We start from the raw sequence: 56,058 nt of genomic DNA on the forward strand, positions 1-56,058 counted from the left end.
GTGGGCCACGAGCGAGGCACCGGCGGCCGCGAGCCGTCCCTGGCTGCAGAGCGCGGCCTTGGGCGCGCCCGTCGAACCGGAGGTGAAGGAGAGCAGGAAGCGGCTGTCGGGGCGTACGGGGCCGAGGGTGGCGTCTCCCGGGCGGGCGGACGCGTAGGGGGCGAGCAGCTCCCGGTACGCGTCGGTGTCCGTGACGAGGATGCGCAGACCCGGCAGCCGGAGGCCGTCGAGGAGCGGCAGGTGGGCGCGTTGGGTGACGAGGACCCGGCAGGCGGTGTGCCGGATGTCCCGGGCGAGTTCGGCGCCGCGCCTGGTCGGGTTGATCCCGGCGACGGCGGCCCCCGCGAGGGCCGCCGCGCTGAGCCAGAGCGGGTACTCCGGCGTGTTGTCGAGCAGGATGCCGAGGTGCGGCTCGCCCCCCGGCAGGGGTGGCATCAGGTCCACGAGCAGTGCGGCCCGCGCGGCGGCGCCCGCGGCGACCTCGTGGTGGGTGAGGGTGTGGTGCTCGTCCCTCAGGCCGATCCGGTGGTCGCCCCATTGGCGCCGTACGAGCTCCGCGACGGTGTCCGCACCCCTCATGGACCGGACTGTAACTGACGTTCCGTCAGAACTGAACGGCCGGAATCCGGCCGTTCAGGACCTCCGGAGCCCTCGGAACCTCAGAACTTCACGTCCGAGCAGGCGTAGAAGGCGTTCGCGGTGTCCGCGATCGTCCACACCGCCAGGATCAGGTGACGGCCCGTCTTGCCCGCCGGGAGGGTCCCGGAGTGCGAGAGGGTCGCCGGCGGCTGCTGGTTGTTGTAGGGGACGGTCAGGAACGGCTGGGGGTCGAGCGCGGCCCGGGTCAGCTTCTGGGTCGGGTCCCAGCCGTTCCTGGTGATGTAGTACTTGAAGTCGGTGGTGCGGTGCCGGGCCGTGAACTGCCAGCGGAAGCTGTAGCTCTGCCCCGCCGTGACGCCCGTCGTCGGCCAGGTGCCGCCTCGGGGGTCGTCGAGCTGCGCGAACTGCGTGAGCCCGGCCGAACAGATCTTGCCGTCGGCGGGACCGGCGGCGGGGAAGCCCTTGAGGCCCTCGACCGACTGCGGCTCCCACTGGATGGAGCCGCAGTTGGTCACGGTGCCGTTGGCGCAGAGCTTCTGACGGCTGATCGGTGAATCGGTGTAGCCGTGACTGCCGGCGCTACCGGTGGCGAGGAGGGAGGCGCCGGCGACGCCGAGCGCCACCACCGCCGCCCCGACTGACTTCTTGCGCATGTGCATGCTGTCGCTCCAGGAGAACGTGGGGGAGTTCCGTTGGGCCGTGCGCACGCGTGCGGTGTTACTGGGTTCGTGCAGGTGACTCATTTTGGTCTGGACCAAGTACCAAGGTATGGACGGAAGTTGAACATGTCCATCCCCTCAGGCTCCCTCCGCGGGCGCCGTCCTGCCCGTGTAGAACGCCACCGTCAGGTCCTTGACCAGCGCCTTGCGCTCGTAGTCGTCCAGCTCCACCAGACCACGACTGGTCAGCCGGTGGACCACGTCGTCCACCGCGTCCACCACCGACGTCAGGACACTGTCCCGGTGCTTCGCGTCGATCGCCGCGATCCGACGCCGCTGCATCGCGGCCGCGACCTCCGGGGCGTACTCGATCCGCGTCGGCTGCGCCGAGAAGACGTCGACACCGACCGGAGCGCACTCGGCCGACAGCATCCGCGTCAGGGCCTCGCCGACCGCCTCCGCGTCCCGGAGCGTCGGGGCGTCCTCGTGGAAGGCGTCCGCCGGAAGCTGCGACAGCACCCGGGCCATCGCCGCCTCCACCTGCTCCCGCAGGTAGTCCTCGTGACCGTCGACCCCCAGCGCGGCGCGGACGGTGTCCCGGACCCGCCAGACGACGAGGACGACGACGTCGAGCGCCGTGCCCTTGGCGTCGACCGCGGGCAGCGGCTCACTGCGCCAGTGCCGGAGCCGTACGTCGACCCTGCGGCGGATCAGGAGCGGGCTGACCCAGACCAGACCCGTACGGCGGACGGTGCCGCGGTAGTCGCCGAAGAGCGTCAGGACCCAGGCGTAGCCGACCCGGCCACGACCGAGACCGCCGAGCGCGAAGAGGGTCGCGAGGACGCCGAGCGCCAGCAGCGCCCACTCGCCGAGGTGGATGCCCTGGTACGGACGCGGCGGCAGCCGCAGCATCCGTGCCGCCTCCGCGGGGACGGCTCCGACCCACCACACGACCGCCGCGCAGCCGGCGAGCGCGAGCGCCCCGCCGGCCACGCCGACCCAGCCCGGCAGCACCGGACCGGAACGCTCCACGAGGTCCGGGTCGGCGGTGGGGGCGGGCCGGGCCTTGCTCGCGGCGCCCTTCGGGGAGGTGGACTGGGGCGGAGTGCGGAGCTGCCGCGCCTGCGCCTGCGCTTGTCGCTGTGCCTGTGCCTGTGCCTGTGCCTGTGCCTTCGTCGGTGACTTCGTCTGTGTCTCTGCCTGCACCTGCACCTGCTTCTGGTTCTGCTTCTGTGTCTTCGTCGGCGCCGGAATGGCGGCCTTGCCGTTCTTCGGCGGGGCGTCGGTCACGGCCATGGCGACGGTGTCCGGGCCTCCGTCGTCCCCGGTCGCGGCGGGGGCGGTGGCCTCCGGCTCGTCCCGGAAGAGCAGGTGCACCGGGATGGAGCCGGTGGTCTCGGCCCCGATCACGTTCTTGCGCCGTGCCACCCGTACGACACCGGCGACGGGCACCGCGAGCGCGGCGACCCGCGCGCCGGTGATCAGCCCGAAGTCGGGCACGTCGACCCGCTCCTTGGCCACGGACACCTTGCCGGTGACCGAGGGCACGGGGGTGGGCCTGCCGGCGGCCGGGGCGGGAGCGTCGTCGGCCACGGGGGCGGGCCTGCCGGCGGCCGGGGCGGGAGCGTCGTCGGCCACGGGGGCCCGGGTGGGCTCGATCCGGCGCGGCTCCGCATCGGCGGCGGCTGTCGGGCCCTGGCTCGGTGTCGGGCTCGGGGTCGGGCTCGGGCTCGGGCTCGGGCTCGGGCTCGGGCTCGGGCTCGGACTAGGGCTCGGTCGGGCGCCGGGGGACGACGACACCGGAGCGGTCGGCGCCGACGGGGTCGTCGGTGCCGACCGGGCCGTCTGGGCGGTCGGTGCCGCCTGAGTCGTCTGGGCCGTCGGTGCCGCCGGTGGGGTCTGAGTCGTCGGTGCCGTCCGGACCGCCGGTGCGGTCTGAGTCGCCGGTGCCGTCCGGACCGCCGGTGCGGTCTGAGTCGCCGGTGCCGTCCGGGTCGCCGGAGAGGAGTCCGGGGCGGGTGCCCCCGGCGACGTACCGGTGTCCGCACCCGTGGGAGCGGGCGGCCCCGTCCGCGTACCGGCCGCCGAACCCACCGGGGCGGACGGCCCCGAAGGGGCCTGCGCCGCCGTCGGCGTGCCGGTGACGAGGGCCGCCGAGGCTGCCGGCCCCGACAGTGTGCCCGTCTCCGCAACCGGCGCCGCACCGGTGGCCGAACCCGCCGAGGCGGGCCGTCCCGACGGCGTACCGGTCACGGGACCCGAGGGGGCGGGCGCCCCCGTCGGCGCGCCGGCGGCCGTACCTGCCGGGGGCGACCCGGCCGGTCGCGTACCGGCCGGGTCGGCAGCGGTCGCCGACGTCCTCACCGGGGCGGACGCGACCGGCCGCGTACCGGCCGAGAGGGGCGCGGCCGTCGGCGTCGCCGCCGAAGTGGGTGCGACCGGCGTCGTACCGACCGAGGTCGGTACGACCGTCGGCGCGACCGCAGGCGTCGGCGCGGTCGCAGTCGTCGGCGTCGGCGTCACCGCCGAGGTCGGTGCGACCGGCGTCGTACCGACCGAGGTCGGCGCGACCGGCTCCGTGTTCGTCCGGGCAGGCGCGGTCGGCTGCGTCCCCGCCGGGACCGGCGCGGGCGTCGGCGGCAGCGGGTCCGTGCCCGGGGGTGGGGTCGTGCGCGGGAGAGTGCCGTCCGTCAGGCGTCTCGCCGTGCGGGCCGCGTCACGTGAGGCCGCCGCGCCGGAGTCCGCGGGGGTCGGGGTCGATGCCGTCATTCGGGGTCCACCTCATGCTCTCGGGGTCATCGGAACAAGCGCCGCCAGGTCTCCGGGCCCGGGTAGCCGTCGGCCGCTCCGCCGCGCCAGCCCTGAGCCCGCTGGAACGCCTCGACGTTGCGGCGGTCCGACTCCGTCCAGAGCGGACCGGGTCCCGACAGGTAGTGCTTGCCGAAGCCCCGCTTCACCAGTTGTTTGCCCAGCTTCTCCACATATGCGTTGGATTGGCCCGGACGGAAGTAGCCACGCCCGGGAAACCCCGTCGCATTCGCGCTCGAACCGCCCGAACCACCCGATCCGCCGATGCTCTTGCCCTCGCCGGTCACGAGGAGCTTCCACGTGTCCGGGCCGGGCAGGCCGTCCGCCTCCTTGCCCTTCCATCCCTGCGCGAGCTGGAACGCCTGGGTGGCCCGCCGGTCCGCCTCGCCCCACTTCGGGCCGGGGCCCTTGCTGTAGTACTTCTTGCCGCCGCGCTCGACGAGGAGCTTCCCGAGCTGGGTGACGTAGGGGTTGTTCGCGCCCGGGCCGAACTTGGCCGCGCCCGGGTAGGGGGCCGCCGTCGTCGGCGGGGTCGTCGGCTTCGACCCTCCGCCCGTCGTGCCGCCCCCGCTGCCGCCGCTCACGACGCCCTTGTAGCGGTAGGCGACGTACCGGTCGGAGTTCTCCCAGTACGCCATCGGCGTCGCCTGCTTCCGCGTGCGCGGCTTGGTCTGCTCGTACGCGATGTAGGACGTGTGGGTGTAGTCGGTCCAGCCGCCGAAGATCGTGACGTGCGAGCCGCGCGTCGGGCTGGCCGGGTTGTGGAAGAGCAGGATGTCGCCGGGCTGGAGCTCGGTGCGGTCGATCCGCTCGGCGAAGCGGTCGAGGCTGCCGGTCCACTCGTTGCTGCGCAGGTTCCAGACCATGGAGATGTAGCCGGAGCAGTCCTGGCGGTACCCGTCCGACCAGTACTTGTCCATGGAGTACGGGACCTGCGCCGTCACCCACAGCTTGGCGCGGTTGATGATCTCGGCCCGGGTCGTCTGCCGCAGCGCGCCCGTCGAGATCTGACTGGTCGTCGGGGTGGTGGCCGGGTTCGTGGTCGGGGTGGGGCCCGGGCCGGGCGCTCCGTGCAGCGGCTCCCGGCCGCCCTGCGGGGTCTCCGGTCCCGGCCAGGGGGTCACCCTGTCGGCGGGAGTCGGCGCCGACCACTCCCGGAGGTCCGCCGTGTCCATGTCCGTGCTCGCGTCCGCACCCGTGACCGTGTCCGTGATCGGGGGGTCGTTCGTCGTCGGGGGGTTGTTCGTCGTCGCGGCCGTCAGTTCGCCCGCCTCGCCCCTCGCGTCCGCCGGGGTGAACGGCCCCGTCGGGGAGAGGGCCGTCGCGACTCCCGCCCCTCCCCCGCCCAGGACCACACCCGCCGCCGTCACCAGGACCAGCGCGCGGCGCGCGCCGTGCGCCCCGGGGTGACCGCCCGACCGCACGGGCAGGCCAAGGGCGAGGTCACGACGCCGCTGGGCGCAGCCCGGGCAGCCGCAGTCGGCCGCGGGTTCGAACTCCTCGAAGACCGGCACGCTCATGCGATTCCCCTCCACACTCGTCAAGATCTTTTGACCCTCGTTTCGGGCGCCAGTGTCTCAACTGTCTGGACAAATCGCATTTTGACGGATCGAAGGCCTCATACGACCATCCGACAGGCCCGGCGCGATCGATATTGGTCGGGAGCACACCTCCAGGTCGGGTAGAGTTCTCTCTGTCAGCAGGCGCCGCTAGCTCAGTTGGTTAGAGCAGCTGACTCTTAATCAGCGGGTCCGGGGTTCGAGTCCCTGGCGGCGCACGCAGAGTCAAGACCCCCTCACCATCGGTGAGGGGGTCTTGATCGTTCTCCGGGCGCTTTCCCCGCCCGAACTAGCGGGCGTTGCGGGCCAGTTCCAGCGCGTACGCGTCGAACCACTCCCCCGCCCTCGGGCCGCCCCGGCACTCCCCGTCCGACTCGCCCGGCCTCTTGATCCAGAGGTACGCGGCGACCAGCGGGTCCCCGGTGCGGCGGGTCGGCGGCGTGCCGAGGGCGCGGCCCGGCGGGTTGCACCAGGTCTGGGCCGGGTCTCCCTCGGAGTAGGGGCCGTTTCCGTTGCGGCTGGTGTCGATCACGAAGGGCTTGCCGCCCAGCAGCGCCGACAGCCGTCGGCCGTAGGCGGCGCTCGTCGCCGTCGTCTGGAAGTTCGAGACGTTGACCGCGAAGCCGTCGGCCTCGGCGATCCCCGCCTCCTTGAGCGGGCCGCTCAGCTCCGCGGGCGCGGCCCAGCCCGCGTTGCCCGCGTCCAGGTAGACGGTGGTGGCCGGCTGCCGCTTCAGCCGGTGCACGGCCGCCTTGAGGAGCGCGTACCGCTCGCCGTGGTGCTGCGCCTCGGTGCAGCCGTCGACGACGTGCATCACGGCGTCCGGCTCCAGGACGACGGTGGCGCGCCGGCCGGCGATGCCGCGGGCGACTCCGTCCACCCAGGCGCGGTAGGCGGCGGCGTCCGTCGCGCCGCCCGCCGAGTACAGGCCGCAGTCGCGGTGCGGGATGCCGTAGAGGACCAGGAGCGCCTCGCGTCCGGCGCGGGTGGCGGCCTCGGTGAGGGCGCGGGCCTCGGCCTCCGGCCGGTCGGGCCCGATCCACTCGCCCTCCGGCCGGGAGGCGATCCGTCGCAGCAGCGCGGCCTCGGCGGTACGGCCCGCGGCCAGGTGCTCGGCCATCTGCCGGGCGGCCTTGCCGTCGGGGTTCACCCAGTACGGCACGGGTGCGGGGGCGGGGACGCTCGGGCCCCGGGGCCCGGCGGCGACTGCCGGAGCGGGCGGGTCACCCGTACCGGGCGGGGTGACCGGGCCCGTACAGCCGGCGCCGGCGAGGAGGAGCAGGAGCACCAGGGCAGGGAGGGTGAACCCCGCACGGCGTGCGGGCGGGCGTGCGGGCATTCGGGGTCCCTCGGCACGTGCGGAGCGGTCGCGGCCATCGTGGCACGACCGACCTCTGGGCCGGGCGAGGCAGGGCCTTTACAGTTTCCGGAACCCCGACCTCCCGTGGTCGGCACCGGGCTCCTCCCGCCGCCCGCGAGCCCCACGGTCGAGGACCGGACCGGCCGGTGGCGCCGCGGGACGCGACCCACCGGCCGGGACCGGTTGACCCGAGCCCCGCGCGGGCCCCGCGCGCGCTCAGGTGCTCGCCGCCCCCGCGCCCGTCAGGTACGCCGAGACGACCACGTTCGCCGAGTACGTGCCGGCCTTCCGGTCGAAGGTGCCGCCGCAGGTGATCAGGCGGAGTTCGGCGCGGCGGGGTTCGCGTGGGCCGTAGGCCCTGCTCGCGTCGAAGTCGTCGCGCGGGAAGACCTGGACGTCGTCGACGGTGAACTCGGCGACCGTGCCGTCCGTCCGGGTGACCCGGACCGTGGCGCCGGGGCGCGCCGCGCTCAGGCCGTAGAAGACCGCCGGGCGGGTGTCCGTGTCGACGTGCCCGACGAGGAGCGCCGCCCCCGCCGCACCGGGGCGCGTGCCGGAGCCGAACCAGCCCACCGTGTGCGGCATCTCGAAGGGCGGCGGGTCGATCGCCCCCGTTCCGTCCAGGCCGCGCGCCACGACGGGCGCGGCGATGCCCAGCGAGGGGATCTCCACCCGGCGGGGTTCGGCGGCGGCGATCGGCGCGTGGGCCGGGGGCAGTGCCACGCCGAGCGGCCGGCCGACGGCGGCGATGTCGCCGTGCGTCGGCGCGGAGCTGCCCCCGGGGCCCTCGGTGACCTCGCGGCCCCAGAGCCAGAGCCCGAGGAGCAGCAGCGCCCAGGTCACGCCGGTGACGAGTCGCCCGGTGCCCGCCGGGCGGGTTCCGGACGGCATCGTCAGTCCGTGCCCGTACCGGAGCCGGTGGCGCGTCGGCGGGAGCTGCGGAAGGCGACCGCCACGGCGGCGATCGCGGCCATGCCGAGGCCGAGCAGGGTGTACGGGGTGCCGAGGCCGTTCTCGCTCGCGGTCTGGGCGACGCCGGGGGCGGCCGGGGCGGCGAAGGCGGCGGTGCCGCCACCGCCGGCGCGGACCGGGGCGACCGGGCTCGGGTGGTGGGTCGGCTGGGTCGGCTGGTGGGTCGGCTGCCGGTGCCGGACCTGCACGGTGCCGACGTCCGGGTGGTCGTGGCCGTCACAGGTCACGGTGACCTTGTACGTACCGTCCTCGAGTCCGGACTTGATCGTGGTGTCGCCGAACAGCGGGTAGTCCCCGCCGTCCCGGCCGGTGAGCTCCGCGTCGGCGACGAACGCCTGGGACTTCGCGGCGCCGGTCGTGCCCTTGCAGCCCTTGACGCGGACGTCGACGTCGGCGCCGGGCGAGGCGGTGGACGGGGTGACGGTGACCTTCACCCCGTCGTGGGCGTACGCGCTACCGGCCATGGGTGCCAGTACGAGTACCGCGGCCGCCCCTGCGGCACGGAGAGCAATGGAACCTGAACGCATCGTGACCTCCTGGTAATGGCAGGGTCACCCGGATCGGCCCGCTTCGCATCCGCAGGGACGGGCGGACAGGACGCCAGGGCCTGTCCGCCGGACAGGTCCTACACGCGGTCGACGATGTCCGCGATCGAGTCGACGATCTTCGACGGGCGGAACGGGAAGCGGTCGATCTCGGCCTGGCTCGTCAGGCCGGTCAGGACCAGGAAGGTCTGCATGCCCGCCTCCAGACCGGCCAGGATGTCGGTGTCCATCCGGTCGCCGATCATCGCGCTGGACTCGGAGTGGGCGCCGATCGCGTTGAGGCCGGTGCGCATCATGAGCGGGTTCGGCTTGCCCGCGAAGTACGGCTCCTTGCCGGTGGCCTTCGTGATGAGCGCGGCGACGGCGCCGGTGGCCGGGAGCGGGCCCTCGAGCGAGGGGCCGGTCTCGTCGGGGTTGGTGCAGATGAAGCGGGCGCCGGCGTTGATGAGCCGTACGGCCTTGGTCATCGCCTCGAAGGAGTACGTACGGGTCTCGCCGAGGACCACGTAGTCGGGGGCGTGGTCGGTGAGGACGTAGCCGATGTCGTGCAGCGCGGTGGTGAGGCCGGCCTCGCCGATGACGTACGCGGTGCCGCCCGGGCGCTGGTCGTCGAGGAACTTGGCGGTGGCGAGGGCCGAGGTCCAGATGTTCTCGACGGGGACCTCCAGGCCCATGCGGGCGAGGCGGGCGTGCAGGTCGCGGGCCGTGTACATCGAGTTGTTCGTGAGGACCAGGAAGGGCTTCCCGGTCTCCCGCAGCTTCTTGATGAACGCGTCGGCGCCGGGGATCGGGACGCCCTCGTGGATGAGGACGCCGTCCATGTCGGTCAGCCAGGATTCGATCGGCTTGCGCTCTGCCATGGGTGCGGGACTCCTGCCGTACAGACGTGCGGTGTGCTGGGGGCGCCGCGACAGCGCTGTGGCGACGCCCCCAGCCTAATCAGGAAGCCGTGACCTTGACCCCGTCGATCGTCCAGTACCAGTTGTTGGCGCCGGTGTAGCGGAAGCGGAAGCTCACGCTGGACGTCCCGGCGGGGACGTTCACGGTGAGCGACTGGGGCTGGGAGATCACGTCGGAGGTGTAGCTCTTGACGACGGTCGGGGTGCCGCCGTTGAAGCTCGCCAGGACCTGGGCGGACTGGCTGCCCTCCTGGCGGTAGAAGGTCGTGAAGTCGAGGGTGGCCTTCGTGGCGCCCGTGACGCTGTACGCGGGGGTCACGAGGGTCGAGTCGTACGTGCCCGAGAAGGACTTGTCCGCCCACTCGTCGGAGTCGGCGACGGCGAAGACGCCGCGGGCGCGGACGTTCAGCTCGCGGGACTGGTCGCGCTGGGAGCGGGACCAGAACTCGTCGGTGGCGAAGGACCAGCCGCGCCACTCGGTCATGCCGCCGGTGCCCATCGCGTTGTTGATGACGGACCAGCCGCTGGGAGCGGTGTGGGTGAAGCCGAGGATCCCGACCGGGATGCCGGTCTCGTCGACGCGGCCGGTGAGCGACCCGTACAGGCTGTCGAAGGGGTCGGTGGAGCGCTCCTGGATCGGCTTGCCGTCGAGGCCCCAGGACGCGTCGGGGACGATGCCGAGCTGGTGGAAGACGGTGGCGGCGACGTCGACGAGCCGGGTGTCGATCGGGCGGGCGCCGGCGGCGATGCCGGGGCCCTGCGCGAGGACGAAGGTACGGCGCTCCTCGATGGCGGAGCCGCCGTGGCCGCCGCCGTCGGTGTGGCCGTGGTCGGTGGTGACGATGACCGTCCAGCGCTCGGTGGCGTAGGCCGGGCGGGCCTTGATGGCGGTGAGGAGCCGGCCGAGGTAGGCGTCCTGGACATCGATGGCGTCGAGGTACTTGCTGGACTGGGCGCCGTAGTTGTGGCCGATCTCGTCGGTCTCGCCGAAGTAGACGAAGAGGACGTCGGGGTTCTGGTTGCGGAGGATGTCCTCCGTCGCGTCGGTGATCACCAGGTCGTTGACGACGTAGTTGTTGTTGTAGACGAGCTTGGCGTCGGCGCCGGGGGTGACGGTGCCGTGGCTGTCCAGCTCGGGCCAGTCGACGGCGGCGAAGAGGGAGAGCTCGGGGCGGATCTGGTGCAGTCGGGCGAGGAAGCCGGGGTACTTGGCGTAGTTCTTGCCGGTGAAGGTGTTGTCCTTCACGCCGTGCTTGTCGGGCCAGACGCCGGTGGAGATGGTGGACCAGCCGGGGCCGGAGGAGGTCGCGGCCATCGGGTTGGCGTAGAGCAGCGAGCGGCCGAACGTGCCGTTCGTCATCAGGGACTTGAGGTTCGGGGCCTTGGCGGCGTCGATCCTGTCGTACCGCAGGCCGTCCATGCCGACGACGAGCACCTTGTCCTTGCTGGTGCCGTTGGGAAGCGTGGGCGCGGCGGTGGTGGCCGCGTGGGCGGCGGGGGCGGTGAGCGCGCCGGCGGCGGCGACGGCCGCGGTGGCGCCTGCGGCGGCGAGCACGGTGCGGCGGGAGATGCCGGTGATCGGCATGTCGGAGTCCTCCGTCAGAAGGTCGATGGGGGGTGCGAACGCACGCCAACGCCCCTGATTTCTCAGGGGCGTTGGTTCGTACCCGTTATCTTTCCGCGATCTGCGGAGGCTTTCCAGGGTCGTGCGGTGAACTCTTGGCTGCCGATCGGCTGCCGATCGGCTACCTGTCAGCTGCCGGTCGCGGACTTCCACGCGTCGACGTACGTCGTGAGGTTCTTGTCGACGTCGGCCCAGTCCGGCTCGAAGATCTCGACGCCCTCCAGGAGCTTCGCGAGCTCGATCGCGTTCGCGTCGGTGGGCTTGACGTCCTTGCGGGCCGGGAAGCCGCCGCCGATCGCGCTGACCTCGCGCTGGGCGCCCTCGCTCAGCATGAAGTCGAGGAGCTTCTTGCCGTTCTCGCCGTGCGGGGCCTTGTCGACCAGTCCTGCGGCGTACGGCAGGGCGAAGGTGGTCGGCTTGCCGTCACCCTTGGCCGGGAACCAGATGCCGAGGTTCGGCATGGACCGGGCCTGGGCGAAGTTCATCTGGACGTCGCCGTTGGCGACGAGCAGTTCGCCCTTGTCGACCTTCGGGGCGAGCTTGGAGGTGGAGGAGGACGGGCCGACGTTGTTGGCCTGGAGCTTCTTCAGGTACTCCATGGCCGGCTCCTGGCCGCCGAAGTCGTGCATGGCCTTGATGAGGACGGCGGTGCCGTCGCCCGCGACGCCGGGGGTCGAGTACTGGAGCTTGTTCTTGTACTTCGCGTCGAGCAGCTCCTCCCAGCTCTTGGGGGCGGCCGGCAGCTCCTTCTTGTTGTGGATGAAGCCGAAGTAGTTGTTGACGACCGAGGTCCACTTGCCGTCGCCGGACTTGTCGCCGCCGCCGACCTGGTCGGCGCCCTTGGGCTCGTACGACTGGAGCAGGCCCTTGGAGTCGGCCTGCTGGATGAAGGGCGGCAGGGTCACGATGACGTCGGCCTGGGTGTTGGTCTTCTCCCGGAGGGCGCGCTGCACCATCTCGCCGGAGCCGCCCTCGACGTACTCGACCTTGATGCCGGTCTGCTTCTCGAAGTCCTTGAAGACCTTGTCGTACCAGCCGTCGCCCGCCTCGCCCTTGAGGCCGTCGGCGCTGTAGACGGTGACGGTCTTCTCGTCGGAGGCGGCCGAGGAGCCGCCACAGGCGGTGAGGGTGGAGGCGAGGGCGAGGGCGCCGGTGACAGCGGCTATCGGCTTGGCGTACGTACGCATGACGTCGTTCTCTCCTGGTGACGGGCGTGGCTGGGCAGGCGGGACCAGCGGGACTGGACGGGCGTGACTAGCGGAAGGAGGCTCTGGTACGGATACGGGAGACGGCGAGCAGGGCCAGCAGGGTCGCGGCCATGAGGACCACGGCGAGCGCCGAACCGGTGAAGAGCGAACCCCGGTCGGTGGCCGTGAAGATGCGCACCGGAAGCGGCAGCCAGTCCGGCGGGTAGAGCATCATCGTGGCGCTCAACTCGCCCATGGACAGGGCGAAGCAGAGCCCGGCGGCGGCGTTCAGGGACGGCAGCAGGAGCGGCAGCCGCACCCGGAGCAGGACGTACGAGGGGCGGGCGCCGAGGCTGGCCGCCGCCTGCTCGTACATCGGGTCGAGGCGGCGGATCGCGGCCGAGACCGACTGGTGCGCGAAGGCGGTAACGAGGACCGTGTGCGCGAGGATCACGATCCAGCGGGTGCCGTTGAGGAGCACCGGCGGCTGCGAGAAGGCGACGAGGACGGCGAGTCCGACGACCACCGACGGTACGGCGACCGGCAGCATGAACAGCGCGTCGAGGACCCGGCGGCCCCGCTTGCCCATCGCGGCGGCGGCGAGCGCCGCCCAGGTGCCCAGGGTCAGCGCGATCAGGCTCGCGGTGACGGCGGTGACCAGGCTGGTGGTGAGTGCCTGGAGGGACTCCCCGCGCACGGCCGCCGTGTAGTGGGCGGTGGTGGGGCCGGAGGGGAACGCTCCGGACCAGTGGGTGGAGAAGGAGGCGGCGACGATGACGAGGAGCGGGAGGGCGAAGAGCGGGACGAAGAGGACCGCGAACAGCGCCCACGCCGTCCACCTGCCCGTACGGCTATGCACCAGCACGGCGGCTCACCCCCCGGTAGAGGACGTAGAGGCCCACGGAGAGCGCGACGTTGACGACGGCGACGACGCAGGCGCCGGCGTAGTCGGATTCGAGGATCGCCTTGCCGTAGACGAGCATCGGGAGGGTGGTGACGCCCTTGGCGCCGGTGAAGAGGACGATCCCGAACTCGTTGAGGCACATGACGAGGACGAGGCTGCCGCCGGCGGCGAGCGCGGGCAGCGCCTCGGGGAGGATCACCTGCCGGACGATCCGCAGGGGCCGCGCCCCGAGGGAGGACGCCACCTCCAGCTGGGCGGTCTCCAGCTGCGAGAACGCGGCGAGGAGCGGGCGCATCACGAAGGGCGTGAAGTACGTGATCTCGGCGAGGAGGACGCCCCACGGGGTGGTCAGGAAGTGGAACGGGCCGCTCGCGTCGCCGGTGACGTCCGTCCACACCCCGTTGGCCATGCCGACCGTGCCGTAGAGGAAGAGCAGGGCGAGCGTGATCAGGAAGGACGGGAAGGAGAGGAAGACGTCGATGAACTTCGCGACGGCCCTCCCGCCGGGGAAGGGGACGAAGGCGATCACGAGCGCCAGGGCGAAGCCGAGGACGAGACAGCCGGCCGTGGAGGCGACGGCGAGCCACACGGTGGTGACGAGGGCCTCGCGGAAGGACGTGGAGGCCAGGACGTCGGCGTAGGCGCCGGGAGCGAGGGACTCCTGGACGACCAGCGCGAGGGGGTAGAGGAAGACGAGCGCGAGGACGGCGACGGGCGGCAGTGCCCAGACCCAGGCGGGGACCGAGCGCGACGCCCGCGCCCCGGGCGTCGCCGGGGCGGCCACGGCCACCGCGCCGGGAGAGGCGCTAGCCATCGGTCACCCCCGCGCCGAGCAGCACCGCGTCCTCCGGGGCGAAGTGGAGCGTGACCTCGGTGCCGAGCGCCGGGGTCTCCCGGAGCTCACGGACGTCCGCCTTCACGCGATGGCCGCCGATCTCGACGTACAGGCGGTGGGTGGAGCCGCGCCACTGGACCTCGGCGATACGGCCCCGCAGCGCGTTCGGGCCGTCGCCGAGGCCGACGAGGTGCGGGCGGACGCAGAGCGTGGCGCTCGCGCCCGGGGCCACCCCGTCCGTGGGGACCTTCAGCCCGGCGCCCGCGAAGGCGACCTCGTCCGCGCCGACGGTCACCGGCAGCAGGTTCGCGTTGCCGACGAACGACGCCGTGAACTCCGTACGCGGGCGGCGGTAGAGGTCCTGCGGGGTGCCGCAGTCCTGGAGGCGGGCCTTGTCCATGACGGCGATCCGGTCGGCGAGGGTGAGCGCCTCGACCTGGTCGTGGGTGACGTACAGGATCGACACGTCCGGCAACTCACGGTGCAGACGGGCCAGTTCGGCCAGCATTCCGGAGCGGAGCTGTGCGTCGAGCGCGGAGAGGGGCTCGTCGAGGAGGAGGACGCGCGGCCGGATCGCGAGGGCCCGGGCGATGGCGACGCGCTGCTGCTGCCCGCCGGAGAGCTCACGCGGGTAGCGGCGCGCGTACGCGGCCATGCCCGTCATCTCCAGGGCCTCGGCGACGCGGCCCGGGATCTCGGCCTTGGCCGTCTTCTGCGCCTTGAGGCCGAAGGCGACGTTGGCGTCGACCCGCAGGTGCGGGAAGAGGGCGTACTGCTGGACGACCATGCCGATGCCCCGCTTGTACGGCGGGAGTCCGGTGACGTCCTCTCCGCCGATCAACACCCGCCCGGAGACCGGCCGGACGAACCCGGCGACGGCCCGCAGCGCGGTCGTCTTGCCGGAGCCGGAGGGCCCGAGGAGGGCCATGACCTCGCCGGGCTCGACGGTCAGGTCGAGGTCGTCGAGGACGGTGGTCCGGCCGTACGCGACGGACACCCCGTCGAAGCGGATGCCGCTGCTCATGTCTCCAGCTCCCCGAGCAGCGAGGGGAGTTCGGCGATCGAGGCGAGGACGTGGGTGGCGCCGTGCTCCACGAGCGCGGGCTCGCCGTGGGCGCCGGTCAGGACGCCCGCGACGATCCCGGCGCCCGCGCGGGAGCCGCTGAGCATGTCGTACGAGGTGTCGCCCGCGACCGCGATCCGGCGGACGTCGTCGACGGCGCCCGTACGGAGGAGGGCCGCGAGGACCATGTCCGGGTAGGGGCGGCCCCGGCCGCCCGCGTCGGCCGGGCAGAGGGTCAGCTCGACGAGGCCGCGCCAGCCGAGGGCGTCGAGGATGGCGTCCTGGGTGACCCGGGCGAAGCCGGTGGTGAGGACGACGGTCCTGCCCTGGGCCTTCAGCGTGGCGACGGCCTCGGCGGCGCCGGGGACCGGTGCGATCAGGCCACCGGCGACCAGCTCTCCGTACGCCTCCTCGAAGGCCACGTTGGCCTGCCGGGCGCGGGTCTCGTCGCCGCCGAAGAGGTGCCGGAAGACGGAGATCTTGGACTCGCCCATGGTGGCGCGGACGTAGTCGATCATCGTGGCGGGGTCCTCGCCGAGGCGCTCGGCGGCGGCGGTGAACGCCTGCTCCACGAGGCCGCCGTCGGCGACGGTCGTCCCGGCCATGTCGAGGACGACGAGGTCGTACTTCTTCGGGTTCTCGGTCACGGCGTTCACCAGCCCAGTTCGTTCGCGGTCGTCTCGGCGATGGCGGGCGAGCAGGTCATCCCGCGCCCGCCGGGCCCGGTCACCAGGTGCACGCCGTCGCCGACCTCCTGGCGGTGCACGACCCTGGTGGTGTCGACGCACTGCGCGTACACCCCGGCCCAGCGGCGCCTGATCTTCGGCAGCGGCCGGCCGAGGAAGGACTCGACGACACGGGTGAGGTGCTCGTACGGGTCTTCGAGGGTGTCGAAGGCGAAGGGGTGCTCGTACTCGTGGGTGTCGCCGATGGTCAGTCCGCCGTCGAGCCGCTGCACCATGAGGAGCTGCATCTTGTGGGCGGCGGCGGTCGGGTCCTGCGGCTGCCCGGCGGCGAGGGCGTCGAGCGCTTCGGAGGCGTACGCCGGGTAGTAGCGGAAGGAGTCCGCGTCGGCGACGGAGGTGGTGAGCGGCTCACCCAGGGGCTCGGTCTGCATCATCTGGAGCCGGACCCGGCGGACGGGTATCTCGCCGGCGATCTCACGGACGAGGCCGGAGAGCCAGGCGCCGGTGCACAGCACGACGGCGTCGCCGGTGTGCGTCTCGCCCCGGTCGTCGCGGACGGCACCTCTGCCCACCACGTCCCGGACCTCGCGGTTCGGCAGGAAGGTATACCGGCCGGTGGCCAGCAGGGCCTCCCGGAGCGCGAGTTGGGCGAGGCGCGGCTCGACGGCGGCGTCCCGCTCGCACCAGAGCGCGGCCTCGAACGCCCCGCGCAGGGCGGGGTTGACCGCGCGGGCCTCGGCGGCCGTCAGCAGCTTGTAGCCGCGGGCGGCGGCGTCGGGCCGGGCCAGGGCCGCCTCGGCGACGGCCAGTTCCAGCGCGTTGCGCACGGGGGTGAGGGAGCCGATGGCCCGGAAGCCGAGCCCGGGGACGCGGGCCCCGATGCCCTCCCACAGTTCGCGGGCGCGCAGGGCGGTGTCGAGCTCCTCCCCGCCGGCGCGACCGCTCACCCAGATCTGGCCGAAGTTGCGGAGGGAGGCTCCGCGCGCCTCGGCCTCGCGCTCGATGTGTACGACCTCATGGCCGCGTTCCACTGCGTGCCAGGCGTGCATGGTTCCCACCACGCCGGCTCCTACGACGATCACCTTCATGGCCGAAACGGTCGTGGGGGCGGGTTGCCTGGGCGGATCCGGCGGGCAACGGGACGGTGAACGGCCCGACAAGCTTGGACCAGACCCGTTACCTTTCTGTGATCCAGGCGGGAGGTCGTGCCGATAGGGCGGAGTCAGTCCTGGCGGCCCAGGTGCGCGGTGAAGCTGAAGCGGTCGCCGCGGTAGAGGGTGCGGACCCGCTCCAGGGGCCGGCCCGCGGTGTCCCGGGAGACGCGGTGGAGCAGCAGCATCGGCAGCGCGGGCGGGGTGCCGATGAGCAGGGCCTCGCGCGGGGTCGCGAGCACGGTCTCGATCCGCTCGTCGGCGTCACCGAAGGTCACGCCGAGGCGCTCGTGGAGGTAGGCGTAGAAGGAGGAGTCCGGGTCGAACTCGACGTCCAGGCGCGGGGCGCGGGCCTCGGAGACGTACGTGCTCTCCAGGCCGACCCGCTCGTCGTCGGCGAGCAGCACCCGCTCCATGTGCCAGACGGGCTCGCCGCGTTCGGCGCCGATCTCGGGCGCGAGCGCCTCGGGGCAGGGGAAGCGGTCGAGCGAGATCAGGCTGCGGCCGGGGCGGCGGCCCTGGCGGCGTACGCCCTCCGTGTAGCTGGCGAGCGAGAGGGGCTGTTCGAGCTTGGGGCCCGCGACGACCGTGCCCCGGCCCTGGCGGCGCAGCCGTCCCTCCAGGAGGAGTTCACGCAGCGCCTGCCGGACGGTCTCGCGGGACACCTCGTACCGGACGGCGAGGTCGCGCTCGGTGGGCAGCAGCCCGCCCTCACCCAACTCGTCGACGAGCAGGGAGAGTTTCGCCTTCACTGCGTAGTACTTGGGGACCCGGCCGTGCTCGGGGATGCCGGAACGGACGGGGGCGCCGGGGTCGGTCTGGTAGTTCACCGGGGGATCGTCGCAGACGGGGATGAACGGGGAGGTGTACGGAACGTGACTCGGGGGTGTTGGGGGCGGCGGGTTGGTGGGCGGAGGTGCGTGGCTCAGTGGTGCCGGTGACGGCGGGCGGTGCGGACGAGGGCGGCACCGAGCAGGACGAGCGCGGCGGCGAACGGGGCCAGGAGCAGGGCGTCCCGGTCGGACTCCCGCCCCGTGCGGGCGAGTTCGTCGCTCGGGACCCTGCCGATGTCTCCCTTCGGACCTCTCGGGTCCCTCGGGTCCCTCGGGTCGCTCGGGGCCTTGGCGGTGGGGGTCGGCGGGCTCGACGCGTCCCCGGTCGCCTCGGGCGTACCGGAGGGGTCGGGTACGGCGGGCCCGACGGTCAGGCGGTAGTCGCCGGACTCGCCGACCCAGTCGCCGTCGCCGCCTCTGCGCTGGACGACCGCGGCGGTCACGACGACCTCGTCGGGGGCGGTGTCCTTACGGAAGGAGAGCCGCACGGGGACGGTGAGCGTCCCGCCCGCGGGGACCGCGAAGCCGCCGAAGCCCGTGAACGCGCCCACGTTCTCGGCCTCCTCGGTCGCCTCGAACGCCACGGGCCGCCAGCGCGCCGACCCGTCGTCGTAGAACTCGAACCGGACCTGGTCGGGCCGGAGCGAGCGCTCCCGGTCGGTGAGGACGAGCACGGGGTGGATGCCGGTGCAGGACGCCTCGGTGGTGTTGGTGAGGTCGAGGTTCCAGGCCTGGAAGGCGCCGCCGGCGGGGTACTCGGCCGGGCCGCCGCTGATCCGGGTCCCGAGCGGGAACCCTGCGTCGGAGGCCGTGCCGCAGGAGGGTGCGGGCGGGTCGGGTGCGGGGGCGGCGGGGGGCGGGGCCGCGACGGCGAGTGCGGCGGTCGCGGCGACCGTGGAGACGGCGACGGCCGACGCGGCCACCCACCTGGCCGCCGTGGCGATCACGGCCGCTCGCGGGGTCGGGGGCGGGGTCGTTCGCGCGGTCGGGGTCGTTCGCGCGGCCACGGTCGTTCGCGCGGTCGGGGTCGCTCGCACGGCCACGGTCGCTCGCGCGGTCACGGCCGCGGCGAGGTGGGCGCTGCGCTGTCTCAGGGGGGCGGGGGCCATGGGGTGGCTGCCTTTGCTGCTCGCGGGCGTACGGGTCGGCCGCGACGCTGCCACGCCCGGACGGGCGGGCCGGGCAGCGACACCGTTCGCGCCCCCGGGCGGCCCGAGCAATCCGCCCGATCAGCCTATTGTCCGAAGATCGGAGCGAGAACCAGCCATGCCGCTCCCCCCGCGACCGCCACCGCCCGCGGGTCCGTGGCCACCGCGACCGGTGTCGGGAGCCCGAGCCCCGCGAGCACCTCCCGCACCCCGTCGGCGAACACCTCCGGCGCGCCGAGCACCACCCGCCCGCCCAGCAGGACCTGGTCGATGTCGAGGAGTCGTACGAGGTTGGCCGCGCCCGCGCCGAGGATCCGCGCGGCCTCGGCGAGCTCGCCGCGCGCGACCGCAGCGAGGCAGAGGACCTCCAGGCAGCCGCGCCCTCCGCAGTCGCACGGGGGCCCGTCGAGCTGGACGGTCTGGTGACCGAGCTCGCCCGCCCCCGTCCGGTCCCCGCGCAGCGGCGCGCCGCCGAGGACGAGGCCGGCGCCGAGCCCCGTACCGAGGTGGACGTAGGCGAAGGAGCCGGGTGCGGCGGGCCGCAGGGCGAGGCCGAGGGCGGCGGCGTTCGTGTCCTTGTCGAGGACGACGGCCAGCCCGAGGCGCCGGGCCAGCTCGTCCCGTACCGGATACCCGTCCCAGGAGGGGAAACCGGTCACGCGCCCGGGCACCCCGGCCCGGTGGTCCAGCGGCCCGGGCATGGCGAGGCCGACTCCGACGACGGGGGCGGGGGCCGGGGCGTCTCCCGGCCCGTCCGCCAGCAGCGCCCGGACCTCCTCCGTCACCGCGTCCAGGACCGCTTCCGCGCCCGCCCCCAGGTCCACCGGCCTGCGGCGTGACGCCACGACCGTGCCCGCGAGGTCCGTCAGGAGGGTCGTCAGCTCGTCGCGGTCGAGGTGGACACCGACCGCGTACCCGGCGGAGGGCACCAGGCGCAGGACCGTGCGGGGCTTGCCACCCGTCGAGGCGCGGTGGCCCGCCTCGGCGGCGAGGCCCTCGGCCCGGAGCCTGGCGGTGATCTTGCTGACGGCCTGCGGGGTGAGCCCGGTCCGCTCGGCCAGCTCCAGACGGCTGATCCCCGTCTCCCCCGCCGTCCGCAGCAGATCGAGCACGAGCGCCGCGTTGTGGCTGCGCAACGCCGGCACGTTCACGCCGCCAAGACCCCTCGCATACATCTGCTCCCTCTTCACGCCCCCATTGTCGCGGTCGCTTGCACTTTGGCAACAGCGTTGCTTAAGTGAGGCGCATGACTGGCACCGACCCCCGTACCCCGCGCACCCCCCTCCGCGTCGGACTCGTCGGCTACGGCCTCGCGGGCTCCGTCTTCCACGCCCCGCTCATCGCCGCCTCCGAGGACCTCGTCCTCGCCGCCGTCACCACCGGCAACCCCGAGCGGGCCGCCGAGGCCCGCGCCGCCCACCCGGGCGTACGGGTCGCGGCCGCCCCCGAGGAGCTGTGGGAGCGGGGGGCGGACGCGCTCGACCTGATCGTCGTCGCCTCCCCCAACAAGACGCACGTCCCGGTCGCCACCGCCGCCCTGGAGGCCGGCCTCCCGGTCGTCGTCGACAAGCCGCTCGCCGGGACCGCAGCCGAGGCGCGCGGCCTCGCGGCCCTCGCCGAGGAGCGGGGCCTGCTGCTCTCGGTCTTCCAGAACCGCCGCTGGGACAACGACTTCCTGACCCTCCGCCACCTCCTCGCCGAGGACGCGCTCGGCGAGGTCCAGCGCTTCGAGTCCCGCTTCGAGCGGTGGCGCCCGCAGCTCAAGGGCGGCTGGCGGGAGTCGGGCGCGCCCGAGGAGATCGGCGGGCTCCTCTACGACCTGGGCAGCCACGTCGTCGACCAGGCCCTCGTGCTCTTCGGCCCGGCGGTCTCCGTGTACGCCGAGTCGGACGTGCGCCGCCCGGGCGCCTCCGCCGACGACGACACCTTCCTCGCGGTCACGCACGCGAACGGGGTCCGCTCCCATCTGTACGTGAGCGCCACCACCGCCCAGCTCGGCCCCCGCTTCCGGGTGCTCGGGCAGCGCGCGGGCTTCGTGAAGTACGGGCTCGACCCGCAGGAGGCCGCTCTGCGCGAGGGGCTGCGACCGGTGCCCGGCACGGTCTGGGGCACGGAGCCGGAGCAGCTGTGGGGCCGGCTCGGCGCCGGGGAGTCCCCGGCGACCGGCGGCGGCACCCCGGTGCCGTCGCTGCCCGGCGACTACCCGGCGTACTACGCGGCCGTCGCCGCCGCCCTGCGCGGCACCGGCGAGAACCCGGTCACCGCACACGAGGCCGCCGCCGCGCTCGACGTCCTGGAGGCGGCGCGCCGGTCGGCCCGCGAGGGAATCACGGTGACCCTGTGAGCGAGATCCCCGAACTGGAGGCGCAGGAGGCCCGCCTGGTCCTCCCCCGCTTCACGTACGAGGACGCCTGGACGCTCGGCACCCTCCTCGTCGACCTGGCCCGGGAGCGCCGGGCGCCCGTCGCGATCGACATCCGGCGGGGCGCGCAGCAGCTGTTCCACTGCGCGCTGCCGGGGTCGAGCGCGGACAACGACGCCTGGATCGACCGGAAGCGGCGGGTCGTCGAGCGGTACGGCGTGAGCTCGTTCCTGGTCGGCGCCAGGTTCCGCGCGAAGGGGACGACGTTCGAGGCCTCCTCGCGCCTCGACCCCGACCGGTACGCCGCGCACGGCGGTTCGTTCCCGGTCGCGGTCGAGGGCGCGGGGGTGGTCGGCTCGGTCACGGTCTCGGGGCTGCCGCAGGCCGAGGACCACGCCCTGGTCGTCGAGGCGCTGGGGCTGCTGCTCAGCTCGTACGACTCCGGCGACGGCGGCGGCTGACGGTCACGAGGATCCCGCCGCCGAGGGCGAGTCCGACGGCGGTGACGCCCATGACGATCTTCCCCGTGCCGGCGCCGGTTTCGGGGAGCTCGCCGTTGGGGCCGTGGTTGCCGCCGGAGTCGCCGTAACCGCCGGTGTCACCGTGACCGCCGCTGTCACCGCCGCCCGAGTCCCCGCCGGTCGAACCACCGGTCCAGCCACCGGTCGAACCGCCCGTCGAGCCGCCGGTGGTGGGGTCGGTGGGTGTGGGGGTCGGGTCGGTCGGCGTGGGGGTCGGATCCGTCGGGGTCGGCGTCGGATCGGTCGGCGTCGGGGTGGGGTCGGTCGGGGTCGGCGTCGGCGTGGGATCCGTCGGGGTCGGGGTCGGATCGGTCGGCGTCGGCGTGGGATCCGTCGGCGTCGGGGTCGGGTCGGTAGGGGTCGGGGTCGGCGTGGGATCCGTGCAGTTCGGAAGGTCGCCGTTGAACGGGTAGGCGTGCATCTCCTGGCCACCGCCGCCGGTGGCCTCCGAGGAGTGCGTCAGGTTCCCGGTGGTGAAGAAGCGGCCGTTCGTGCCCGGCATCGTGATCGTCGCCGTACTGGCCTGGTTGCCGATGAGCACGCTGCCCGCGAACTGGGCGGTGCCCTCGAACGTGATCGCCGTCGCGTCCGGGAAGTTCCACAGGACGCGGTCGCGCAGTCCGTCCGGCAACCCGGCGATGTAGGTGTCGACGGTGCGGTCCGCGCCGAGGACGTTGACGAGGACGGTCGCGTCGTCCGGGATGCCTGCGAAGGTGATGCCCTGCTGCCCGCCGCTCGCCGACTCCAGGTCGAAGTCGACGGTGAAGACCTGGAGCGCCGAGGTGCCGTCGCCGGTGAAGAGGGTCTCGGTGCCGTTGTTCTCGGCGGTGCCGGTGGGGGTGCGGGAGGCGCCGTCCACGTAGGCGTAGCACTGGCTCGCGTCGGTGAGCTGCCCCCGGAGGGCGGTGTACCGGTCGGCGGCCGCGGTGTCGTGGACCGGGGCGGGGGTCACCGTCCCGGAGAGCACGCCCCCGTACCGTACGACGCCCTTGACGTCGCCCTCCTCGGCGAGAAGGCTCTGGCCGGAGGCCACCGTGAGGTCCTTGCCGACGGTGAGGAAGTCGGTGCCGTCGTCGGGCGGGATGCGTGAGCCGGCGCCGACGATGCCGACGTTGTAGACGCTGGAGACGCCGGCACGCTTGTTCTGGTCGAAGCCCCCGAGGACGACGACCTTGCCCTCGGCCTCGGCCGCGGCCTCACGGACGAGGAAGTCGCCCCCCACGAAGATGTTGATGTTGTTGTCGCGGTAGACGACGGCGCCGCTGTTGATGCCGGGGTAGCCGTCGGGCGGGCACTTGCCCGGCAGGCAGGGGCCGAGGCCGCCGGGGAGCGGATCGGCGAAGCCGTTGACGGCCAGCGCACCGACCAGGGCGGTGGCTCCGACCGTGGCGGCGGCGATGACGGCGAGGCGGCGCCGGGCGGGCCGCCGATCATGCGTGATTTGTTCCATATGCCGCAATATGCAAAAAGGATGATGAAATGGCGACGTCCCACGCGGGACGCCGCCGATTTCACGCCTTCACAGGGCGGATCGCCCGGAGTGCGGACCGCCCGGAGTCCGGGATGCCCGGAGTCCGGGATGCCCGGAATACGGACCGCCCGGAGTCAGGCGCCCTTGAGTTCCTGCCGCTGCCGACCGAGCCCCTCGACCTCCAGCTCGACGACGTCGCCGGGGCGCAGGTACGGCTTGGGCTCCGGCTGCCCCATGGCGACGCCTGCGGGCGTGCCGGTGTTGATGATGTCGCCGGGGTACAGGGTCATGAACCGGCTGACGTACCGGACGACTTCCGCGACCGGGAAGATCTGGTCGGAGGTGTGACCGTCCTGCTTGAGTTCGCCGTTGACCCAGAGGCGGAGGGAGAGGGCCTGCGGGTCCGGCACCTCGTCGGCGGTGACGAGCCAGGGGCCGAGCGGGTTGAAGGTCTCGCAGTTCTTGCCCTTGTCCCAGGTGCCGCCGCGCTCGATCTGCCACTCGCGCTCGGAGACGTCGTGGGCGACCGCGTAGCCGGCGACGTGCGCGAGGGCCTGCTCGTCGGTCTCCAGGTAGCGGGCGGTGCGGCCGATGACGATCGCGAGCTCCACCTCCCAGTCGGTCTTCACCGAGCCGCGCGGTACGAGCACGGTGTCGTCCGGGCCGACGACGGTGTCGGCGGCCTTGAGGAAGACGACGGGCTCGGCGGGGGTGGCCGCGCCGATCTCGGCGGCGTGGCCGTGGTAGTTCAGCCCGATGCACACGACCTTGCCGATCCGGCCGAGCGGCGGGCCGACGCGCAGCCCGGCGGCGTCGAGCGCGGGCAGCACGCCGGCCCCGGCCGCGGCCCGGATCCGGTCGAGCGCGGAGGCGTCGGCGAGCAGACTGCCGTCGATGTCGTCGACCAGCGCGGACAGGTCGCGGAGCGTTCCGTCCTGGTCGAGCAGGGCGGGACGCTCGGCTCCCGGTGGGCCGACACGCAGCAGCTTCATGGTCTTCTCCCTGTGGTCGAGGTGGGCCCGGGAAGGGCCCTGATGTGCCCCGGCCGATGGAGTGCGGCCATCGGAGGATTGGTCGATCCTCCAAGAGAACGGGTCACTCTGCAAGACCCCGTTCACGCACTGGACCCTTACGCATGAGTAGCAAGGGCCTCGGGCGCCTCCTTCTCCCGGAAGAGGAGGGCCCGCTCGACGGCGCTCCAGGTGGTGCTGGTGACGATGTAGAGGGCGGCGGCGAGGGGGACGACGGCGACCGTGATGAGGGTGGCGAAGGAGAGCAGCGGCATCACCTTGGCGATCGCGCCCGCGCCGGGCGTGGGCTGCCCCAGGTCGAGGGGCTGGGCCGCGAGCTGCTGCTTGGTACGGCGGTAGGTGAAGGCGGCCACGGCGGTGACGATCGCGAAGAGGACGAGATAGACCCGCCCCGCCGGTCCGAGGACACCGCCGTGGGCGAGGGCATCGGCCCAGTGGTCGCCGAGCGGGGCGGCGAAGAGCGTGTGTCCGGCCATGCGGTCGCCGGAGAACAGGTGGTACATGAGGAAGAACGCGGGTGCCTGGAGGAGGCTGGGCAGGATGCCGGCGAAGGGCGAGACCTTCTCCTTGGCGTGCAGCTCCAGGACCGCCTTCTGGAGTCGCTCGGGGTTCTTGGCGTGCTTCTTGCGAAGGGCGGCGAGCTGCGGGGCGATCCGGGTGCGGGCCTTCTGACCGCGGGCCGCCGCCCGGGACAGCGGGTGGATCGCGAGGCGTACGAGCATCGTGAAGAGGACGATCGCGGCCGCCGTGGCGGTGGTGGCGAAGAGCGGCTGGAGCAGGTCGGCGAGCCGCTCGACCAGGGAAGCGAAAACGGACAAGGGAGCCCTCCGTGGGGTCTCGTCGTGCCGGGAGAGATTCGGGTCTCGGCATGACGGATCCGCGTGAGGACCTTCCGGTGTGCGTGGGCTCCGGTGCGGGCTCCCTACGCGGCCGTCGGGAGGGGACGGCCGGGAGCTCGGGGTCTGCGGCGGCCCGCGGCGTCGGGATCGCGCTGCGGCAGGAAGGCGGTGCGCCGCTCGCGGTCGCGTATCGCCGTACGGACGCGGGTGGAGGGGACGACCGGGGCCGTACGGGCGCCGATCAGGCCGCAGACGACGGTGGTCGCGGCGAGGACGACGGCGGCGGAGACGCTCGCACCGTCGGAGAGGAGCAGGTCGGCGAGGGCGACGAGGAAGAAGAGCGGCGCGAGCACGCGCAGGAGCAGGGTCCTGACGGTCATCCCCACCACCCCTCTCGCTCTTCGTTCTCCCGACTGCCGTCCGGCCGTCGTCTCACCCTGAGGACGCACGGGGTCGATCAGGAGTTCCCGACGTCCGAGGGGACCACGGGAACGAGGAGTCGCCGGGGTCGCAGCAGGGCGCGGCCGACCGGATCCGCGGGGTCCCGGTCGAGCCCGGCGCCGGGCCGCATCTCGACGTCGGCGGGCGGCACGGGGACGCGGCAGGCGGGGCATTCGCCGTACGGGCCGAGTTCGGTGCCGCAGTCGGCGTGGTGGAAGTGGCGTACCGGTACGGCTCCGGCGGCCTCGGCGAGGCCCCAGGCGCCGAGCGCGCGCAGGACGGGCCAGAGGGCGAGGCCGCGCTCGGTGAGCACGTACTCGTCGCGCGGGGGCGACTCCTGGTAGCGGCGCCGGTCGAGGACGCCGGCCTCGACGAGGGCCTGGAGGCGGGCTGCGAGGACGGCACGGGGGATGCCGAGGTGGACGAGGAAGTCGTTGTAGCGGCGGACGCCGTAGAAGGCGTCACGGACGACGAGGAGGGTCCAGCGCTCGCCGACGACTTCAAGGGCGCGCGCGATGGAGCACTGCTGGTGGACGTAGTCCTTGCCGAGAGCCATGGAACTCATCGTACCCATTCAAGGTTCGGTGAACGAACCCAGCTGCTAGCTTGGGTTCATTCACCGAACCCACAAGGCCTCGGTGACTCACGGACATACGGACTCACGGACTCACGGACTCACCGGCGGAGGTCCCAGCCATGCCCCAGCTCACCACCACCACCCGCACCCGCACTCCCTCCCCCGCACGCGCGCGTGCCCCCCGTCCCTCGACCGCGCTCGCCGTCACCGGCGCCGCCACGGCCGTCGCGCTGATGAACTACACGGCCCCGATGCTCACGCTCCCCGAGACGGCCGCCGCCTTCGGGACGCCGGCCTCGGCCCGGGCCTGGCTGCTCAACGGCACGCCGCTCGGCCTCGCCGTCCTCCTCCTGGTGGCCGGCGGCCTCGCCGACGCGCACGGGCGGCGCCGGGTCTTCCTCCTCGGCACCCTCGCCCTCGGCGTCACCACCGGCCTCGGAGCCTTCGCCGACTCCACGCTCACCTTCACTCTGGCGCGGATCGCCCAGGGCGCGGCGAGCGCGGCCGTCCTCGCGGGCAGTCTGGGCCTGCTGGCCGACGCGTACCCCTCGGGCCGCGACCGGATCAGGGCCACCGGGATCTGGGGCGCGTCGGTGAGCGGCGGCATCGCTCTCGGCCCACTGCTCGCGGGCGCGCTGAGCCTCGTGGACTGGCGCCTGGCGTACGAGGTGCTGGGGCTCGCCGCCCTGGCGATCGCGGCGACGGGCGCGCGCACGCTCGGCCCGGACGCGACACGGGGGCCACGACAGACGCGCCCGGACCTCCCCGGCGCCCTCACGCTCGGAGCGGCCCTGGCGTCACTCCTCACCGCGCTCACCCTCGGCCGGGACGGCTGGCTGCGGGCGCCGGTGGGCCTCCTGCTCCTGGCGGCCGTCGGGCTGACGGCGGCCTTCGTGGCGGTCGAACACCGGAGCCGTACGCCCATGGTCGACCCGGCGCTCCTACGCCGGCCCGCGTTCCTGGCGTCGACGCTCGGGGCGCTGTTCACGGGCCTGGCGGTGATCGGCCTGTTCAGCGTGGTGCCCACACTGCTCCAGAGCGGGGCGGGGATGTCGCCGCTGGGGGCGGCCTGGCTGTTCGTGCTCTGGTCGGGCACCGCGTTCGCGGTGGCGCTCCAGGCGCGCCGCCTGGCGGGCCGGCTGTCCGCCGCGTACCAACTGACCGTGGGCTTCACCCTGTCGGCGGCGGGCGTCCTGGCCCTGCTGGGCGGCCTGGAAGGCCCCTGGCCGCGTCTCCTCCCGGGCCTGCTCGTGGCGGGCGCGGGCAGCGGTCTGCTGAACGCGGCGCTGCCCCGCCTCGCCGTCGACTCCGTACCGCCGGAGCGGGCGGCGATGGGTTCGGGCGCCAACAACACGGCCCGCTACATCGGTTCGTCGGCGGGAGTGGCCCTGACGCTGGCACTGACGACGACGGGCCCGGACACGGCGCTCGCGGTCTCGGCGGGCCTGTCCCTGACCGGCGCCGCGCTCACCCTCGTCCTGGGGAGACGGCCGAGATGAGCTTCGCCCAGACGACGAGCCGGTAGGCGCTGCTGAACTCGGGCGTGCAGGTCGTGAGGGTGAGATAGGAACCGGGGCCGGAGTACCCGTAGGAGGGCTTGACGAGGGACCGCGGAACGGCCCGGATGACGCCGACGTCACGGGGAGCGGTCTGCGGCAGGACCTGGTCGACGCGGTAGGTGTACGTACGCTCCCGGGTCCGCACGGTGATGCGGTCGCCCTCGCGGAGCCGGTTGATGTACCGGAAGGGCTCGCCGTGGGTGTTGCGGTGCCCGGCGAGCGCGAAGTTCCCGGGGAGGCCGGGGCCGGCGGTGCCGGGGTAGTGGCCGACGTACCCCTTGTCGAGGACGGACCGCTTGGAGACGCCGTGGGCGACGGGGGCGGTGAGCCCGAGGCGGGGGATACGGAGGACGGCGAAGGCGCGGGAGTCGGCGGCGGGCGGGGTGAACGACGAGGAGGGGGCGGCGGACGAGGACGAAGCGCCGGCCCCCCGAGAAGGCCCACCGCCCTCCCCGACGACATCCCCGGGCTCCCCGGGCTCCCCGGCGAGGTCCTCAGGCTCAGCCGTCACATCAGCCACCTCGGCCGCATCGCCCGCATCGTTCACATCGTTCACGGGGGGAGAGATCTCCCACTCCCGCTCCAGAACGCTCACCTGCTCACGGGCCTCGGCACGGGCCTGCTGGTTGGTCCACCAGAGCTGGTGCACGACGAGGAGAAGCACGAGAACCCCGCAGGTGACGACGGTCTCGGCACACACCCACAGCACGCGGGCACCCGTACGACGCCGCCCACGCGCCTGGACGACGACCGGCACTCGCTCCCGCACCCTGCCCCGCACGCGGGGCACGATAAGCGCTGAGGCGCCAACTCTCCAGGCCCGTACAGCAGTACGGTGAAGACATGCGCCCCGACACTCCTGCCGCCCACACCGCCGAAGCCGAGCGCCTGCTGCGCACCGCCGCGCAGTACCCCGGAGACCAGGAACCCCTCTACCTCCAGGCCGCGGCCCACCGGGAACTGGCGGGCGACCGCCCGGGCGCGACGGCCCTCTACGACACGCTCCTCTCCTCTTCCCCCGCGAACCCCCACCTGATCAGGGCGCTGAAGGCGGCGAACCTCTGGGAGTACGGCCACGAGGCCGAGGCCCGGGCGATCATCGACGGCGTCCGGCGCGCCCAGCCGGCGGACGCGGCGGCCTGGGAGATCACGGCGGAGACGCTGGAGGCGCACGACGAACTGGAGGCGGCGGAGTCCACCCTGACGGAGGCGGCGAGCCTCCTGGTCTCCTCCGCGGACCTCCCCCACGCCACCCAGTCCCTGATCACGACCCGCCACAGGATCCGCAGGATGCTGGCACTCCCCCACGACGACTGGGACACCCTGGCGGACCGGCTCCACACGGCGGCGGTCCCCCTGGACGAGCTCCACGACCCGAAGCGCCTCTGGTCGCTGGGCTCCTCCGACCCGGCGGAACTCCAGGCCGAGATCGCCCGCCTCCGCTCGGAACTGGGCACCTACCGCACGGCCCTCTCACGCCCCTTCCCGGTCGCGGTCCTGCACTGGCCGGAAGCGGAACTCGACGAGCTTCTGGCGGCGTACCCGGAACTGGAAGCCGAGTACCCCACGTACCGAGCCCACCTCACCGACATCGAGGCCTCCCTCCGCGAACTGTCCCAGGCGGGCACCCCCAACCTGGGCATCGTCCGAGCGACGGTCCCCTCCTACGAAGCCTTCGCCGCCTCGGAATCCACGCCTCCGTCGAACGCGGACCTGCTCCCCCAGTACGCGACGACCTTGGCGGCCCGAGGCCGCGCAACGGCCTGGCCGCCGGCCCGCGACGCGGCTTGCTGGTGCGGCCCGGAGGCTACGTACACGGAGTGCCACGGGGATATCACCGCCCCCTAATCGCGAACGCGTCCGCAACATGTCTGTGACGGCTGATACCAATGGGGAGGTCGATCAGGGAGGGGAAGACGATGAGCGAGCTGTCCGACGCCGGCGAGCCGATCACGGGTCTCTATGAGCAGTTGATGACGCTTCGACTCGAAGAACAGCTCAAGACGCTAACGGGTCGAGGTTGGCATGCGATCGAGGATGCCGTCGGCCCCGAGTCCTCCCCGCGAGTCCTGGCGCAGCACGTGTCCGACACTGTGCGTCGCATCCTCCTCGGTCTACCTCAAGCGGATCGCGTGCATGCGGCGAACCACATCCTCGAATCCATGAACACGATCGAGGGCGCCCGTGAATGGGTCGACCTCATTGCCGAGGGTCCGCGCCAGCTCCTTGCCATAGCGGAAAAGGAAGCCCAGGGCGTCTACCGCATCCGTCCTGCGACCCCCCTGGCAGAGACCGCGCTCATTACCAACGCGCCGGAAGATCCCAGCCTGGGGTTCGAACTGCGAGCGGAGCTCGCGACCGCTGACCAGGTAGACCTCCTCTGCGCCTTTGTGAAATGGCACGGCCTCCGAGTCATAGAACAGTCGTTGGAGGCAGCCCATGCGCGGGGTGTTCCCATACGCGTCATCACGACCACCTACATCGGTGCGACGGAGCGCCAGGCGCTCGACCGCCTGGTTCAGCGCTTCAACGCAGAGGTGAAGGTCAACTACGAGCTCCGCTCGACACGGTTGCATGCGAAGGCGTGGCTCTTCCGACGGAACAGCGGCTACGACACCGCGTACGTCGGTAGCTCCAACCTCTCCAAGGCAGCTCTCCTCGACGGGCTGGAGTGGAACGTTCGACTGTCGTCTGTCGCGACCCCAGACGTCATCCGTAAGTTCGAAGCGACCTTCGATGCCTACTGGAGCGACCCTTCCTTCGAGACATACGACCCCGACCGCGACGCGGCCCGCCTCAGCGAGGCGCTCCAGGTAGCGGGCCAGGGCAAGGGGGCAGCGGCAGATCAGCGGATCACGCTGTCAGGCCTTGAGGTACGGCCGTACCCGCATCAGCGGGACATGCTGGAACGGCTCCAGGTGGAGCGAGAGGTGCACGACCGTCACCGCAATCTTCTCGTGGCAGCGACCGGCACAGGCAAGACGGTCATGGCAGCGCTGGACTACAAGCGCCTTCGGCAGCAGCACGGCCGCGATCTGCGGTTGCTGTTCGTTGCCCACCGGCAGGAGATCCTGCGCCAGTCACTACGCACGTACCAGGACGTGCTCGTGGACGCGAACTTCGGGGAGGAGCTACACAGCGGGATCGCGCCTACAGAGTGGCGGCACGTCTTCGCGAGCGTGCAGTCTCTGAATCCGCAGCGGTTGGAGCAGTTGTCTCCCGACCAGTTCGACATCATCGTCATCGATGAGTTCCACCATGGCGTCTCCGCGACCTACCGGAAGATCATCAACCACTTCCGCCCGCTGGAGTTCTTGGGGCTCACGGCAACCCCAGAGCGCATGGACGGCCGCAACGTCCAGGACGAGTTCTTCGACGGCCGTATCGCAGCGGAGATGCGACTGTGGGAAGCGCTGGAGAACGACCTGCTGAGCCCCTTCCACTACTTCGGGATCACCGACAACACCGACATGAGCGCGGTGAGCTGGAAGCGCGGGGCCTACGACTCATCGGCTCTCAGCGATCTCTTCACGGGCAATAACGCCAGGGCGCGACTCGTCGTTCAGGCCGTCCAAGACAAGGTGGCAAACCCGGGAGCCATGCGCGCTCTTGGGTTCTGTGTCTCCGTAGCCCATGCCACGTTCATGGCAGAATTCTTCCGCCGCGCTGGCCTCAAGGCTGTTGCCCTCTCGGGTGAGACCCCCCAGGACGAGCGGAAGACCGCACTGGCTGCCCTTCGCGCCGGCGACATCCAAGTGATCTTCTCGGTTGACCTCTTCAACGAGGGTCTGGACATCCCGGACGTCGACACCCTCCTCATGCTGCGCCCGACCTCCAGCGCCACGGTCTTCCTCCAGCAGCTGGGCAGGGGCCTGCGCCGCACGGAGAACAAGGCGGTGCTCACCGTGCTGGACTTCATCGGGCAACACCGCAAGGAGTTCCGTTTCGAGGAGCAGTTCCGCGCACTGACGAACCTGACGAGGAACCGCCTGCTCGCGAGCATCGAGAACGGCTTCCCCCAGCTGCCGTCCGGCTGCCAAATCATCCTTGAGTCCAAGGCCAAGGACCTGATCATCGACAACATCCGCAGCCAGATCAGCGTCAACGTCACGCAGCTCGCGCAGGAGGTCAAGCGGTACGGGACGTCACAGCTCGCGGCGTACCTTGAGGAGAGCGGTCGTGAGCTGAAAGAGATCTACCGCGGCAACGGCAACTCCTGGACGCGTCTGCTCCGTCGCTCTGGGCTGCTACCGAAGGACGTACCGGAGGGCGAGGAAGCGCTCCTCAAGCGCATCCCTGCCTTCCACCACTCTGACGACCCTGAGCGAATCGCCGCCTACTCCAAGATCGTCGAGGACGACGCCCCTCGCTACAGCGAGCTGAGCGAGCGCGATCAAGCCTTCGCGCGCATGCTCTACTTCTCACTGTGGCCGCTCAGCGGATTTGCAAGCTACGAAGAGGGCATGGAATCCCTTCGCCCGCAGCAGGACTTCCGAAGCGAACTCCGTCAGGTACTGGCGTACGCCCTAGACCGGCTCGACCACGTCCCGATCCGCCTGACCGGCCCGCTCGCCGGCCTCCCCCTGACGGTCCACGCCTCCTATAGCCGCGAGGAAATCCTCCCTTCCTTGGGGCAAGCCCACGTCAACCGTGACCTCCCTGGGATCTTCCGCGAGGGCGTGAAGTGGTGCCAGAACATCACAACCGATGCTCTGTTCATCACCCTCGAAAAGGATGAGAAGGATTTCTCTCCCCAAACTCGCTATCACGACTACGCATTGAACGAGTTCCGGTTCCACTGGGAGTCCCAGAACCGAACCTCGGATACCTCAGCGACAGGCCGCCGCTACCAGAGCCACAAGGCAGAGGGGTCTCACATCCTCCTCTTCGTCCGCCGCTACAAGAAGACCGACATCGGCGGCCCCCAGCCCTGGATGCTCCTGGGCCCCGCCGAGTACGTCGAACACAAGGGCAGCAAGCCGATGGGGATCACCTGGCAGTTGCACCATGAGATCCCCGCGGACGTGTGGACCTACTCGTCGATCGCCGCCAGCACCTGAGAAGCCACACGGCCACACATGCCTGAAGAGGGGATCGGCGGCCCGCCGATCCCCGTCACTCGCCCCCGCCAGCGGGCTCTGTCACCGTCAGCTTCTCGGGGTCCTCGGCCTCCCAAGTGTCGCCCCCGCCCCAGACATGGCGCAGGACGTAGACAGAGCCCCCTCGGACGTCGGTCACGATGGCCTTCCTGTTGGTGGCCTCGTCGCGTACCTGATCGCCCACCCAAGGCTTCCCGTCCTTCACGCTTCCTCCTCCTTCAATTCGGCCCAGACCTGCTTGCCCCACCGGTACAACTCGGTGCCCCACTCCTCCGCGAGCGTGTCGATCAAGATCAGGCCTCGACCTCGGAGTTGGTCATCCCTGAGGCCCTCCGCTCGGAGGATCGGAATGGTCCTGGAGCGGTCGACCACGCCCACGCGGACCCCTCTCGCGGAGGATCGGGAGACGATCACCCGGATCGATGGGAGCCGGCCGTGGTCGACCGCGTTGGAGACCAGCTCAGTGATCACGAGCGTGGCGTCCTCGGTCAACGCGTCCAGTCCCCAGACAGTCAGCGCCGTTCGGACCAGACGGCGGGCGACTCCCGCGCTCCGCGCCTCGCGCGGAAGGGTCTGTGAGTAGGCGGGGTGACCCGTAGGACGAGACGTGACACCCGCATCTGCGAGGACGCCGATGGGAGGGGGTGCAGGCTGCTCGCGTCCTCGCGTGTCTTTATCGCCACGGCGCTCAGCTGCACCCTGTTCGGGACGCGGAGGGACGGAGGTCGATGTCACGAATGGCGACACCACGGCCGCTTGGCCCCCCTCATCACCCACGTGGCTGAAAGTCACCAGTTGCCCTCCCGTCGTTGCCGGTTGGTGGTTTCGTGTTCTCTCAGCGAACCGTGATTCGCGGTGGGCGGGCATCCCCGTTCGGGCCTCGATGCCGTCAAACCCGTCAAAGATTGTTCTCTTGTGAACAGGGGCGCAGTATGGCGCGCAGGAACGACGAACTGGCTGCGGTGATCGCGGAGACAGGCTGGTCGCAGCCCGTGGTGGCCGCCGCGATGGTTCGGGTCGCGGCGGAGGCCGGAGCCGACGAACTTCTCAGCGTCAAGCGCTCGCACATCGCCATGTGGGTCGCTGGCACTCGGCCCCGAGGTCGAGCAGCCGACATTCTGCGGGAAACTCTGTCTCGGCGGTTGGGACGTCCCCTCACGCTCACCGAGCTCGGCCTCGCGGGGAACGCCTCGGATTCGGGCAGCGGGCCCGACTGGGACACCGACACGCTGACCGCGCTGGTCGACCTGGGGAGAAAAAGCATGGACCGCGAACGTCGCCGACTCCTCACCGGCACCGCCGCCTACTCCGTCGGCGGATTGGTCCTGCCCAGGGATCCATGGTGGGACGAAGCCCCTCAGCGGGCGCGCTCCCGCGCGGTCGGCCCGAACCGCAGAGTCGGCGAGACCGAGGTACGGGCCGTTCGCGAGATGACCGAGTTCTTCGCCCGCCGCGATCAACGGCACGGCGGTGTCGACGGTCGGTCTGCCCTCTACCAGTACATCGTCGACGACGTCGCCCGGTACGTCAGCGGAGTATTCAGTGGCGAGAACTCCCGCCGCGCTCTGTACTCGGCGGCAGCCGAGGCCGTGTACGTGGCCGGCTGGATGAGTTTTGACGCCTCCCAACACGAGCCCGCACGACGCTACTTCATCCTCGCGCTCAAACTGGCCGCCGAAGCCGACGACGCTCCCCTTGCCGGACACATCCTGCGGGCCATGGCCCATCAGGCCATAGACCTGGGACACGCCAGGGCGGCCTTGGACCTCGCAACCGCCTCCATCGAGCGCAAGAGATACGACGACGCCACCCCGCGTGAACGAGCTCTGATCGGTGTCGTACGTGCGCGGGCGCTCGCCGTCGACGGCCAGAAAAGCAGCGCTATCTCCGCGATCCACCAGGCCGAAACCGACCTCGACCAGGCGGCAGCGGGAGACGATGAGCCCCAGCGAGTCTGGTTCTTCCAGGAAGCGTCGCTCGCACATGAAACCGCCCGCACTCTGTGGGCCCTGGGCGACCTTGACGGCGCCTTGCGCCACTTCCGTACCAGCGTTCGGCACCGTAGGACGGACTCCTTCAGCCGAACCCACGCTGTCACGCTCGGCTACATGGGCACCGTCCAGGCTGGACAGGGCAAAATCGAGGCGGCGTGCCAGACCTGGTCCAGGGCCCTGGACGCCATGGAGGGCGTTCAGTCCGGCAGGACCCGGGAAGCGGTCGTCACCATGCGGACGACCCTGTCCCCGTTCCGCAGCCGCGGAATCCCCTCTGTCTCCGAGGTGGACGAGCGAGCCCGGGTCGCACTGCGACGAGTAACCTGACGGCGGCGAAGCCGCCGTACCCCACAAGTAGCGTTGCCAATAAGGAAGAAGGGCTGACTGTGCCTGCCCAGTTCATTGAGGTGCCGGTCATCGCTGACGTCGTCGGAGGCCACACCGGACGGCTCGACGACTTCAAGGGCGGCGTGGAATCGATCATCCGCCTGCGGCCGGAGTTCCCCATGGAGACTCTTCAAGGCATTGAGGAATTCTCCCACCTCCAGGTCACATGGTTCTTCAACCTCGGCTCCCCGGACGATGTCGCGCTGCATGCGCGCAGCCCCCGCGACAACCCCGCCTGGCCGGCAACCGGCACCTTCGTCCACCACAACCATCGACGCCCCGCCCGGCTGGCTACTTCCTTTCCGAGACTGCTCAAGGTCGACGGGCACGACCTGCACGTCGCGGACCTCGACGCCGACGACGGCACTCAGGTCCTCGATCTCGTGGCGGTGTTCCAGGAAATGCTTCCCCGTGGTCCCGTCACTCAGCCGACGTGGCCAGGCGAGATGCTCGCGCACTACTGGAGAGACGCCTCCGAACGCTGAGGCGAGGAACTGGCAGTCGGCAAGCGGCGAAGGCCACTGGACAAGTTCCCGGTGATGACTGACGAGTTGGTCCCTGACGGGATCGTGCTGAGCTGGTGACTCCTCCCCCTCCTGAAGGAGGGGGCTTCTCGCTATGCCTGGTTGGCGTTGCGACGGACCAGCCCGGCCCGTAGGACGTTCAGGGCGCCCACCGTGTCCGCGTGCGCCGTGTGGCCGCAGGACTGGCAGTGGAACTTCTCCTGTGTGGGCCGGTTCTCCTTGGCGGTGTGCCCGCATGCGGGGCACTGCCTGGAGGTGTTGCGGGGGTTCACAGCGATCACTTCCCGTCCGGCGCTTTCAGCCTTGGCGTACAAGATCGTCAGGAACACCCCCCATCCGGCATCGTTGATCGAGCGGTTGAGCCCGGCCTTCGCGGCGGCCCCGTTGGGCAGGAAACTGCCTGGTGTCTCAGGGTCGGGCTTCGGCTTGGGGACCATACTCATGTTGCTGATCTTGAGGTCCTCGTGGGCGATGAAGTCATGCGCGCGGACCAGATCCAAGGCGGTCTTGTGTGCGTGGTCGAGGCGCTGGCGGCGAGCCTTACGGTGCAGGGTGGCGACGCGTTCGACGGCCCGCCGGTGGTTGCCCGTACGCTTGTCACGGCACACACGGGGGAACCTGCTGAGGGCCTGCTGTGCGGTCTCCAGTTTCGCGGCGGCCGTGCGGCCGTGGCGGGGGTTGGGGACGAACTCGCCGTTGGAGCCGGCGAGGAAGTTGGCGATCCCGAGGTCGATACCGACCGCGGACCCGGTCGCGGGCAGCGGCTCGGGGGCCGCCTGCTCGGCAGTCAGGACGACATACCAGTGCTTTCCCTCGCGCTTGACGCTAACGGTCTTTACCTTGCCGATGACCGGCCGGTGCTGGTTGACCTTGACGTGCCCGACGCCTTGGAACCGCACGCGGGTGACGGGGTCGTGCGGGGTGGCATCCCAGCGGCAGCCGTCGCCGTCCTTGGGGAAGTCCACCGTGTCGAACCAGTTCACCCCGCGAAAGCGGGGATACCCCGGCGTGTCGCCGGACTTGATCCGGCGGAAGAACGCGGCGAACGCCTTGTCGAGTCGGCGCAAGGTGGCCTGCTGACTGGAGAACGACCAGCGGCCCTGCCGCTCCGGGTCGAAGGCCCGGATGTCCTTGAGTTGTGCAGACTGCGTCCCGTACTTGATGCTGGTCTTCGACGCGTGCCGGTAGGCGTCGCGGCGTTCCTGCAACGCCCCGTTGTAGAGGGAGCAGTGGTCGCGCAGCATCTCGCCGAGGGCGATCGCCTGGCCCACGGTGGGCCGCATCAGGAACTTGTACGCACGAATCACCCGAACCACCCCCCTCCAACAGCCACAACCACCGTAGAACAGGCCATTGACAGCAATGGCTCTCCTGGCGACAACTCGCCACCCCGGAAACACACCCGGCAAAACCGTTCCTCCCGCTGTCTGCGGGCCGAGCACACCGGACGGATCAACCGGATCGACATGGGACTCGGCGTTCTGGTCCCGCTCCTCCTTCGCAGGATCCTGCGAAGGAGGAGCCACTGACCGTGATCCGGTCAGTACACCGAAGCCCAGAAGCGGCCCGTTTGACCGTCACGACGCCGCGCAGTGAACTCCGCAGCTGCGCGGCTCCGGGCCGGGGATGCGTTTCCCTCCCCGGCTGAAGCCGGGGATACCCACGCGAGATCAAGGATGGAGGAGCGGACGCTCGGCGAGGTCTCCGAGGAATGCCGGCGGCGCCTGGTCACGCACTATGGCCCGGGAATCTCCGGCTGGCTCGACGCCGTGCCCACGCTGATGGAGCGCGCGGCGGAGCGCTGGAAGCTCACGCTCGGGGCGTACCACGACGCCGGACACGCCTCGGTGGTCGTCACGGCCGGAACCTTCGACGGACGTCCGCTGCTCCTCAAGGCGTGGGCCGATCCCACCCGTTTCCGCAACGAGGTCACCGCCTTACGCCTGTGGGCGGGTGGGCCGACGGCGGGCGTCGTCGAGGCGGCGGACGACCTGGCCGTGGCGGCCCTGGAGATGGTCGGAGGCCGGCCCGGTGGTGGTGAGCGACCGCCTCGCGAGCTTCCTACCGTGGCCGCAGCTCTCCAGGGCCTCCACACCTTCGGCCGCCGTCGGCGCCGGCTGCGTGAGCTTCCTTCCCTGACCGCGTACCTCCACCAGGAGGTACGCCCCCGGGTGCGGCGCCGACTGGAATCGGTCGACGTCGGCCCGTGGCAGGGGCATGTGGACGCGGCCCTCCCGTCCCTCGTGGCCCTGGAGAAGGACTCCGCTCGGTCCACCGTCCTGCACGCGGATCTCTACCGCGAGAACGTGCTCTTCGACTGGCTGGGCCACCCCCGCCTGATCGATCCCCTCCCGATGGTGGGCGACGCGGCCTTCGACTGGGCCTTCTGGACCGTGTACTACGACCTCGGACACGGCACAGACGCTCGCTTGGCCGCAGCGGCCCGGGTCTCCCGTATCCCCGTGCCCGTCCTGGCGCCATGGTGCAGGGCCCTGGCCCTGGACGGCCTGCTCTTCTACCTCGACACCGGTGATCCGCGCGCGCCGAGGATGGCCGACATCCTCGCATGGCTGTCGGCGCCGACCCCAAGGAACCGATCATGACGACGTACGTCCTCCGCCACGGACAGACGAACTACAGCCGGCGCTATCTCGTCAACGGCGATCCGACCAAGCCCATCCGCCTGAGCGATGAAGGCCGTCGGTCGCTGAACAAGGGATGGAGCAGCGTCCCCCTCCACAGCGTGAAAACGTGGCTGGCCAGCGAATTCCCCCGCGCCCAGCAGACCGCCAACCTCCTGATGGGGGTCCCCGGGCCGGAACTGATCATCGATCCTCGGCTGAACGAACTCGACTACGGGGAATTCGAGGGAAAACCGTTTCTGGAGTACGCCGTCTGGCTCGACGACCACGGCACCCACGAGCGCCCGCCCGGCGGGAGCGAGTCGCAGCGTGAGGGCATCCGCAGGATGCTCACCGGGGTGCTCGCGGCCCTGGAGCATCCCGGTCCACGCGTCCTGGTGGCCCATGGGCTGCTGGTCTCGGTGCTCCTGTGGCACCGTGACCGGGCTCCCGGCGAGGCCATGCCCCTGTTCTTTCCGGAGGCGCCGTACGTCGAGCCCTTCACGATCCCGGACATGGAGCTGCCGGAATTCATCGCAACGCTGATGAACGATCTTGAAACTGGCGTTCAGGACCGCACCGGCGGCTGGGGGATATTCCGGAACGGGGACGGCTCGGCGGTTGCTACCGTCGATTCCGTATCCCCATCCCACTCGCAGGATCAGAAGGATCTTCCTCATGCATGATGCCCGCGCCCTGATCGACATGGGTGCCGACGCGGTTCGTCGGCTCGCTCGTCGCGGTTACTCCCTGGACCTGTCCGAGCTGGAGTCCCTCCAGTCTCGTCGGAACCAGAACATCCGCTCGGCCGACGAGCTGCGGGCAGAGTCCAAGCGAGTGGCGAGCGAGGTCCAGCAGACGGCCAAGCAGGGCGGCGACATCAGCAAGCTCAAGGAGCGCGCCCGCGAGCTGAAGGACCAGATCCGCGAGATCGAGGCCGGCCAGGAAGGGATCGAGAGCCAGTTGCGCGACCTGCTCCTGAGCATCCCGAACCTGCCGGACGACTCGGCCCCCGACGGCGACTCCGAGGAGTTCGCTGTCGAGATCCGGCGCGTCGGCACTCCTCCCGCTTTCGCGTTCGAGCCGAAGGACCACGTTGATCTCGGCGAGGCCACCGGCCTCCTCGACTTCGGCAGGGCGACCAAGCTGTCCGGGCCGCGCTTCGCGGTCTCGCGCGGCGCCGGCGCCGCCCTGGAGCGGGCGCTGGCCACGCTTTTCCTCGACATCCACACCCGCCGCCACGGATACACCGAGTACGCGGTCCCCTACCTGGTCACCCGCAAGACCATGACCGGTACCGGTCAGCTGCCGAAGTTCGAGGAGGATCTGTTCAAGACCGGCGTCGCCGACCGTGAGCTCTTCCTCATCCCGACGGCCGAGGTCCCGCTGACCAACCTCTACGCCGACGAGATCATCCCGCCGGCCGAGCTGCCGCTGGCTATGACCGCCCACACCCCGTGCTTCCGCTCCGAGGCCGGCTCGTACGGCCGGGACACCCGCGGTCTGATCCGCCAGCACCAGTTCGCCAAGGTCGAGATGGTCAAGATCGTCGACCCGGAGACGGCGGACGCCGAGCTGGAGACGATGGTCGGCCACGCCGAGGCGTGCCTCAAGGAGCTCGGCCTCGCCTACCGGGTCATCAAGCTGCCCGCCGGCGACACGGGCTTCTCCGCCCAGCTCACGTACGACATCGAGGTCTGGATCCCGAGCCAGAGCACGTACCGGGAGATCTCCTCGGTCTCCAACTTCGGCACCTTCCAGGCCCGCCGGGCGAACATCCGGACTCGAGGCGAGGACGGCAAGCCCAAGCTCGTCGCCACCCTCAACGGCTCCGGCCTGCCCGTCGGCCGCACGCTGGCCGCGCTCCTCGAACAGTGCCAGCAGGAGGACGGCTCGCTCGTCCTTCCCGAATCCCTCTTCCCGTACCTCGGCTTCCGCCGTATCTCGGCGGACGGAACACCGGAGGCATAACGTGCTCGTCGGCGTCTGCGATTTCCCTGGTAGCTACGCCTTTCCGCCCGCCGGCTACGGCGGGATCGAACGATGGCTGTGGGCGGTCGCCGTAGGCGCCCGGGCCGCAGGCGCCGACGTACACCTCCTCGGGCCGGGCTGGCTCGCGGACCTGGAGAACGACTGGGTCCGCAAGCCGGTCCGCCTGGAGGACATCACCCCCGGATCGCTCGTCGAGCGCGCCGTCCGCGACACCAAGTACGACCTCCTGGTCGTCGGACACGAGTACCCCTCGCTGCCCGCCTGGACCCGAACCTGGAACGCGCTGGACTGCGACGTCGCCACCTTCCAGCACTCCCCGGTCTTCCAGCACACCACCACCGCCTTCGACGGCAGACGCTCCCGGCTGTACTGCTACTCGCCCGAGATGATCGAGCGGTACGCGGACCACCGGCCGATCCCCGAGCTGGCCGTACACCTCGGGCTTAACGAGGAGGAACCGCCGGCGACCGCTGGACGCGACCTCGTCTGGCTCGGCCGCGTCGACGCCGAGAAGGCCCCTCACCTGGCTGTCCGCGCCGCCCAGATCCTCGGCCGCCGCATCCGTGTCGTCGGCCCGGTCTTCGACCACGACTACGTCCGGAGCCACGCCCGCCTCTTCGACGCGGACCACGTCGAGTGGATCGGCGAACTCGGAGGGCCGGCCAAGACGGCCGCCATCCGCGACGGCTCCGTTTTCGTCTACACCTACGCCCGCACGTACGTGGAAGCCGGCGCCGCCGTCTTCGGCGAGTCCCTCCGCGCCGGCACCCCCATGGCTGCCCTCACCTGGCGCACGGGCACCTGCGCCGAGGCGGCCCTCTGCGACCAGACGGGCGCCATCACCGTCGTCGACCCGGACGAGGACGACGAGACCGCGGCTCAGCGACTCGCGCTCGCCATCGAGCAGGCGGGGACCCTCGACCACCGGCAGGTTCAGGAGATCGGCCAGCAGCGTTTCGACCCCGCCCGGCACTTCCTGGCGATGGCGTCCCGGTCGTGCTGACCCGCGCGACCGGCTCCGTCGGAGACGACCTGGCCCAGCGGATACCTGACGTACTGCGCGCCGCGTTAGGCCCTCACTGGGAGTTCACCGTCGACGGCCCTCACATCGAGATCGCTCACCCGCATCGCGGAACTCCCTACCGACCGCCCCGCAGGCCGCCCACGTGGCGGGAGCTGCTCGACTCCCTGGAGCTCGGCTTCGCGCGGGACGGCGCCCCTCGCGACGTCTGCCTCCCTCTGCGTTGGGGGCGCGAGACCGAGCTGACCATCTCCGCCGTCCAGGCGCTCGACCCGCTCCTCAAAGACGGCCAACTCCGAACCCACCGAAGCGGATTCATCCCTCAACCGGTCGTCCGCTTCACAGGCCACCGAGACGCCGCAGGTGAGCTGAAGGACGGCTTTCTGACCTCCTTCGTCAACATCTCCCGGGTCCAGCCCATACAGAGCATGGACGAGTACGGCGCCATCCTCGACGGCTGGCTCACCGTCCTCTCCCAGATCGGCTTCCACGCCCGCCACCTGAGCATCTACGGCACGCTCACTCCATGGCGCCGACGGCAGGTCGAAGGGATCACACTGCGATTCCGGCACCTCGACCTCACGCTCGGCGACATCGTCCTGCTGTGGAACACCGCCCACCCCCACCGTCTGGCCGTCGACCTCGGCACCGGACTGGAGCGCCTTGCTTGGGCTCGCACACGCGCCGACTGGAGCACGCTCGTCTACGGCCCGTTCAGTGAAGGAGTACCCGCTAGAACTTTGGATGCGGTCCGCACGGCCACCCTCCTCGTCGGAAACGGAATTCTCCCGGCCTCACGCGGAGCTGGTCAGGCAACTCGAAGGGTGATCAGAGCGATCGATGCCCAGGCGGCCCGCCTGGGTGTGAGCGCCCTGGCACGATTCGCGTATCCCTTCTGGGATCTCTTCAGTCCGTTGAGTCTGCCGTGGCCGCAAGTCGTACTAGCTATCGACGGCGAGCTTGCCAGACTGAAGGCCCAGCAAGTCCGTCGAGAACTTCCCACTCATCAGCACGATCTCCTGGCTGTCCTGGAGGAGTAGACGTGACGCAGCAGAACGTGCAGGAGCGACCGGGCGTTGCCGCGGCAATCGTCGTCAGCGGCGGACGCGTGCTCATGGTCCGCCGCCGGGTCAGCGAGGGGAAGCTCTCCTGGCAGTTCCCGGCCGGTGAGGTCGAGCCCGGCGAGGCGCGCGAGGATGCCGCCGTGCGGGAGACCCAGGAGGAGACTGGGCTGACCGTGTCGGCTGTGAAGCTGCTCGGCGAGCGCGTTCACCCGAAGACGGGCCGGCTGATCTCGTACACGGCCTGCGAGGTGGTGGTCGGTACCGCGCATGTCGCGGATGCCGAGGAGCTGGCCGAGCTCGCTTGGGTCGCCCCTGGGGAGATCCCCCAGTACGTGCCTTACGGACTGTTTGAGCCGGTGCAGGACTACCTCGACGCCTGCATGGCCCGCGCTGAGGACCGGGGCAGCGGCCTCCAGCACCACATCTGACTTCGGGTTGGGGCAGCCCCTTCGAGTGGGCCTGCTTCGTGGGCTTCTGGTGGGACCGCCCTCTTTTCGAGAGCCGCTGGGGGCCCGGGCAGTATCCGGGGCCGGAGAGCGCCTGATGGGCCGGTGGGGTGAGGCTCGGCTCGTAGCGGGGGCGAGTGAGTCTCTTCCCTCGGCTCGGGGTGCGCGGCCGTTGAATAGGGCGGTAGGGCGAGGCCTAGCGGCGCACGCCCGCCGGGTGGTGGGGATTCAGGCCCCGCTGGTCAGTCTGGGTGGGGGAAGGGCCCCTCGTCGGAGCGCACTCCGGACGCGGGCCGCCCAGGTGGGCGCCATGTCGGCCTTGCGGCATCCTGCCGGTGCATGACCGGCGGTCGCGCGGCCTCACTCCCGGGCGTGGCGAGACATTCGTGCACTTCGATCACCGAGCGAGGACGAAATGACCGCCTTGCGGCTTTCTCGTCGCTCATTACCCGGAGTAGAGCGGAGTTAGGCATCTCTCCACCCACCCAGGGTGACCAGCCGGGCCTGAATCCCCACCACCCGGCGGCCGTTCGACGCTAAGCGTCGCCCGACTGCCCCATTCAACAACCGCGCACCCCGAACCAACCGAAAGCTCCCGCTCACCCCCGCTACGAGCCGAGCCCCCACCCACCGGCCCGCCAGGCGCCGTCCGACCCCGGATGCTGCCCGGGCCCCCGCGTGGCCACGCCCCCGGCCGCCCTCCGAGTGTGAAAAGGCGGCCTCCGGCGCCGGGTCAAGGGTGGCCGCAGGCCATCGGCGAAGCCGACGCGACCGACGGGAGCGCCCTTGACGCGGTGGTGGAGGCCGCCACACTCGGAAAGAGGGCGGCCCCACCAGAAACAGACCTGTCCCTCAGCCCCGTGCGCCCCTCGATAGGCTCGTATGCGCCGATACCTCACCGACTGAAAGGGCCTCCACCATGCCCCGCATCCCCTCCCCCGCCATAGCAGCCGCCGGGCTCGTCGGTGGATACGCCGTCGCCCGGTGGACCAAGAAGCGGCCGCTCGGTGGGGTCGTACTTGCCGGGGCCGGGGCTCTTGCCGCTCGGGAGTGGCAGCAGGCCGGTGGGGGCAAGGTGGCCGCCGGGCTCGCCACCGCCTACGTCGCCGCCTTCGCCGGGTCCCATCCGCTCGCCAAGAAGATCGGGGCCTGGCCCGCGGTGTTCTCCGTGGCCGGGGGCATGGCCGCCGCCTCCTGGGCCGTCACCCGCGACAAGGCCTGACGGCCCGGCCGTCAGCAGCGGCCAGGGCTGGGGCGGCGGGCCGTCACCCGCGACGAGGTCTCACGGCCCGGGCAAGGCCTGACGCCCAGGCCGTCAGCCCGGGGCCGAAGCGGCGGGCCCGGGCCCTCCCTGGAGCATCCCCGGGCCGAGCCCCGGGCCCCCCGGGCCGAGCCCCGGCTCCCCGCCCCTCACCCCCCCAGCGCATGGCTGAAGGTGTAGATCAGCAGGCCCGCCAGCGCGCCCACCACCGTGCCGTTGATGCGGATGAACTGGAGGTCGCGGCCGATGTTGGCCTCGATCTTCTTCGAGGTCTGGGTGGCGTCCCAGCCGGCGACCGTGTCCGTGATCAGGGACGTGATCTCGCCGCGGTACGTCGTGACCACGTACGCCGCCGCGTCCTCCGCCCAGCCCTCGACCTTCGACTGGAGGCGGGCGTCCGTCGACAGGCGCTTGCCCAGCGAGATCAGTGAGGCGCGGGCGCGCAGGCGGAGTTGGCTGCGGTCGTCATCGGCCGCCGCGATGATGAGGGTACGGATCGAGGACCAGGCCGAGGCGATGATGTCCTGGACCTCCGGGCGGGCCAGCAGGTCCGCCTTCAGGCGTTCGATGCGGGCCCTCGTGTCCGTGTCCGCCTGCAGGTCGGCCGCGAAGTCGGTGAGGAAGCGGTCGATCGCGCCGCGCGCCGGGTGGCCCGGCATGTCCCGCATCTCCGTCACGAAGCGGAGGAGCTCCTTGTAGACGCGCTCGCCGATGCGCTTGTCCACGAAACGGGGGGTCCAGCCCGGGGCCCCGCCCTGCACCGCGTCCATCACCGAGTCGCCGTGGGTGACCAGCCAGTCGTGGGCGCGGGTACACACCAGGTCGACCGCCCGGTGGTGGGCGCCGTCGGCGACGATCTTCTCCAGGGTCTTGCCGAGGCCCGGGGCGATCTCCGCCGACTCCGCCCGGCGCGTGATGGCCTCGCCCACGACCGCCTGGACGTCCGAGTCCCGGAGGACCGTCAGCGCCCCCCGCAGCGCCGTCGACGCCTCCGCCGTGACCCGGTCCGCGTGGGCCGGGTCCGCCAGCCACGCCCCCAGCCGGCCGCCGATGCCGAAGGCCTGCAGCCTGCCCCGTACGACATCCGCCGACAGGAAGTTCTCGCCCACGAACTGGCCCAGCGACGCGCCCAGCTGGTCCTTCTTCGTCGGGATGATCGCCGTGTGGGGGATGGGGAGTCCCAGCGGGCGGCGGAAGAGCGCCGTCACCGCGAACCAGTCGGCGAGCGCGCCCACCATGCCCGCCTCCGCCGCCGCCGCGACATAGCCCGTCCAGGGCCCCCAGCCCGCGTTCCGCGCCCAGGTCGCCAAGGCGTAGATCACCGCCACGGCGAGCAGCAGCGCCGTCGCCAGCGACTTCATGCGGCGGACGCCTCTGCTCTTCTCCTCGTCCGCCGCCGTGTACGAAAAACTCACCATGGGCCTGACCTCCTACATCAGGGACTCCCGGCGCTCTCTCCGAGTTCCCCCGTACATCTTCGCGATCACCGTCTCGATGTCGGGTTCCCGCACCGAGAGGTCGACGAGGGGGTACTTCGCCGCCACCGACGCCACCAGCGGGGCCGCCGAGGTCGTGGCCGGGAAGGCCAGCCATTGACGGGGGCCCTCCGACCGTACGAAGCGGGCTCCCGGCACGTCGGTGATCGGCGGCAGCTCGCGCTCCAGGTCCACCATCAGGAGCCGTTCGCTCTCGCCCACCGCGTGCAGGCCGGCCAACTCCCCGTCGTACATCAGGCGACCGTGGTCGATGACCATCACCCGTGAGCACAGCTGCTCGATGTCCGTGAGGTCGTGGGTGGTCAGAAGGACCGTCGTGCCCTGTGTGGTGTTCAGGTCGCTCAGGAACTCCCTCACCCTCGCCTTCGACACGACGTCCAGGCCGATCGTCGGCTCGTCCAGGTACAGCACCTCCGGGTCGTGGAGCAGCGCCGCCGCGATGTCGCCGCGCATCCGCTGCCCGAGGGACAGCTGCCGTACCGGTACGTCGAGCAGCTCGCCCAGCTCCAGGAGCTCCACACAGCGGTCGAGGTTCTCCCGGTAGCGGGCGTCGGGGATGCGGTACATCCGGTGCATCAGCCGGTACGAGTCCTTCAGCGGCAGGTCCCACCAGAGCGTCGTCCGCTGGCCGAAGACCACTCCTATCCGTTGCGCCAGGCGGGTGCGCTCACGCGAAGGATCGATGCCCGCGACCCTCAGCCGGCCGCCGCTGGGCGTGAGGATGCCGGTCAGCATCTTGATCGTCGTCGACTTCCCCGCGCCGTTGGGGCCGATGTAGCCGACCATCTCCCCGCGCTCGACGGTGAAGCTGATGCCGTCGACCGCCCGGACCTCCCTCCTCTCGCGGCGCAGGAGGCCCGCTCTCCGGCGGACCGTGAAGACCTTCTCCAGTGACTCCAGCTCGATGAAGGGCATGGTCGTTCAGCTTCCTGTCGATCGGTACGAACGGATTCCGGCCCGCCACGCGAGACCCGCCACCCCACAGCAGACCGCCGCCACCAGCGGCGAAGCGAACACCGCCCACTCCGGCACCCCCGCCGGAGCCGGCCGGTCGAGCACGTACAGCGCGGGCAGCCAGTTCACGAACGCCAGCGGTACGACGTACACGACCCCCCGCACCAGCTCCTGCGCGAAGATCGTCGGCGGGTACCCGAGCAGGGTGTTCCCGCCGTACGTGAACGAATTGGTCACCTCCGCCGCGTCCTGCACCCAGAACAGGGCCGACGCGCCCAGCACCATCACCGCCGCGAAGATCACCGCCCCGCAGACCAGCATCACCGGCAGGAGCACCACCTTCACCGGCGTCCACGCCACGTCCAGCAGGACCAGCGCCCACACCAGCACCAGCAGCCCCTGCGCCACCCGTCCGAACCGGCGCAGCGCGAACTTGTCCGCCGCGACCTGCGCGAGCAGCGGCGCCGGACGCATCAGGAACATGTCGAGCGAACCGTCCCTGACCCGCTTCCCCATCCGCTGGACCGAACCCATCGTCAGGTCCGCGATGCCGAAGGACGTGCCGGCCGTCCCGTACAGCAGCGCGACCTCCGCGAAGGAGAAGCCGCCCAGACCCTTCACCTGACCGAACATCAGCAGGATCACGACGAAGTCGAAGAGCGTCACGCAGAAGCTCGTGACGAGCGTCAGCGCGAACGACGAGCGGTACGTCATCGTCGACCGGATCCACATCCCGGCCACCATCCGGTACGTACGCCAGGACTCCCCCAGCACCCCGGAGCCGACGGTCTCAGCCACCCTGCACCACCACCTTCCGCGTCGCCGCCGCCTGCGCCACCCGGCCCGCCCCGAACAGCACCAGCGCCCAGCACCCCTGGAAGGCGTACGCCCCCGCCAGCGCCCCGGCGTCCTCGTACCTCCCCAGGTAGACATCGGCCGGCACCTGGAGCATCGACGCCCACGGCAGCACCCGCGCCACCTCGCCCAGCGCGCCCGGGAAGACGTTCAGCGGAAGCAGCATCCCCGAGAAGAACAGGCCGCCCAGCCAGGCCACCTGCAGCACACCCTGGCCGTCGAGCAGCCAGAACGCGCTCATCGCCACCAGGTACCAGATCGCGAAACTGACGACCGAACCCAGCACCACCGCCACCAGGAACGCGAGCCACGCCCCCGGCCCCGACGGCAGCGTGAAGTCGAAGACGAGCGCGCCCACCGCCATCGGGACGACCCCGCGGCCCAGCAACTGGTAGGCGGCGCGGCCCAGATTGGCCGAGAACCACCAGGTCTGGAGGTCGGCAGGACGGTAGAGGTCGACCGCGATGTCCCCGGTCCTGATCCGCTCGATCAGCTCGTCCTCGAAGCCACCGCCCATCAGCCCGCAGACGGTGATCAGCGCCTGCCCGATCCACACATAGGCGAGGGCGTCCTCCATGGAGTAGCCGCCGAGCTGCGGCCTTTCCGCCCAGAGCGCGATGTACGTGTACGACAGGATGAAGCCGAAGACGGTGTTGGTGAACACCCCCGCCGCCGTCGCCACCCGATACGTGGCATGGCGCCGGAAGCCACCCGCGGCCACCGTCGCGTACAGCCGCAGCATGCCGCTCCCCCTCCCCCGGCACCCAAAGCACCGGAAAAACGCCGAAGCGCCGAAAAACGCCGAAGCGCACGACCCTAGCGACCCCCGCATCCGCACCGCGACCCGATTTCCCGTCACGTTCGGGTCGCATTCAGGAGTTTCGCCACCTTCCGGGCAATATGAGGTGCCATGCCCCCTTCCTCCGGTACGAGCGACACCCCCCGGCCATCCCGACCGGGCTGGGAGCCGAGGGACCCCACCCTCTCCGCTCCACCCCCCACCGCGCCGAAGCGCCCCCGAGGCCTCCGACGCGTCCTGCGGATCCTGCTCGGCCTCACCCTGCTCGGCGCACTGCTCCTCGCCGGCGCCTTCACCGCCGGCTACCTCCTGGTGGACATCCCGCCCGCCAACGCCGCCGCCGTCGCCCAGTCGAACGTCTACCTCTACAGCGACGGCAGCCCCATCGCCCGCGACGGCGAGATCAACCGCGAGAACGTCCGGCTCGACCAGGTCCCCCTCGGCGTCCGCCAGGCCGTCCTCGCCGCCGAGGACCGCGACTTCCACACCTCACCGGTCGTCGACCCCAAGGCCATGGTCCGCGCCGCCTGGAACACCGTCACCGGCAAGGGCCGCCAGTCCGGCTCCACCATCACCCAGCAGTACGTCAAGAACTACTACCTCGGCCAGGAGCAGACCCTCACCCGCAAGGCCAAGGAGTTCTTCATCGCGATCAAACTGGGCCGCGAGAAGACCAAGGAGGACATCCTCCAGGGCTACCTGAACACCAGCTACTTCGGCCGGAACGCGTACGGGATCCAAGCCGCCGCCCGCGCCTACTACGGCAAGGACGTCGAACAGCTCGACACCACCGAGGGCGCCTACCTCGCCGCCCTCCTCAAAGCCCCCAGCGCCTACGACGTCACCACCCACCCCGAGAACCGGGACAAGGCCGTCGCCCGCTGGAACTACGTCCTCGACGGCATGGTCACCGAAGGCTGGCTCGCCCACGCCGAACGCACCACGGCCCGCTTCCCCCTCCCCCAGACCGCCCGCCCCGCCACCGGCCTCTCCGGACAGCGCGGCTACCTCGTCCAAGCCGTCGAGGCCTACCTGACCGACCACGGCGTCCTCGACGAGAAGACCCTCGCCGGCGGCGGCTACCGCATCACGACCACCCTGGAGCGCGCCCGCCAGGACACCCTCGTCCAGGCCGTCGAGGACCGCGTCATCTCCCGGCTCGACCCGGCACGCGCCCCCTCCGACCGCTACGTCCGCGTCGGCGCGGCCGCCGTCGACACGGCGACCGGCAAGGTCGTCGCCATGTACGGCGGCATCGACTACACCCAGCAGTACGTCAACAACGCCACCCGCCGCGACTACCAGGTCGGCTCCACCTTCAAGCCCTTCGTCTTCACGGCCGCCGTACAGAGCGGGGCCCACACCCAACAGGGCCTGCCCATCACCCCCTACACCCTCTACGACGGCACCAACCGGCGCCCGGTCGAGGGATGGAACGGCAACCCCTACGACCCCGCCAACGAAGACGACGCGAGCTACGGCGACATCGCCGTCGGCGCCGCCACCGACCTCTCGGTCAACACCGTGTACGCCCAGATGGCCGTCGACGTCGGCCCCGCACACGTACGACGGACCGCGATCGCCCTCGGCGTCCCCGGCTCCACCCCCGACCTCACCGCCTCCCCCTCCATCGCCCTCGGCCCGGCCACCGCCAGCGTCCTCGACATGGCCTCGGCATACGCGACGCTCGCCGCACACGGCCGCCACGGCACCTACACCCTCGTCGAGGGCGTCACGAAGGGCGGCCGACCGGTCGACCTGCCGTCCCGCCCGGCCCGGCAGGCCGTCACACGAGAGGCCGCCGACACGACCACGGCGATCCTGCGGAGCGTCGTCGAAGCCGGTACGGGCACGGCCGCGCAGGCCGCCGGACGACCGGCGGCGGGCAAGACGGGCACGGCGGAGGACGACAAGGCCGCCTGGTTCGCGGGCTACACACCGGAACTCGCGACCGTGGTCGCACTGATGGGCCAGGACCCCGAGTCCGGGCACCAGGAACCCCTGTACGGAGCACTCGGACTGCCCCGGATCAACGGCGGCGGCGCCCCCGCCGAGATCTGGGCCCAGTTCACCCGGGAGGCACTGGCGGGAACGCCCCCGCGCGACTTCGACCTCCGGCTGATGCCGGGGGCCGAGGAACTGCCACCCGTACCGCCGATGCCGGACGGCCCGGACGACGAGGAGGAGTCCGCCGTGACCGGCGAGGCGGGGCCGGGGGCCGTGGTGTCCCGCAGCCCCCTGCCCCGACCCCGTACACCCGTCCGGGGTCAGTGACCGGAGGTCGCCTTCAGACCCACGACGGCGACCAGCAGCAGACAGACGAAGAAGATCCGGGCGGCGGTCGCCGGCTCACCCAGCACCACCATGCCGAGCACCGCCGCACCGGCCGCACCGATACCGACCCACACGCCGTACGCCGTACCGATCGGCAGCGTCTTCGCGGCATGCGAGAGCAGCAGCATGGAAGCGACGATCCCGGCGCCGGTGAGCACGCTCGGCCACAGCCGCGTGAAGCCGTCGGTGTACTTCATACCGATCGACCAGCCGACTTCGAGCAGACCCGCGACCACGAGAAGAACCCAGGCCATGACGACGACACCTCCGCGAGACGGAACAACAGGAGTGCGTCGTCTTGTCGTCATCCCGGTACGGCGCGTCTCGTCGGGTGTCCCCAGACTAGCAAAAAACACGCAAAGGCCCTGGTGACGACGGTCACCAGGGCCGGGCGGCGCATGCGCCCACAGGTCTCCTACAGGTACAGGCCGGTCGAATCCGACGTGCCCTGGAAACGGTCCGCGGCCACCGCGTGCAGGTCGCGCTCCCGCATCAGTACGTACGCGGTGCCCCGCACCTCGACCTCGGCGCGGTCCTCGGGGTCGTACAGCACCCGGTCGCCGATCTCCACGGTCCGGACGTTCTGACCGACCGCGACCACCTCGGCCCAGGACAGCCGACGACCGACGGCGGCGGTCGCCGGGATCAGGATGCCGCCACCCGAGCGCCGCTCACCCTCGGGAGAGTCCGTACGGACCAGGACCCGGTCGTGGAGCATCCGGATGGGCAGCTTGTCGTGCGTGTTCTCGCTCACGGTCCGAACCTACCTGCCCGGGCGTGTCGCCCGTGGCGGGGAGGGGTCATCCCTTGCCCTTGCGCGCGGACGCGGCGATCAGCCCGACCACCGCGACGGCCACGAGCGCCGCCGGAACGACGCGCTCCAGGCGGGGTGCGCCGTCCTCGTGGGTGAACCGGGCCTTCACGTCCGAGACGACCCGGTTGACGGCGACGAAGGCGCGGCCGGCGGTCTGGTCGACCGTCGAGGCGACCTTTGCCTTGGCGTCCCCGATGATCGTCTTCGGGTGCACCCGAATGCCGATCTCGTCGAGAGTGACGGCGAGCTGCTCGCGCCGGCGGACGATGTCCGCCTCGATCTGCGCAGGGGTCCTGGCGTCCGACACCGCGCTGCCTCCGTAGTCGTGTATCCGGTCGTTGACGGACAGTCTGTCAGCTCCACCGCCGATGGGCCGCGCCCGACCCCCTTCAACCGACCCCCATTAGGCTCTGAACGCGTACGCGAACACCCCCGAGGAGAGCCATGAGCGAGCGACTGCAGCCCGGCGACACCGCCCCCGCCTTCACCCTTCCCGACGCGGACGGCAACGAGGTCTCCCTCGCGGAGCACAAGGGCCGCAAGGTCATCGTCTACTTCTACCCGGCGGCCCTCACCCCCGGCTGCACGAAGCAGGCCTGCGACTTCACCGACAACCTGGACCTGCTGACGGGCGCGGGCTACGACGTCATCGGCGTCTCCCCCGACAAGCCGGAGAAGCTGGCGAAGTTCCGCGAGAAGGAGAACCTGAAGGTCACGCTGGTCGGCGACCCGGAGAAGACGACCCTGGAGGCGTACGGCGCCTTCGGCGAGAAGAAGCTGTACGGCAAGACGGTGACGGGCGTGATCCGCTCGACGATCGTCGTCGACGAGGCCGGCACGGTCGAGCACGCCTTCTACAACGTGAAGGCGACGGGCCACGTAGCCAAGATCATCAGGGACCTGGGCATCTGAGCCCTGCCTTCATCGGCGCCGAACGGGCCGTACCGCCTTCCGAGGCGGTGCGGCCCGTTCCGTTTATCGGACGCGACAGTACGCGATATGGCGTAACCGTCCGATATTCGGCTCGTTACTCCGTGCGAGGCCACGAACGGGTGGCCGGAGCGGAGGGGGCCCTATGGGGACGAGCGCGTACACGAGGGAGCGGCTCGAAGCGGCGGCGCGGGGAGCGCGGACGCTGACGGAGGCGCTGGAGCGGTTGGGGGTGGATCCGAAGAGCTCATCGCGAAGGTACGTGCGGGAGCGGATGCGGAAGCTGGGGGTGGACATCTCGCACTTCGAGCAGGAGGGGACACGTTGGACCCGTGAGGTCCTGACGGAGGCCGTGGCCGCCTCGACGAACATGTGCGAGGTACTGCGGCACCTCGGGGTGGAGGTCGTCGGCGGGCAGCACACCCACATCAGCCGACGGATCAGGGCGTACGGGATCGACACCTCGCACTTCCGCGCACCCTCCCGGCGAGGCAAGCCTTGGCGCCCCCGAACCCCCGAGGCCCTGCTCATCGAGCAGACCGGCCCGCAGACCCGACGCGTCCCGAGCGACCGCCTCGCCTGGGCGATGGCGGAGTCCGGGGTGCGGAAGCAGTGCGCGATGTGCGGGACCGAGGCCGTGTGGCGTGGCCGACCGCTCCCGCTGGAGATCGACCACGTCGACGGCGACTGGCGCAACAACCGCATCGAGAACCTGCGGTTCCTCTGCCCGAACTGCCACTCGACGACTGACAACTACCGGGGGCGCGGCAGGAGGCGGACCTCGTGACCAACGGCCCGCGATACACCCGCGAGCGATTGACCGAAGCCGCCGCGCAGTGTTCGAACATGGACGAGGTAGTCGCCTTCTTCGACTCGCAGCCCTACGACAAACTCCGCCGCTATCTGCTGAAGCGCTTCGCCCACTACGGAATCGACATCTCACACCTCCACAGTCCGAGACGGCGCGGGGCGCAGCCTCCTCGCCCAGAGCCGGACGAGCTGCGGCAAGCTGTCGCCCAGGCCAGCTCCGTAGCCGGCGCTCTCCGCATCCTGGGTAGGCCCTGCACCGGGCAGATGCGCGGCCTGTTCCATCAGTGGACCGAGGCCGATGACCTAGACACGTCCCACTTCTTGGGGCAGGCGCACCAGCGAGGAAAGCAGGGACCCACTCCGGTGAAACGGCCCGAGGACATTCTCGTCCGCCATGTCCGGGGGCGCCGGACCAGAACTCACCTGCTGCGTCGAGCACTCCACGAGTCCGGCGTCCCCGAGGAGTGCGCCGACTGCGGCGTCGGCGCCGAGTGGCTCGGCAAGCCCATGACTCTGGAGGTCGACCACACCAACGGGGACTGGGGCGACGACCGGATCGAGAACCTGCGGCTCCTCTGCCCCAACTGTCACGCGACCACGAGCACCTGGTGCCGAGGAGGTAAGCGGTCGGCCCGGAGCTAGCGCACCCTGAACGCTGCAGCCGCCCGCCCGCTACCATGGCAGGCAGGCGGCCGTAGCCAAATCGGTATCGGCGGGTGTTTTAGGGGCATCTGGGAGAAATCCTGTGTGGGTTCGAATCCCACCGGCCGCACCAACCTGGCAATCGAAGGCCCGGTTCGCATCACCAGGCGAACCGGGCCTCGCCGTACCCCTCAGCCCAGCAGCTCCCGTACCACCGGTACCAGCGCCCGGAACGCCTTGCCTCGGTGGCTGATCGCGTTCTTCTCCGCCGGGGAGAGCTGCGCGCACGTGACCTCGTGGCCCTCCGGCTGGAGGATCGGGTCGTAGCCGAAGCCGTTCGTGCCGGTCGGGACGTGGCGGAGGGTGCCCCGCATCTGTCCCTCGACCACGCGCTCCGTGCCATCCGGGAGGGCGAGGGCCGCCGCGCAGGCGAAGTGGGCCCCTCGGTGCTCCTCCGCGATGTCGGACAGTTGGGCAAGCAGCAGGTCCAGGTTCGCGCGGTCGTTGCCGTGGGTGCCGGCCCAGCGGGCCGAGAAGATGCCGGGGGCGCCGTTGAGGACGTCGACGCAGAGGCCGGAGTCGTCGGCGACGGCCGGGAGGCCGGTGGCCTGGGCCAGGGCGTGGGCCTTGAGGAGCGCGTTCTCGGCGAAGGTGACGCCGGTTTCCTTGACGTCGGGCACGTCGGGGTACGCGTCCGCGCCGACGAGTTCGAGGTCGAGGCCCGCGTCGGCGAGGATCGCGTGGAGTTCGGTGATCTTGCCCGCGTTGCGGGTGGCGAGGATCAGACGGGTCATGTCACCGATTATCGGGGGTCGGTGCGAGCCGTCAGCCCGGGGTGCAGACCTTGGCGACTTCGCCGGCCGCGTCGGTGATCGGCTGGATGTCGGGGGTCGCGTCGCCGTTCTTCACGGCGGTACGGACGGACTCGACGCCCTTCGTGAGGTCGTCGACCGCCTTCGCGAGGTCGGCGTTGTCCGTGGTGTTCTTGAGGTTGCCGAGCTCGGTGGAGATCGAGTTGAGGGACTCCTCGATCTGCGTCGGGTCGTTCGAGGCGTTGGATACGGCCTGCTGGAGCTTGTCGACCGACGTGGCTATCGCGTCGGCGGTCTTGACGCAGTCCATGGCGGTGTCGAGGGCTCCGCAGCCGCTCAGGACGGTGGTCAGTGCGGCGGCCGTGGCCACGGCGAGTGCGAGACGGCGCTTCAAGGCATCCCCCAGATACAGACAGACGAACAGACGGACGGGCGGGCGCACGGAGCTTATCCGTGTGCCCGCCCGTCATGACGCAGCCAGGTGTCAGAGGGTTCCTTCGAGGGCCTTGCGCTGGATCTCGGCCAGTTCGGCGCAGCCTCCGGAGGCCAGGTCGAGGAGGGCGTTGAGCTCCTTGCGGTCGAAGGGCTCGGCCTCGGCGGTGCCCTGGACCTCGACGAAGCGGCCGTCGCCGGTGCAGACGACGTTCATGTCGGTGTCGGCGCGGACGTCCTCCTCGTAACAGAGGTCGAGGAGGGGGACGCCGTCGACGATGCCGACGGAGACGGCTCCGACGGTGCCGACGAGGGGCTGGCGGCCGGCCTTGACGAGCTTCTTGCCCTGGGCCCAGGCGACGGCGTCGGCGAGGGCGACGTAGGCGCCGGTGATGGCGGCGGTGCGGGTGCCGCCGTCGGCCTGGAGGACGTCGCAGTCGAGGACGACGGTGTTCTCGCCGAGGGCCTTGTAGTCGATGACGGCGCGGAGCGAGCGGCCGATGAGGCGGGAGATCTCGTGGGTGCGGCCGCCGATCTTGCCGCGGACGGATTCGCGGTCGCCGCGGGTGTTGGTGGCCCGGGGCAGCATCGAGTACTCGCCGGTGACCCAGCCTTCGCCGCTGCCCTTGCGCCAGCGCGGGACGCCCTCGGTGACGGAGGCGGTGCAGAAGACCTTGGTGTCGCCGAAGGAGATGAGGACGGAGCCCTCGGCGTGCTTGCTCCATCCGCGTTCGATGGTGACGGGGCGGAGCTGTTCGGGGGTACGGCCGTCGATTCGAGACATGGGTCGAGGGTAGCGGGACAAGAGGGAGGGGCCGTTCTCCCGCCGTTCTCTCGCGACTCTCTCGCGGCTCTCCCGTGACCGGGGGCCCGTTCATGACGAAGGGCCCGTTCCCCTGCCGGAACGGGCCCTTCGTCGATGCGGGTCGGCCGAGGTGAGTCAGCCGCTCGCATCAGGTCTCACATCAGGTCTTCGATCTCCGCGGCGATCGGGTCCGCGTCGGTGCCGATGACGACCTGGATGGCGGTGCCCATCTTCACGACGCCGTGGGCGCCGGCGGCCTTGAGCGCGGCCTCGTCGACGAGCGCGGGGTTGACGACCTCGGTGCGCAGGCGGGTGATGCAGCCCTCGACCTC

The 56,058-nt window shown here is 71.2% G+C and carries 57 protein-coding genes, 2 tRNA genes and 1 riboswitch (2 of these 60 only partly in view); of the genes, 21 read left to right on the top strand and 38 right to left on the bottom strand.

The window, feature by feature from the left end:
- From OG580_RS12780 to OG580_RS12790, 3 genes are all read right to left on the bottom strand, one after another.
- Positions 1-579, bottom strand: partial view of an AMP-binding protein gene (locus OG580_RS12780; protein ID WP_267043793.1) — the beginning only. 1,083 nt of this gene lie to the left of the window's left edge; only the first 579 of its 1,662 coding nucleotides appear in the window; it begins with the start codon at positions 577-579; the stop codon falls past the left edge of the window.
- A gap of 80 nt (positions 580-659) precedes the next feature.
- A complete protein-coding gene (locus OG580_RS12785; RefSeq protein WP_267043794.1) occupies positions 660-1,253 on the bottom strand; it encodes a lytic polysaccharide monooxygenase in 594 nt (197 codons plus the stop codon).
- A 144-nt stretch (positions 1,254-1,397) separates the two neighbouring features.
- Entirely contained in the window at positions 1,398-2,897 is a 1,500-nt protein-coding gene (locus OG580_RS12790; RefSeq protein ID WP_267043795.1) for an SPFH domain-containing protein, read from the bottom strand.
- Between the two features lie 10 nt (positions 2,898-2,907).
- Here OG580_RS12790 and OG580_RS12795 point away from each other — a divergent pair, with 10 nt between their 5' ends.
- On the top strand, positions 2,908-3,126 hold the full coding sequence (locus OG580_RS12795; RefSeq protein WP_267043796.1) for a hypothetical protein: 219 nt from the start codon (positions 2,908-2,910) through the stop codon (positions 3,124-3,126).
- A 928-nt stretch (positions 3,127-4,054) separates the two neighbouring features.
- Here the strand turns inward: OG580_RS12795 and OG580_RS12800 are convergent.
- A complete protein-coding gene (locus OG580_RS12800) occupies positions 4,055-5,587 on the bottom strand; it encodes a peptidoglycan-binding protein (RefSeq protein WP_267043797.1) in 1,533 nt (510 codons plus the stop codon).
- Between the two features lie 183 nt (positions 5,588-5,770).
- Here OG580_RS12800 and OG580_RS12805 point away from each other — a divergent pair.
- Positions 5,771-5,844 (top strand) — tRNA-Lys (locus tag OG580_RS12805).
- A 71-nt stretch (positions 5,845-5,915) separates the two neighbouring features.
- On the opposite strand, the gene OG580_RS12810 is transcribed toward OG580_RS12805, so the two are convergent.
- The 14 genes from OG580_RS12810 to OG580_RS12875 all read right to left on the bottom strand — a co-directional run bounded on the left by OG580_RS12810 (position 5,916) and on the right by OG580_RS12875 (position 20,008).
- Positions 5,916-6,965 (bottom strand): glycoside hydrolase family 6 protein, encoded by a 1,050-nt coding sequence (locus OG580_RS12810; RefSeq protein ID WP_267043798.1) that lies wholly within the window; start codon positions 6,963-6,965, stop codon positions 5,916-5,918.
- 237 nt (positions 6,966-7,202) lie between these two features.
- Positions 7,203-7,877 (bottom strand): class F sortase, encoded by a 675-nt coding sequence (locus OG580_RS12815; RefSeq protein WP_267043799.1) that lies wholly within the window; start codon positions 7,875-7,877, stop codon positions 7,203-7,205.
- A gap of 2 nt (positions 7,878-7,879) precedes the next feature.
- Positions 7,880-8,485 carry a hypothetical protein gene (locus OG580_RS12820; RefSeq protein ID WP_267043800.1) on the bottom strand — a complete coding sequence of 202 codons (606 nt, stop codon included), beginning with the start codon at positions 8,483-8,485 and terminating at the stop codon, positions 7,880-7,882.
- A 98-nt stretch (positions 8,486-8,583) separates the two neighbouring features.
- Positions 8,584-9,363 (bottom strand): HAD-IIA family hydrolase, encoded by a 780-nt coding sequence (locus tag OG580_RS12825; RefSeq protein WP_267043801.1) that lies wholly within the window; start codon positions 9,361-9,363, stop codon positions 8,584-8,586.
- 79 nt (positions 9,364-9,442) lie between these two features.
- Positions 9,443-10,987, bottom strand: coding sequence for an alkaline phosphatase family protein (locus tag OG580_RS12830; protein WP_267043802.1), 1,545 nt, complete (start codon positions 10,985-10,987; stop codon positions 9,443-9,445).
- A gap of 167 nt (positions 10,988-11,154) precedes the next feature.
- Positions 11,155-12,213 (bottom strand): 2-aminoethylphosphonate ABC transporter substrate-binding protein, encoded by a 1,059-nt coding sequence (locus tag OG580_RS12835; RefSeq protein WP_267043803.1) that lies wholly within the window; start codon positions 12,211-12,213, stop codon positions 11,155-11,157.
- Between the two features lie 67 nt (positions 12,214-12,280).
- On the bottom strand, positions 12,281-13,078 hold the full coding sequence (locus OG580_RS12840; RefSeq protein ID WP_267043804.1) for an ABC transporter permease: 798 nt from the start codon (positions 13,076-13,078) through the stop codon (positions 12,281-12,283).
- The gene (locus OG580_RS12845; protein ID WP_267043805.1) at positions 13,065-13,931 is read right to left on the bottom strand and encodes a 2-aminoethylphosphonate ABC transporter permease subunit; all 867 of its coding nucleotides are present in this window, start codon (positions 13,929-13,931) and stop codon (positions 13,065-13,067) included. Before OG580_RS12845 ends, OG580_RS12840 begins: the two co-directional genes overlap by 14 nt.
- Positions 13,924-14,976, bottom strand: a complete 1,053-nt coding sequence (locus OG580_RS12850; protein ID WP_267043806.1) for an ABC transporter ATP-binding protein — start codon at positions 14,974-14,976, stop codon at positions 13,924-13,926. The genes OG580_RS12845 and OG580_RS12850 overlap by 8 nt, the downstream gene beginning before the upstream one ends.
- Positions 14,973-15,662 (bottom strand): phosphonatase-like hydrolase, encoded by a 690-nt coding sequence (locus OG580_RS12855; RefSeq protein WP_267043807.1) that lies wholly within the window; start codon positions 15,660-15,662, stop codon positions 14,973-14,975. The genes OG580_RS12850 and OG580_RS12855 overlap by 4 nt, the downstream gene beginning before the upstream one ends.
- Before the next feature lie 5 nt (positions 15,663-15,667).
- The gene (locus tag OG580_RS12860) at positions 15,668-16,789 is read right to left on the bottom strand and encodes a TIGR03364 family FAD-dependent oxidoreductase (RefSeq protein WP_267043808.1); all 1,122 of its coding nucleotides are present in this window, start codon (positions 16,787-16,789) and stop codon (positions 15,668-15,670) included.
- 134 nt (positions 16,790-16,923) lie between these two features.
- Positions 16,924-17,682 (bottom strand): GntR family transcriptional regulator, encoded by a 759-nt coding sequence (locus tag OG580_RS12865; RefSeq protein ID WP_267043809.1) that lies wholly within the window; start codon positions 17,680-17,682, stop codon positions 16,924-16,926.
- Between the two features lie 95 nt (positions 17,683-17,777).
- Positions 17,778-18,794, bottom strand: a complete 1,017-nt coding sequence (locus OG580_RS12870) for a hypothetical protein (RefSeq protein ID WP_267043810.1) — start codon at positions 18,792-18,794, stop codon at positions 17,778-17,780.
- Between the two features lie 125 nt (positions 18,795-18,919).
- The gene (locus OG580_RS12875) at positions 18,920-20,008 is read right to left on the bottom strand and encodes an ROK family transcriptional regulator (RefSeq protein ID WP_267047983.1); all 1,089 of its coding nucleotides are present in this window, start codon (positions 20,006-20,008) and stop codon (positions 18,920-18,922) included.
- 71 nt (positions 20,009-20,079) lie between these two features.
- Between OG580_RS12875 and OG580_RS12880 the strand changes: the two genes are divergently transcribed.
- Entirely contained in the window at positions 20,080-21,177 is a 1,098-nt protein-coding gene (locus OG580_RS12880) for a Gfo/Idh/MocA family oxidoreductase (RefSeq protein WP_267043811.1), read from the top strand.
- A complete protein-coding gene (locus OG580_RS12885) occupies positions 21,174-21,656 on the top strand; it encodes a heme-degrading domain-containing protein (protein ID WP_267043812.1) in 483 nt (160 codons plus the stop codon). Before OG580_RS12880 ends, OG580_RS12885 begins: the two co-directional genes overlap by 4 nt.
- On the opposite strand, the gene OG580_RS12890 is transcribed toward OG580_RS12885, so the two are convergent.
- From OG580_RS12890 to OG580_RS12910, 5 genes are all read right to left on the bottom strand, one after another.
- Complete coding sequence (locus OG580_RS12890; RefSeq protein WP_267043813.1) at positions 21,622-23,166, bottom strand: choice-of-anchor A family protein; 1,545 nt, start codon at positions 23,164-23,166, stop codon at positions 21,622-21,624. The two genes, OG580_RS12885 and OG580_RS12890, sit on opposite strands and share 35 nt — an antisense overlap.
- Positions 23,167-23,321: 155 nt before the next feature.
- The gene (locus tag OG580_RS12895) at positions 23,322-24,179 is read right to left on the bottom strand and encodes a fumarylacetoacetate hydrolase family protein (RefSeq protein ID WP_267043814.1); all 858 of its coding nucleotides are present in this window, start codon (positions 24,177-24,179) and stop codon (positions 23,322-23,324) included.
- A 137-nt stretch (positions 24,180-24,316) separates the two neighbouring features.
- The gene (locus OG580_RS12900) at positions 24,317-25,036 is read right to left on the bottom strand and encodes a membrane protein insertase YidC (RefSeq protein WP_267043815.1); all 720 of its coding nucleotides are present in this window, start codon (positions 25,034-25,036) and stop codon (positions 24,317-24,319) included.
- Between the two features lie 104 nt (positions 25,037-25,140).
- Positions 25,141-25,437 (bottom strand): DUF6412 domain-containing protein, encoded by a 297-nt coding sequence (locus tag OG580_RS12905; RefSeq protein WP_267043816.1) that lies wholly within the window; start codon positions 25,435-25,437, stop codon positions 25,141-25,143.
- 77 nt (positions 25,438-25,514) lie between these two features.
- A complete protein-coding gene (locus OG580_RS12910) occupies positions 25,515-26,063 on the bottom strand; it encodes a helix-turn-helix domain-containing protein (RefSeq protein ID WP_267043817.1) in 549 nt (182 codons plus the stop codon).
- Between the two features lie 131 nt (positions 26,064-26,194).
- Here OG580_RS12910 and OG580_RS12915 point away from each other — a divergent pair, with 131 nt between their 5' ends.
- Entirely contained in the window at positions 26,195-27,574 is a 1,380-nt protein-coding gene (locus tag OG580_RS12915) for an MFS transporter (RefSeq protein ID WP_267043818.1), read from the top strand.
- Here OG580_RS12915 and OG580_RS12920 read toward each other — a convergent pair.
- On the bottom strand, positions 27,543-28,415 hold the full coding sequence (locus tag OG580_RS12920) for a class E sortase (RefSeq protein WP_267043819.1): 873 nt from the start codon (positions 28,413-28,415) through the stop codon (positions 27,543-27,545). The genes OG580_RS12915 and OG580_RS12920 overlap by 32 nt on opposite strands.
- Positions 28,416-28,477: 62 nt before the next feature.
- Here OG580_RS12920 and OG580_RS12925 point away from each other — a divergent pair, with 62 nt between their 5' ends.
- Together OG580_RS12925 and OG580_RS12930 are read left to right on the top strand one after the other, a co-directional pair.
- On the top strand, positions 28,478-29,482 hold the full coding sequence (locus tag OG580_RS12925; RefSeq protein ID WP_267043820.1) for a lipopolysaccharide assembly protein LapB: 1,005 nt from the start codon (positions 28,478-28,480) through the stop codon (positions 29,480-29,482).
- Between the two features lie 71 nt (positions 29,483-29,553).
- Positions 29,554-32,694 carry a DUF3427 domain-containing protein gene (locus tag OG580_RS12930; RefSeq protein WP_267043821.1) on the top strand — a complete coding sequence of 1,047 codons (3,141 nt, stop codon included), beginning with the start codon at positions 29,554-29,556 and terminating at the stop codon, positions 32,692-32,694.
- Between the two features lie 55 nt (positions 32,695-32,749).
- Here the strand turns inward: OG580_RS12930 and OG580_RS12935 are convergent, their stop codons facing one another.
- Both OG580_RS12935 and OG580_RS12940 read right to left on the bottom strand, forming a co-directional pair.
- Positions 32,750-32,938, bottom strand: a complete 189-nt coding sequence (locus OG580_RS12935) for a hypothetical protein (RefSeq protein WP_267043822.1) — start codon at positions 32,936-32,938, stop codon at positions 32,750-32,752.
- Entirely contained in the window at positions 32,935-33,600 is a 666-nt protein-coding gene (locus OG580_RS12940; protein WP_323182561.1) for an ATP-binding protein, read from the bottom strand. The genes OG580_RS12935 and OG580_RS12940 overlap by 4 nt, the downstream gene beginning before the upstream one ends.
- A gap of 65 nt (positions 33,601-33,665) precedes the next feature.
- Here OG580_RS12940 and OG580_RS12945 point away from each other — a divergent pair, with 65 nt between their 5' ends.
- Both OG580_RS12945 and OG580_RS12950 read left to right on the top strand, forming a co-directional pair.
- Positions 33,666-35,054 (top strand): lipopolysaccharide assembly protein LapB, encoded by a 1,389-nt coding sequence (locus tag OG580_RS12945; protein ID WP_267043823.1) that lies wholly within the window; start codon positions 33,666-33,668, stop codon positions 35,052-35,054.
- Between the two features lie 59 nt (positions 35,055-35,113).
- Positions 35,114-35,599: a TrmO family methyltransferase gene (locus OG580_RS12950; protein ID WP_267043824.1), complete on the top strand. Its 486-nt coding sequence runs from the start codon at positions 35,114-35,116 to the stop codon at positions 35,597-35,599.
- Between the two features lie 131 nt (positions 35,600-35,730).
- Here OG580_RS12950 and OG580_RS12955 read toward each other — a convergent pair whose 3' ends face one another.
- Positions 35,731-36,945, bottom strand: a complete 1,215-nt coding sequence (locus OG580_RS12955; protein ID WP_267047985.1) for a transposase — start codon at positions 36,943-36,945, stop codon at positions 35,731-35,733.
- A gap of 369 nt (positions 36,946-37,314) precedes the next feature.
- On the opposite strand from OG580_RS12955, the gene OG580_RS12960 reads away from it, so the two are divergent.
- From OG580_RS12960 to OG580_RS12990, 7 genes are all read left to right on the top strand, one after another.
- Positions 37,315-38,241, top strand: a complete 927-nt coding sequence (locus OG580_RS12960; RefSeq protein ID WP_267043825.1) for a phosphotransferase — start codon at positions 37,315-37,317, stop codon at positions 38,239-38,241.
- Positions 38,238-38,945 (top strand): histidine phosphatase family protein, encoded by a 708-nt coding sequence (locus OG580_RS12965; RefSeq protein WP_267043826.1) that lies wholly within the window; start codon positions 38,238-38,240, stop codon positions 38,943-38,945. The genes OG580_RS12960 and OG580_RS12965 overlap by 4 nt, the downstream gene beginning before the upstream one ends.
- The gene (gene serS / locus OG580_RS12970) at positions 38,938-40,230 is read left to right on the top strand and encodes a serine--tRNA ligase (RefSeq protein WP_267043827.1); all 1,293 of its coding nucleotides are present in this window, start codon (positions 38,938-38,940) and stop codon (positions 40,228-40,230) included. Before OG580_RS12965 ends, serS begins: the two co-directional genes overlap by 8 nt.
- A gap of 1 nt (position 40,231) precedes the next feature.
- Positions 40,232-41,254, top strand: a complete 1,023-nt coding sequence (locus OG580_RS12975) for a glycosyltransferase (protein WP_267043828.1) — start codon at positions 40,232-40,234, stop codon at positions 41,252-41,254.
- The gene (locus OG580_RS12980; protein WP_267043829.1) at positions 41,248-42,312 is read left to right on the top strand and encodes a hypothetical protein; all 1,065 of its coding nucleotides are present in this window, start codon (positions 41,248-41,250) and stop codon (positions 42,310-42,312) included. Before OG580_RS12975 ends, OG580_RS12980 begins: the two co-directional genes overlap by 7 nt.
- Positions 42,313-42,314: 2 nt before the next feature.
- Positions 42,315-42,764: an NUDIX hydrolase gene (locus tag OG580_RS12985; protein ID WP_267043830.1), complete on the top strand. Its 450-nt coding sequence runs from the start codon at positions 42,315-42,317 to the stop codon at positions 42,762-42,764.
- Positions 42,765-43,701: 937 nt separating this feature from the next.
- Complete coding sequence (locus OG580_RS12990; protein ID WP_267043831.1) at positions 43,702-44,004, top strand: hypothetical protein; 303 nt, start codon at positions 43,702-43,704, stop codon at positions 44,002-44,004.
- A gap of 188 nt (positions 44,005-44,192) precedes the next feature.
- On the opposite strand, the gene OG580_RS12995 is transcribed toward OG580_RS12990, so the two are convergent.
- Genes OG580_RS12995 through OG580_RS13010 form a run of 4 tightly spaced genes read right to left on the bottom strand, consistent with a single transcriptional unit; the run spans position 44,193 to position 48,087 of the window.
- A complete protein-coding gene (locus OG580_RS12995; protein WP_267043832.1) occupies positions 44,193-45,461 on the bottom strand; it encodes a DUF445 domain-containing protein in 1,269 nt (422 codons plus the stop codon).
- A 12-nt stretch (positions 45,462-45,473) separates the two neighbouring features.
- Complete coding sequence (locus OG580_RS13000) at positions 45,474-46,454, bottom strand: ATP-binding cassette domain-containing protein (protein WP_267043833.1); 981 nt, start codon at positions 46,452-46,454, stop codon at positions 45,474-45,476.
- Between the two features lie 6 nt (positions 46,455-46,460).
- Positions 46,461-47,237: an ABC transporter permease gene (locus OG580_RS13005; protein ID WP_267047986.1), complete on the bottom strand. Its 777-nt coding sequence runs from the start codon at positions 47,235-47,237 to the stop codon at positions 46,461-46,463.
- 46 nt (positions 47,238-47,283) lie between these two features.
- Positions 47,284-48,087, bottom strand: coding sequence for an ABC-2 family transporter protein (locus OG580_RS13010; protein WP_267047987.1), 804 nt, complete (start codon positions 48,085-48,087; stop codon positions 47,284-47,286).
- Positions 48,088-48,258: 171 nt separating this feature from the next.
- Here OG580_RS13010 and OG580_RS13015 point away from each other — a divergent pair, with 171 nt between their 5' ends.
- A complete protein-coding gene (locus OG580_RS13015) occupies positions 48,259-50,421 on the top strand; it encodes a transglycosylase domain-containing protein (protein ID WP_267043834.1) in 2,163 nt (720 codons plus the stop codon).
- Here the strand turns inward: OG580_RS13015 and OG580_RS13020 are convergent.
- The 3 genes from OG580_RS13020 to OG580_RS13030 all read right to left on the bottom strand — a co-directional run bounded on the left by OG580_RS13020 (position 50,415) and on the right by OG580_RS13030 (position 51,602).
- Complete coding sequence (locus OG580_RS13020) at positions 50,415-50,735, bottom strand: multidrug efflux SMR transporter (protein ID WP_267043835.1); 321 nt, start codon at positions 50,733-50,735, stop codon at positions 50,415-50,417. The two genes, OG580_RS13015 and OG580_RS13020, sit on opposite strands and share 7 nt — an antisense overlap.
- Before the next feature lie 33 nt (positions 50,736-50,768).
- A riboswitch (guanidine-III (ykkC-III) riboswitch) is annotated at positions 50,769-50,829 on the bottom strand.
- Between the two features lie 67 nt (positions 50,830-50,896).
- Positions 50,897-51,235: a co-chaperone GroES gene (locus OG580_RS13025; protein WP_267043836.1), complete on the bottom strand. Its 339-nt coding sequence runs from the start codon at positions 51,233-51,235 to the stop codon at positions 50,897-50,899.
- A gap of 46 nt (positions 51,236-51,281) precedes the next feature.
- Positions 51,282-51,602 (bottom strand): DUF3618 domain-containing protein, encoded by a 321-nt coding sequence (locus OG580_RS13030; protein WP_267043837.1) that lies wholly within the window; start codon positions 51,600-51,602, stop codon positions 51,282-51,284.
- Between the two features lie 137 nt (positions 51,603-51,739).
- On the opposite strand from OG580_RS13030, the gene bcp reads away from it, so the two are divergent.
- The 4 genes from bcp (at position 51,740) to OG580_RS13050 (ending at position 53,810) form a co-directional block, all read left to right on the top strand.
- Positions 51,740-52,207, top strand: coding sequence for a thioredoxin-dependent thiol peroxidase (gene bcp / locus OG580_RS13035; protein ID WP_267043838.1), 468 nt, complete (start codon positions 51,740-51,742; stop codon positions 52,205-52,207).
- Between the two features lie 163 nt (positions 52,208-52,370).
- A complete protein-coding gene (locus OG580_RS13040; RefSeq protein WP_267043839.1) occupies positions 52,371-53,012 on the top strand; it encodes an HNH endonuclease signature motif containing protein in 642 nt (213 codons plus the stop codon).
- 59 nt (positions 53,013-53,071) lie between these two features.
- Entirely contained in the window at positions 53,072-53,677 is a 606-nt protein-coding gene (locus tag OG580_RS13045; protein ID WP_267043840.1) for an HNH endonuclease, read from the top strand.
- A 46-nt stretch (positions 53,678-53,723) separates the two neighbouring features.
- Positions 53,724-53,810: transfer RNA gene (locus OG580_RS13050), tRNA-Leu, on the top strand.
- 58 nt (positions 53,811-53,868) lie between these two features.
- Here the strand turns inward: OG580_RS13050 and rdgB are convergent.
- The 4 genes from rdgB to OG580_RS13070 all read right to left on the bottom strand — a co-directional run.
- Positions 53,869-54,471 (bottom strand): RdgB/HAM1 family non-canonical purine NTP pyrophosphatase, encoded by a 603-nt coding sequence (rdgB, locus tag OG580_RS13055; RefSeq protein ID WP_267043841.1) that lies wholly within the window; start codon positions 54,469-54,471, stop codon positions 53,869-53,871.
- Positions 54,472-54,502: 31 nt separating this feature from the next.
- A complete protein-coding gene (locus tag OG580_RS13060; RefSeq protein WP_267043842.1) occupies positions 54,503-54,883 on the bottom strand; it encodes a hypothetical protein in 381 nt (126 codons plus the stop codon).
- Between the two features lie 90 nt (positions 54,884-54,973).
- The gene (rph, locus tag OG580_RS13065; RefSeq protein ID WP_267043843.1) at positions 54,974-55,705 is read right to left on the bottom strand and encodes a ribonuclease PH; all 732 of its coding nucleotides are present in this window, start codon (positions 55,703-55,705) and stop codon (positions 54,974-54,976) included.
- 176 nt (positions 55,706-55,881) lie between these two features.
- On the bottom strand, positions 55,882-56,058 hold the 3' portion of the coding sequence (locus OG580_RS13070) for a PTS glucose/sucrose transporter subunit IIB (protein WP_267047988.1). The gene runs 96 nt beyond the window's last position; 177 of the gene's 273 nt are visible here — the last part of the coding sequence; the start codon falls outside the window, past its right edge; the stop codon is at positions 55,882-55,884.

This window comes from Streptomyces sp. NBC_00094 (assembly GCF_026343125.1).
GTDB lineage: Bacteria > Actinomycetota > Actinomycetes > Streptomycetales > Streptomycetaceae > Streptomyces.

Coding starts and splice junctions, on each gene's coding strand:
- OG580_RS12785 (WP_267043794.1), bottom strand. CDS start 1,253: ATGCGCAAGAAGTCAGTCGGGGCGGCGGTGGTGGCGCTCGGCGTCGCC.
- OG580_RS12800 (WP_267043797.1), bottom strand. CDS start 5,587: ATGAGCGTGCCGGTCTTCGAGGAGTTCGAACCCGCGGCCGACTGCGGC.
- OG580_RS12810 (WP_267043798.1), bottom strand. CDS start 6,965: ATGCCCGCACGCCCGCCCGCACGCCGTGCGGGGTTCACCCTCCCTGCC.
- OG580_RS12815 (WP_267043799.1), bottom strand. CDS start 7,877: ATGCCGTCCGGAACCCGCCCGGCGGGCACCGGGCGACTCGTCACCGGC.
- OG580_RS12820 (WP_267043800.1), bottom strand. CDS start 8,485: ATGCGTTCAGGTTCCATTGCTCTCCGTGCCGCAGGGGCGGCCGCGGTA.
- OG580_RS12825 (WP_267043801.1), bottom strand. CDS start 9,363: ATGGCAGAGCGCAAGCCGATCGAATCCTGGCTGACCGACATGGACGGC.
- OG580_RS12830 (WP_267043802.1), bottom strand. CDS start 10,987: ATGCCGATCACCGGCATCTCCCGCCGCACCGTGCTCGCCGCCGCAGGC.
- OG580_RS12835 (WP_267043803.1), bottom strand. CDS start 12,213: ATGCGTACGTACGCCAAGCCGATAGCCGCTGTCACCGGCGCCCTCGCC.
- OG580_RS12845 (WP_267043805.1), bottom strand. CDS start 13,931: ATGGCTAGCGCCTCTCCCGGCGCGGTGGCCGTGGCCGCCCCGGCGACG.
- OG580_RS12850 (WP_267043806.1), bottom strand. CDS start 14,976: ATGAGCAGCGGCATCCGCTTCGACGGGGTGTCCGTCGCGTACGGCCGG.
- OG580_RS12860 (WP_267043808.1), bottom strand. CDS start 16,789: ATGAAGGTGATCGTCGTAGGAGCCGGCGTGGTGGGAACCATGCACGCC.
- OG580_RS12870 (WP_267043810.1), bottom strand. CDS start 18,794: ATGGCCCCCGCCCCCCTGAGACAGCGCAGCGCCCACCTCGCCGCGGCC.
- OG580_RS12875 (WP_267047983.1), bottom strand. CDS start 20,008: ATGTATGCGAGGGGTCTTGGCGGCGTGAACGTGCCGGCGTTGCGCAGC.
- OG580_RS12880 (WP_267043811.1), top strand. CDS start 20,080: ATGACTGGCACCGACCCCCGTACCCCGCGCACCCCCCTCCGCGTCGGA.
- OG580_RS12890 (WP_267043813.1), bottom strand. CDS start 23,166: ATGGAACAAATCACGCATGATCGGCGGCCCGCCCGGCGCCGCCTCGCC.
- OG580_RS12895 (WP_267043814.1), bottom strand. CDS start 24,179: ATGAAGCTGCTGCGTGTCGGCCCACCGGGAGCCGAGCGTCCCGCCCTG.
- OG580_RS12905 (WP_267043816.1), bottom strand. CDS start 25,437: ATGACCGTCAGGACCCTGCTCCTGCGCGTGCTCGCGCCGCTCTTCTTC.
- OG580_RS12910 (WP_267043817.1), bottom strand. CDS start 26,063: ATGAGTTCCATGGCTCTCGGCAAGGACTACGTCCACCAGCAGTGCTCC.
- OG580_RS12915 (WP_267043818.1), top strand. CDS start 26,195: ATGCCCCAGCTCACCACCACCACCCGCACCCGCACTCCCTCCCCCGCA.
- OG580_RS12925 (WP_267043820.1), top strand. CDS start 28,478: ATGCGCCCCGACACTCCTGCCGCCCACACCGCCGAAGCCGAGCGCCTG.
- OG580_RS12930 (WP_267043821.1), top strand. CDS start 29,554: ATGAGCGAGCTGTCCGACGCCGGCGAGCCGATCACGGGTCTCTATGAG.
- OG580_RS12940 (WP_323182561.1), bottom strand. CDS start 33,600: ATGCCCGCCCACCGCGAATCACGGTTCGCTGAGAGAACACGAAACCAC.
- OG580_RS12945 (WP_267043823.1), top strand. CDS start 33,666: ATGGCGCGCAGGAACGACGAACTGGCTGCGGTGATCGCGGAGACAGGC.
- OG580_RS12960 (WP_267043825.1), top strand. CDS start 37,315: ATGGAGGAGCGGACGCTCGGCGAGGTCTCCGAGGAATGCCGGCGGCGC.
- OG580_RS12965 (WP_267043826.1), top strand. CDS start 38,238: ATGACGACGTACGTCCTCCGCCACGGACAGACGAACTACAGCCGGCGC.
- serS (WP_267043827.1), top strand. CDS start 38,938: ATGCATGATGCCCGCGCCCTGATCGACATGGGTGCCGACGCGGTTCGT.
- OG580_RS12990 (WP_267043831.1), top strand. CDS start 43,702: ATGCCCCGCATCCCCTCCCCCGCCATAGCAGCCGCCGGGCTCGTCGGT.
- OG580_RS12995 (WP_267043832.1), bottom strand. CDS start 45,461: ATGGTGAGTTTTTCGTACACGGCGGCGGACGAGGAGAAGAGCAGAGGC.
- OG580_RS13000 (WP_267043833.1), bottom strand. CDS start 46,454: ATGCCCTTCATCGAGCTGGAGTCACTGGAGAAGGTCTTCACGGTCCGC.
- OG580_RS13005 (WP_267047986.1), bottom strand. CDS start 47,237: ATGGTGGCCGGGATGTGGATCCGGTCGACGATGACGTACCGCTCGTCG.
- OG580_RS13015 (WP_267043834.1), top strand. CDS start 48,259: ATGCCCCCTTCCTCCGGTACGAGCGACACCCCCCGGCCATCCCGACCG.
- OG580_RS13020 (WP_267043835.1), bottom strand. CDS start 50,735: ATGGCCTGGGTTCTTCTCGTGGTCGCGGGTCTGCTCGAAGTCGGCTGG.
- bcp (WP_267043838.1), top strand. CDS start 51,740: ATGAGCGAGCGACTGCAGCCCGGCGACACCGCCCCCGCCTTCACCCTT.
- OG580_RS13040 (WP_267043839.1), top strand. CDS start 52,371: ATGGGGACGAGCGCGTACACGAGGGAGCGGCTCGAAGCGGCGGCGCGG.
- OG580_RS13045 (WP_267043840.1), top strand. CDS start 53,072: ATGGACGAGGTAGTCGCCTTCTTCGACTCGCAGCCCTACGACAAACTC.
- rdgB (WP_267043841.1), bottom strand. CDS start 54,471: ATGACCCGTCTGATCCTCGCCACCCGCAACGCGGGCAAGATCACCGAA.
- rph (WP_267043843.1), bottom strand. CDS start 55,705: ATGTCTCGAATCGACGGCCGTACCCCCGAACAGCTCCGCCCCGTCACC.